Below are 57671 nucleotides of genomic sequence, written 5' to 3'. Positions count from 1 at the left end.
CCTTGCGCCACACCGGACGAACCGTACTGTTGACCATAGACACTAAAGGTGCCACTCCCGACGGATCGTTCGCTATCCCACACAATGACAAAGTTGCCTGCTGAATCCATGGCGATATCGGCATTACCCTGGTAGCCGTCTGTAGTCGTATTGACGAGAACATTGGACCCGATCTTTGTGCCGGTCGCATCGTAGCGTTGGGCATGCACATCATAGGCAGACGAACGGCTGGCATTAGAATTACTCTCGAACACTATGGCAAACGACCCATCAGCGGCCATGGCCACGCGCGCATGCTGCTGATCATTGGGCTGGGTCTCATTCACCAGAAACTCACTGCCGACTGCCGTGCCGGAAGCGTTATACAGGCGGGCATAAATGTCGTGGTCGCCTGTCCCCTGGTCTCGCTCCCAGGTCACCACGAAGGCGCCGCTCGAATTCATGGAGACGCTGGCGAGTCGCTCGGTGGCTGCATGTGAGGCGATCACGAACTCGCTGCCTTGGGCGGTACCGTCACTGATGTACCGCTGGCCGTGGATGTCACCCGCGCTTTCCCAGACCGACACAAAATTGCCGTTGGCGTCCATGGCTACGCTATCAGGGTTGTAGGCGTTGCCTACGGAGTTGTGCGTTTGCGTATCCGTGGTCGTCGTGTTGACACGCGTCTCGCCACCGCTGGCCGTAAGGCTCAGGAGACCGACCCAATCCGCCTGCACCCCGTCGCTCAGGGCAATATGCGTCTCGATCTGTCCCGTCTGGATTTCTAGAACCCAGTCTCCGCCCAGCGCGATGTTCCCCGTGGCGTCGGTGCTGGCGGCCACATCGGCCCCGGTCAAGGCACTCAATAAGGTCGCGGCTTCGGTGCCCGCCGCGCCGTCGGCAAAATTACAGCCGTAGACCAAAATATCGGCGCTGGTCGAAAGACTCTGCTGGATCGTCGCCAGTTCATCGGCATACTGCCCGGTCATCGATTCCTGTGTCAGCGCGCCCGTCCCCAGATTGAGCCGGCCTTCGGCTCCATGGCTGATGAGATGGATGGCGTCGATGCCGGTCCGCCCGGCCAGAGACTCGGCAATCTGCTCCATGCCGTCACGCGTCGCGTCGAGCATGACCACTTCGACGTTCGGCCCCATTCCGGCCACCAACACATCGTAGTCCGGCACGGTGGGATCGATGAAGGCGACTTCAGTCCTGGATTCACCGGGAGTGTAGGCCGCGATGGCTTGCAGAAGCTCTTGAGAGTCCGTTGACTCCGCGGTCGTTCCGTCCGCCGACGGCTCAGACGAGACCGCTGCCTCGGCTTGGTCTTGGGCCACTTGCTCAGACTTGACCTCAGCCGCCGTGGCCGCCGCCGCCGCATCGAACATCAAGCGTGGCTCTAGGCTTCTGAGGGAGGATTTCAGACTGTCGTGAGGCGGAGATGAAGGCGATGCAGAATCAGCGCGGACCGGTCCTGTCTTTTTCATCCACTTGCGCCAAAACATGCCCTGTACTCCTTACTCTACGTTCTCCTCTATCGGTTCTCGGTCACACCGGCTGAAGAACCGGCCCTATGGTACTTGCCCGCGCCCATACCCGCCGCCGCGGCCCTCAACAGAACGCAGGTCCTTATGATTTCAGGGAGGATCGCCGATGAAGCACCGTACGGCACAACCGCCCGTGCAGCCCAACGTGAAGGAGTCAAGATGGAACCACGGCAGGAATGGACCCGCTATACCAAGTCGCCGATTGTTGAGGTCACGTGCCAACTGCATTTTCCCGACCTCCTTACGATTCCCGCTTCCCCTCCGGCGGCGTTTCAGGACAAGGTCCGTGCTCGCTATCCGCACTTTGCCCCGACACAGGATCGGCGCGGGTATGTCTTTTCCCGTCACGATCGGCAGGAATACGTCACGCTGACCCAGAACACGCTGGCAGTCACGCTCACCGCGTTTTCGGAATGGGCGGAGTTTCGCGCCGCGTGCGCGGGAGTGGAAACGGCCTTTCGCACGGTCTACGGCCCGGCGGTGTACACCCGCACCACGCTCCGATACCGCAGCCTCTTTCGCCCGCAGGCGTATGGGATTGCCCCGCTGGAATGGGATCAGCTGATCAATGCCGCCGCACTGGGCCCGTTGGCCCTGCCAGGCATGACAGGGACACTGCAAGGGAGCCGGCATGACCTCGTGCTGGTACTCCCGGATGCCGACGGAACAGATCGGTTCCGGCTCGTCCACGGATTTGTCACGGTGACGGAGCCCGCACAAGGCAGACCATCCGGCGAACCCGGCTATCTGCTTGAACAGGAATATTTCAGCATCGATCCGCTGCAGCCCCAGCAGCTCGCACCCCGATTGGACCGTTTCAATCAGGAAGCCGCTCGATTCTTCAAGCACTGCGTCCTGGAGCAGTTGCATACAGCGATGCTGCCGCTGGCCGCCTGATTCTCTCGCTGGCTCCCAGCGAACTAGAATCCACTCTCCCGAATCATGACGGCCGCCACGCGATCCCAGGCGCGCGCGATGAGGCTCTGGGATTTCCCGGCGACGTGAATCTGTCCGGTCACCGTCTGGTCGATCGGGCCTGACGCATCCAGCACGTCGAGTTCGACCCGATAGACGGATTGCTCGGCCTGCACAAGCCCCTGCGCGTCTTTTCTCGCCGGGACAGCCCCGCCGTAGATCGACGCCAGATAGGGTACGGAGAAATCCCGCTCATCCACGTCACGGATTTCCACCACCCGAGCCAGGCGCGCGGGCCTGGTCAAATCGTCGGGAATGAAGCGGGCATCCTGCCCGATCGCCAGTACGCTGAGGTCTTCGACCGGCACTAATGCCGCAATGAGCGCCCGTTTCGGATCGACGATATAGGCCACGGCCAGCTTCTGGTCGATCCAGCGCCCCGAATGCAGCGAGTCCGCCCGATCCACGATGACGCCGTCGATCGGGGAAGACAGGAGCAAATTCTGCTGCCGCTCCGTCACACCGTCCAGCTCCGCCAGTTTGGCCTTGAGCGTCTCCTCGATGACCGGTGCCTGCGCCCGGTCGTCGGCATACCCGGCCTGCCGCTGCAACCGGAAGCTCAGCTGCCCGGCCTGGGTGCGAACCAATTTCGCCTCTTTCGCCAATTGAGGACTTTCCATCACCAGCAACGTATCGCCTGCCCGCACCCGCTGCCCCGGACGCACGGAGACCGCCACGATCCTCCCCGGCGCCGGAGGATAGACCGTCGCATACGACCGGGCCTGCAAGACACCCGGAATCGTCACCCGGCTCGACCAGGGCATACAGGCCAACACCACGAGACCCAGTGTCGCGGTGACCGTCACGGCAAAGCGAGGATTGCCGGCAAACGCCGCCCGGCGATCCCACCAGGTCCTCACCTCCCGCCATACCGGCAAGCCGATAAAAAACACGATTTCGACTAGAAAGAGGATAATCCCCAACGCCTTAAAGAACTCGTGGTAGACCATCACCGCGATGCCTGTAAAGAGCACCAGACGATAGGCCCAAATCGCCCAGGCGTAGGTCACCATGATTCTGCGTGTGGAAGAGCCGACGACTTCAGGCGCCGGGGCGCCGGTGGCAAATAGGATCTCGCGGAGCTTCCACTGGCCGAACGCAAAGGCACGATCCTGCAGATTGGGAAGCCCGAGCCCATCGGCCAACAGATAGTACCCGTCGAACCGCATCAACGGATTGAGGTTCACCGTCAAACTCATGATCCAACTGCTGGTGGCAACGATGAACGCCATGCTGCGCAGCGTCCCGTCCGGCAGAAATCCCCACAGCACCGTGGCCATCGCCGCCAATCCAAGTTCGGCGATCACGCCGGCGGCGGCGATCCCCAACCGTTTCCGCTTGGCATGCAGCCGGTAGGAGTCGCTGACGTCGGAATAGAGCACCGGCATCATGACCATGAGCGCCACGCCGATCGTCGGCACGCGGCAACCGAACCGCGTCGCGGTATAGGCATGCCCCAATTCGTGGACGACTTTGACGAGACACAGCACGACACCGTACAGCACTGCGCCGCGCCAGTTGAAAAAGTGAAGGAAGGTCGAGAGAAACGCGTCCCACTGCCGGCTGACGAGCACGAGTCCGACCGCTCCGATTGTCCCGAACACCCAGGCCGCCGCCGCGGTATAGAACGGCGCCACCAGCGGCAGCGTGGCCTGAAGAAAGCCGTGGGGATGGACGAGCGGAATTTTGATGAATAAATAATGATGCAACAGCCATTGCCACCAGGCCTGCTTGCGCGCGTTCGCCTGGTCGACGAAGTCTTTCGTCTGCCCACTCGCCGACTCTTCGGTCAAATTGTTGGCGTAGAGAAACTTGATGAGATCCTCGACATCCTCCCGCGTGATCCGGGCGGTCGTTTCCTCCCGCATGGTCTCCACCAGCTGTTCCATGGTGCCGCACGACCACCGCTGCAACAGTTGATAGACCGGCCATTCGATCTGGAAATACTTGTTGCGGACCGGATCAACGATCGTCCAGGTCGGCACCCCCTCGGGAGTCGGCGCGCCACGGAGGAACTCGACGTTCGTCCTGAGGACGGGGAGCGCCCGCTCTTTCGAGGCTGGCGCGGGCGGCAGGCTCGGCATGGGTCAGACTCCCAACAGTTGCCGCAACGCCGTCAACGGACGACGGAACAGCAGGAAGGCGAGCGGGCCACGCTCGCCGTAGACTTTAGCCGAGCCCTGCCAGCCGATGCGGAGCCGCGAGTCGGCGCCACGCAACTCCGCCAGCACCCGATAGGCCAGCACATCGCCCGGCAACACCTCGGCATGATAGCTCGCCCGGCTCACAGTCGCCGGGAAGGACTCCAACGGCAACGCATCAAAGAACGCCACCACCTCGGCCCCGTCTTTCAGCATCAACGCGTCGCTGACGGGCAGGTCGATGCGCAATTCCAGCCGCTGAGGGTCAGCGATTTCCATCACCCGTTCGCCGACTGAAACCGGCTTCCCGACCCAATCGGCTTTGTTGGTGTACAGCAGCAAGCCCGTTTGCGGCGCACGGACGTCGATCTGCTCCAGCATCTCTTGCGCATAATCGCGCTCGGTTTCTTTCAGCGAGGCCTCCGCCTCTTTCAAGGGCGCATCGGCTTTGCGCTGGGGGTCGGCGAATCCCCCCTGCACCGCCTGGGCATGTTCCGCGCGGGCCACCGCCAGTTGTTTGTCGGCAACCTGAAACTGATTGCGGATATTCGTGTCTTCATAGCGGAACAGGATCCGGTCCTGAAGCACCATCGTATTCGGCGGCACCAGCACGTCGGCAATGACCCCATCCATCGGCGCGCTCACAATCACGGGATCCTTGGCCATGACTTTCACCGGCGCCATGGTCGAGACCCGCACCGGCACGCACAGCGCCCCGATCACCGCCAGGCCGACAAGCCAGGCGGACGGTTTCTTCATCGTGGCAAACCATCCGCCGGATTTCTTCGTCAGCGCTTTCCACGCATAGGCATAGCTGCAGGCCAAGCGATGGACGATGGCGACATCGTTCTCCTGCCAGGGAAACTCCCGTTCGAACCACCAGACGCCCAGCACGGTTTCATCGGGATGTTTCAGCGGACACCAGAAGACATAGCCCTGCACATACTCCCGCCACCCCTCGCGGCAGGATGCCGGACAGGCCTCTTCGGTCAGTGCCATCGGTTCGCCGCCCGGATGCTCCTGCCGAAGCGCCTGCGCCACCTGTTCCAACCACCGGATCAACGGCGCCTCCCGCTCGACGACCGCCACGCTGGCAGCCGTGGCGACCTGACAAGCCGCCGTGCCATTCCCCCAGGTCAGCAGGAAGGCTTGCTGATAAGGCACCAAGCGGCGGGTTTCGTTGACGGCGAGAAATTGCAGCTCCGGGAGCGTCTTGGCGGCACGGACTTGCCCTTCCAGATGCGCCAGCGCCGCCAGGTGGATGAGCGCGGGAATCTGTTGTGCGGTTGGTGCAGTTGTGGTGGCCATCGGGCTACGGCTGCATGGTTGGGAATTGCGCGGAGCCGCTCATACCGGCCAGGACTTCGGGCGGCAACTTTTCAAAAGCTCCGATGACCTTGACCGTCTGGCTTGCCGGATCGATGTTGGCACCGATCTCTTTCACTTTCGCCGGATACTCCTTGCGCGTCTCATCGATCGCGAAGGTGAAGCGGGCCTTTCGTTTGAGCCAGGCCAGCGACGACGACGGCAGCACCAGTTCGATTTCCAGGCTCGTATCGTCCAGCAGGCTGAGCAACTTGTCGTTCGGAAACACGTTCTCATGCTCATTCACCATGACGCCGGTAATACGGCCGGAAAAGGGCGCGGCAATGCGGCAGTTTCCGACGCTTAATTCGGCAATACGGATGGCGGCCTGAGCCTTTTTGGTTTCGGCTTCGGAAATTTCCAGTTCGAGCGTGCTCACGGCGTTCAGCTTTGCAAGCTCCGTATTATTGGTGAACGTTTTGTCTTTGACCTGAGACTCGGCAACCGCCGCGGCCAGCTCGGCCCGGTACTTATTGCAATCGATCTGGACCAGCGTTTCCCCCTTCTCGATTCGCTCACCTTCCTTGCGCGGGAGTGCGCTAACCCGTCCTTGGATTTGGGTATAGAGCATAGCTTGTGTGGCGGCTCTGACAATGCCGCGCATCACGCCGTTCCCCGATCGCACCACCGCGGCAGGCCGCTCGCCTTTGGGCCAGCCGGCCTGCGGCACGATGGCCACCGACAAGACCAACGCCGCGATGACAGTGCCGCTAGCGCGCCACAGAGGTTGCATAGATCTCCGATTTCTTTTCGACGCTGGCCGTCCGCGGTCCCGTCGGCTCCCAGAGTTTCTTCAATGCCTCGGCCAACTCAGCCACGCTCTGTCCGCCGAGACCTGCCGGAACCGCGTCCTCCCCCAACGACGCCATCAAGGTCGCATAGGCGGTCTCGACGCCCGATTGCGCGCTGTCCAGCCGGACCTCGGCCAAGACATCGTTCACCCGCTCCTTTATCAGCGTAAGGTCGTTCGTGCTATGGGTGAGCCAGAGACTTCTGGTGTGCTCGGCAATCGCGGATTGAGTCTCGTGATATTGCCGTGCGTTCTGAAATTCCTGTTTCGCATGGACGAATTGCACGGCCCCAACATGCACTTCCGTCAGGATCGCCATGGTGAGCGCGAGGCTTTGCGACTCCAACACCTCCCGATGAGCCTCCACGGCTTTCAATTTCGCCGGCGTGCGAAACGCAGACAGCAGATTCCAACTGGCCTGAGAGGCGTACCCCAGCCAGTTCTGATAGAGAAAGAAGCTGTTGCTGCTGTAATAGCCGCCGACGCTCAATTTGAGACTGGGGAACAATTCCAAAAATACCGCACGGGCTTCCTTGGCACTGATCCGCTTCTGATAGTCGATCGACCGCAGCTCGGCCCGGAACATCAAGGCCTGCTTCTCCATGCTTTCCGTATCCAGATTCACGAGCGGAACGTTCCCGGTCCTGGCCGGCACAGCAAGTTCATAGATTGTCCCCGGCGGCAGCCCCATCATCGATGCCAGCTGCGTCCGCGCCGTGCTGAGGTCACGATACAGCCGCTGCACCTCACGCTGAATATTGAGCAGGTCGCGGCGGTAGTTCAGCGGCGTCAACGGCGCCTGCAACTTCTTGTCGACGATCTGCTGGGAACTCTCCAGCGCTTTTCCCACCGATTCGTTGAGAAACTCCACCCGATGGAGCACGCGTTCCGCGCTGACCGCCCGCCAATAGGCGCTCCGAACATCCTGCACCAGCCGTACGGCAATCCGCCGCTTTTCCTCTTCCGCGATCATCACGTTGTCCGCCGCCTGTTGCGCCCGGACGAACGACAACCCGAAATCCAGCACATCCCAGCTCAACGCCAGATTGCCGGAGGTGACGTTTTTGTCGGACGAGGTAAACGGCTCAAGGACCGGACGGCCGTCGATGAGTGAACGGGCACCGCCGCCGCTATAGTTATTGCGCCCGTCGAACCCGGCATTGGCCGAGACCTGCGGCAACAAGGTGTAGTGCGCGACGTTCAATTGCTGATGCGCCAGCTGCGCCTGCATGGTTTTCACTCTGGCATCGAGGTTGTACTTGAGCGCCCGGGCGGTCGCCCCATAGAGATCGATCGGCCCCGCCACCGGCTCTTCGATGGCCATCAACGCTTTCATGTCGCTGGTCACACGTGCCCGCACATCATCCTTCGTCAACACATACGGCTGGACCAGACACCCGTTGGCCATCACCGCGCTCATGACGAGAACCGCCTGCTTCCACCACACGCTGCCCATCATTCCATCTTAATTTCAGGTTATCGAAGAGCACCTGCGCACACCAGTCCCACGGCCTATCGACCAAACCTCGTCCGTACTTCTATCGGTGGATACGGATGTCGCCTTGAGCCATGCTGGCGGGTCGCGCCCAAATGCCTGCCGCCCCAGCCCCCCCCTTCCGAGGTAACCCTTCCTGGTCTTACGCTTTCCGGCAATCCCGGTATCCTCTTACATAAGACATGCGTGCAATGACCCCCAACCCAAGGAGACCGACCATGAGCTGTTCACGTTGCTGCGGACTGATGGTGAAGGACAATTTGATGGATTTCGACGGCACGTCCGGTCATACGTGGGTGAGTGCCCTGCGCTGTATGAATTGCGGCCATGTCCATGACCCCGTCATGGAGCAAAATCGTCGCGCCAGGCCGGCCCCGCGGCTAGTCCCGGTACTCGTCGCAGTCGGAGATGAGGCCGATTATCACGACGACGAGGTTCACCTGGGGATCGAATCGATCGTGGCCCAGGCGGCCTGAACGCCGACTGCACATCATCGAGAAAGAAGATAGAGGAGCGGCCGTGGCATCTATTCTAGTCATCGACGATGATGAGGCACTACGACTCCTGCTGCGGGAGATGCTGGAGGCCGATGGCCACCGGGTCCATGAAGCGGCCAACGGACGCGAAGGGCTGGCCCTCTATCGGGCGCAGCCAACCGACCTGGTCATCACGGATATCCTGATGCCGGAACAGGATGGGATGGAGGTCATTCTGGAACTCACCCGGGAATTTCTCGACGCCCGCGTCATCGCCATGACCGGGGCCTCAGGTGAGCAGAACTTTCTGAGCGTGGCCAAGCTCTTTGGAGCTCGACATATTCTGGAGAAACCCTTTGGGGCCGATCAAATTCGCCGCCTCGTGAACTATACCCTGGCGCACTAACTTTATCTTCGCCCGCGCCACGCTACACCTAGTAAGCCATGCCCGTCCCTTGCTACACTGTGGGGCAACGAACGTGTCTGCCAGGTAGAATCCTCTCCCGACGACGACACCTGACATCTTGGCCAATCCGGATACAGATCGACGATCTATGCCACCAATTATGCTCCTGAGTTGTGAGTCCATCAGCAAGAGCTATGGCGTGAAGCCGCTCTTTTCAGACCTATCCATCGGTCTGGCCGAAGGGGATCGCGTCGGACTCATCGGCCCGAACGGGTCCGGCAAATCCACGCTGTTGAAAATTCTTGCCGGCATTGAAGACCCTGACGACGGCACCCGCTCTCTGCGCCGCCATGTCCGCCTGAGTTACGTGCCGCAGGAATCCACCTTCCCGCCGGACCTGACGGTGGAAGACGTGTTGGCGCAGACCCTGCGCGAGGAAGGACTGGATCCGCACGAAGAAAGCGGCCGCATCGCCCGTGCCTTGAGCCTGGGGGAATTCCCCGACTCCGAGCATCCCGTGCGGACGCTCTCAGGAGGATGGAAAAAGCGTCTCGCGATCGCCCGCTCCCTCCTGATGGAGCCGGATGTGTTGATGATGGACGAGCCGACGAACCATTTAGACGTCGAGGGCATTCTCTGGCTCGAACAGCTCTTGAAATCCGAAACCCGCGCCTACCTCATCATCAGCCACGACCGGCGCTTCCTCGAAGCGGTAGCGGAGCGGATGATCGAACTCAATCGGATTTATCCGCAGGGCCGGTTCGAAGCCACTGGCCGCTACAGCGATTTTCTGGAAGCGCGCGAGGCCAACCTCGAAGCCCAGGCGAACGAACACGCGACCCTCGCCAATAAAGTCCGCCGCGAAGTCGAGTGGCTTCGCCGCGGCCCAAAAGCGCGCACCACCAAAGCCAAAGCCCGCATCGACGCCGCCGGCGTCCTGATCAGCGACCTGGCGGACCGCGACGGCCGCCGCGAGCTGGCCCCGGCCGGAATCGACTTCACGGCCTCCGGGCGCAAATCCAAACAGTTGATCGTCGCCCAGCAGTTGGGCAAGACACTGGGGTCCCAGCAGATCGTCAAGGATCTCGAGCTCATTCTGGGTCCCGGCCAACGGCTGGGCCTGCTCGGCCCGAACGGCAGCGGAAAATCCACGCTGATGAAACTGCTGGCCGGCACGTTGAAACCCGATACCGGCACCGTCACCCGCGCTGACAAGCTTCGCATCGTCACCTTCGAGCAGCATCGGGAGTCGCTGGACCAACAGGTATCCCTCCGCCGATCCCTCGCGCCCGCGGGCGGCGATTCCGTGATCTATCAGGATCGCTCGATCCATCTGGTGTCCTGGGCAAAGCGCTTTCTCTTCCGGGCTGAACAGCTCGATCTGCCCGTGTCCCGGCTCTCCGGCGGCGAACAGGCCCGGCTCTTGATCGCGCGGCTCATGTTGCAACCGGCCGATGTGCTCATGCTGGATGAACCAACAAACGATTTGGATATCCCGACCCTCGACGTGTTGGAAGAAAATCTTCTGGAGTTTCCCGGCGCGCTGATCCTCGTGACGCATGACCGCTGGCTGCTCGATCGAGTCTCTACGATGATGCTGGCGCTGGATGGAACAGGCAACGCCGAGTGGTTCGCCGACTTTGCCCAATGGGAAGCGGCTCAGGAACGAGGACGCTCCGGCTTTTCCGGCCCTGTGCCCACCCGCGCCGCGAGTAACAACGGCCCCAAACCGAAACAGGCTCGTAAAGGGCTCTCCCATTCGGAACAAAAGGAATGGGACAAGATCGAAGGCTTGATCGTCAAGGCGGAAGCCGCTGTCGCCGCCTGCCAAGCCGCAACGGAAGATCCTGCCGTCACCTCCGACGCCACGGCATTGCAAGCCCGGTATACCGCGTTGGCAGAGGCCCAGACCAACGTCGAACAACTCTATGCCCGCTGGACGACGCTGGAGGAAAAGCGCGCCAACGGGTAGCGCCGAAGTCAGCGGCCCGGCGGTTTCTCCACGAGACCCCATCCGGCATTCCTCCGCATACCCAGCTTGCGCCAATCCGCAATTACTGCTAAGGAAAGCTGCCGGAACAGACAGGCTCGAGTACGCTCACTGGCGGTCAAGGAGATCCCGATGGACATGAACCTCTCGCATATTCAGTCGTTCGTCACCACACATGTGCTGCCCTTCGGATGGACGGTGCTCGGAGCGCTGGCCATCTGGATTATCGGAAGCTGGACAATCCGCCTGCTTCGCGCCGCGCTGGGCCGCACCCTTGCGGCGCGCGGCATGGATCACACGCTGATCGGCTATCTCGATACTACTACCGGCGTCTTGCTGAAGATTCTCTTATTGGTAGCGGTACTGGGCACCTTGGGCGTGGCGACCACCTCGTTTGCCGCCATCATCGCCGCAGCCGGCGTCGCGATCGGCATGGCCTGGTCGGGACTGCTCGCGAACTTTGCCGCGGGCGTCTTCTTAATCGTGCTACGCCCGTTCCGCGTCGGGGACATGATCAGTGCAGGCGGAGCGACCGGGGAAGTGAAGGAGATCGGAGTCTTTGCCACCACGCTTCATACTGGCGACAATCTCCGCGTCGTCGTAGGGAACAACAAGATTTTCGCCGATAACATCGTGAACTATTCGAGCAATGCGTTCCGCGGCGTGGACCTCCGGGCCCAGCTGGCGCACGGCGTCGATACGAAGGACGCCATGGCAAAACTCAAACAAGCCGTCTCCCGGATTCCCAACGTCGTCGATGCTCCCGCGCCACTCGTGGAGATCCTGGAATTCAACGCCTACGGCACATTGCTGGTCGTCCGCCCCTTCTGCCACAACAGCCATTACTGGCAAGTCTATTTCGAGACCAACCGGACCATTCAAGCCGTGTGCACGGAAGCGGGGTACCCCATCCCCGAAGCACGGCAAGCGGTCCGCGCGCTATAGCGGCTCGCGTCCAGCTCGCACGGGATCCCGACCGGTCACCCACGACCCCGCAACCATCCCCGCAGCGGCCGCCAGCAGCCCCACCAGCTGCGGCGGCCACACAGCATCGGCCGGGCCGATGAGTTCAAGCGCAAGCCAAGAGATCAATCCGGCGGCGATCGCGGCCAGCGCCCCTTGCGTCGTCGCGCGCGGCCAGTACAGTCCGGCCAGCAACGGAATGAAGGCGACCACGAGCGTGACCTTGTAGGTATTCACCACGAGCGTGTAGATGCTGGCGTCCGACCAGAGGGCAATCGCCAGTACCACCGAGGCAAAACCGACCAAGACGACCCGCATCATCCGCAGCAGCTCCGCATCGTTCACGCGAGCGATCATCGGCTTGAAGACGTTTTCACTGAGGGCGACGGACGGCGCCAGCAGCGTCGCGCTGGAGCAGCTCATCACCGCCGACAAGACCGCACCGAAAAAGACGATCTGCGCGACGAGCGGCGTATGCTCCAGAATCAGCGTCGGCAAGACCAATTGCGAATCGGTGTCCAGCAGCGCTAGGAAACGCGCCGGATCGATCAGAGTGGCCGCATAGGCGAGAAACATCGGGATGAAGCAGAACCCAAAATACAACAGCCCACCCAGCAGCGACCCGCGCACCGCCGTAGCCTCGTCCTTCGCCGAGGTAATCCGCTGAAAGACATCCTGTTGCGGAATCGACCCGAACATCATCGTCACCCACGCGCCAAGAAACGGAATCCAGGCGTTGAGGCTGGCAGGCGGAAAGAAATCCAGTTTTCCGGCGCCGGCCGCATGCGCAATCACGGTCTCAACGCCCCCCGCCAGGCCGCTGACGATCGAGCCGATATACAGTAACCCTCCCATGATGACCGTGATTTGCACAAAATCCAGAATGGCCACGGAGAACATGCCGCCGAAGGTCGTGTAGGCGAGGACGACCAACGCGCCGGCGATCATGCCCAGCGACTGGCTGATCCCCCCGGCCGTCACTACGTTCAATACGAGGCCCAACACCTTGAACTGCGCCGCCACCCAGCCGAAATACGAGGCCACGACCGCAAGTGTGCACCAGACTTCGACCGTGCGGTTATAGCGCAGGCGGTAGAAATCTCCGACTGTCAGAAGATTCATGCGGTAGAATCGCGGCGCGAAGAACAATCCGGCGAGAATGAGACAGAGGCTGGATCCGAAGGGATCGGCCACGACGCCCCGAAGCCCTTCTTTCACAAAGGTCGCGGAAATGCCGAGCACCGCCTCGGCGCCGAACCACGTGGCAAACACGGTGGCGGTCACCACCGGCAACGGTAAGCTCCGTCCGGCCACCGCAAAGTCTTTCGTATTCTGCACGCGCGTCGCCGCGTAGAGACCGATCCCGACGGAACAGAGCAGATAGAGCGCGACGAATCCGGCCAACATGCGCGCAGGATAAAATGATCGCCCGCGGCAATCAATCGTTATCGACGGCATTGGGGGAGAATAGCACCGAGGAAGAGCTGAAGATCCGAGCTACAGGGGCCCTCTTGCGGTCAACCGGCACCCGACCAAAAATAGATCGCCTTGCGGCCCAATTTGAATGGATCGCGTCCACCGCACATCATAGACCATCGTAGAGCGCCGCCAGCCGAGCGTTGCGCTATGGACCTCAATCCGTTGATTGAGCCGCGGAGCTTGATCCATCAGCAGCAATCTCCCGTGTGCGCTCCGATTGAGCGTAAACATCTGGCCTTCCTGCACTGCGGCGACCTGAGGATCACCGGATTCGATGATTTCATATGAGCAGGAGTGGCAATCTTCAACCCGGGCCTCCTCCCGCCGATTGATCGACGAGACTGAGGCTTCTTGCTCATTAACCCAACTTCTTGAAACGGCCCGATGTTGCATATTCAGATCTTTGCTCCTTACATCCGAGGAATATATCTATGACGGATAGAGCAAGGGCCGTACCGACAACGCACTCTCCGAACATTCGCCAACACTTCCTTGATTTTCTCGTTCCTCTAGACGATCCCAGCCCTATGATCCAGCTCACACACGAAGGGAAAGCAGGACAGTGAACCACAGGAAAATTACGTATCCCCTTCAGACTGTAGAGATAACGCGGCTGTAGTCATTTCCCTACAGCCATACGATCGCCTCCCCTGAGAACAGTACTAGTTCATCATGTCATGATGAACCAGATGGAAGCCTTTCCCCGCTCACCTGGCCTATGAGACAATCTCGCCACATATATTCACCTCCTCCCTCCATTCGCACCACAAGGAGCGCACGGATTATGATGAGACTCGGGTGCATCGCCGCCAGCCGCCTTCACGTGACCTGTATGCTTCTCTTTCTCGGATCGATCCTCGCCGCAGGCGTTCCGGACATGACCCACGCGCGCAAAGAATTGCTGACCGCCGAAGAAAAAGACCTTCTGCATCGGACCGAGCAAATCCACCTGGAGACCCTGGCCCTGAGCAGCCGCGGCCCGCTCGATGCCGCCATTATTACAAAGGCGGTCTCACTACGGTTCGAACGGTTGGGGTACCGCATCGTCACCGAGAGCGATCAGCCGCACGAGGTTACGGTCAAAGTAAAGTGTGAGGAGTTGAAAACGTGGGAAGGAACAGGCCGCTCCGGTGGCGACGCCGACATGATCGACGCCGCCGTACGGCTCTGGAAAGGACCGGCCTGCCAGTTGACCTATCGCTTCGGCACCCGCTGGGCCGACTGGCGTCACGAAGTCCGTACGCCGTTCAACAATCCGCAAGAAGCGGCGCGCCAAGCGGGGCAAACCGACGCAGGAGCGTACGCGATCACGGCACTCGCGCAGCAGTTACAGACCGATCCCTTCCCCTATTTGCTCGCAGCCGACTGGGGACAGTCTGCCCGGCTGATCACGGCGCTGAATGAGCCCGGCGCGACGGGGGCACAACGGCAGTCCGTGATCGGACTCCTGGGTCAAATGCTCGCAGTAGAAGCCATTCCCCGGCTGACGAAGGCGTTGCACGACCCCGATCCCGCGGTGGTGCAATCCGCGGCCATCGCACTGGGAACCATCGGCCATGAAGACGGCATCCACGCCCTGCTCGCGCTCTTCAACACGGGCACGCCCGACCAACATCGCGCCGCCGCCATCGGATTGGGTCGCCTTGCCCCATTACATCCCAACAGCAACATCGTACCCACCTTCATCGCCGCACTCCCGAACGAACCACTTCAGACTCAGATCATCATGGTACGCGCCCTGGGCAAGACTACCGACCGGCGCGTGCTGACCCCGCTCCGCACACTCCACCGTTCGGTGCTGAAACACGCACGCTCCGACAGCAGTCCCGAGACAAAGGAGCTGCTGGCCTCGCTCGGCATCGCACTCGATGGATTCGACGGCGTGCATACGGAAGAGTAGCGGAGCTACGGCGAGGTCAGACGGGCCGCAAATCAAACCAGCCGAGATAAGACGACTTCACCCGAAACGCCCGGAGCGCATTCCGCTTAGCGTTCGTCTTGTTCAATGGCTTCGAAGAGGCTGTTGACGGGCGTCACCACCGACTTGGGATAGAAGACCCATTTGAGCAGATGCCGCGTGAGATAGCCGGGATGCCCCTTGGTCCCCAACAGCGCGGCACGACGGTTCCATTCGGCGATGCGTTCGGAAGTGACAGTCGGATGCGCCAGAAACCACTTGGCCAGCGCAGCATCGTCCACGGATCGACGGACTGCGGCAAGAAACTGATCGATGGTGAGACTGAAGTGCCGGAGAAACGCGCCATCGATACCAAGCCGACTGCCGAACGCCGCTCGATAGATAAACGGCAACTGCTGATCGAGAAACCGTCTGGCTTTCTCGGCGAACCGTGGCAGCCAGGCACAGCCGGCCAGTTGGTCTTGAGGGCGAGGCAGCTTTAGAGAACGCGCAGTTTCCGCCATAGGTGACTCACCTGCTCGCAACAACTACGATCCCCTCAGCCACCACGGCCTGTCGGCTCGCCCGCGGCTATTCCGCGAGCGGGCCGACCGTCGCTCTGATCGCTAGAACTGCACGTAGGCGTTGATGGCCGCCAGCACCTGGTTGGAGTTATTGCCGTCGTTAAAGGGACTGCGGCTGCCTACCAGCCAGTCATACCGCACTTCTGGGCGAATGGTCAGATTCGGATGCGGATAATAATTCACCCCGGCCGTCAGTGAGTAGAAACTCCCGGCAAACGGAGCCAGATTCGGGTTCCCCCGGTCCGGAGAGCCGCCCACGCGGGTACCTGCCTCATCCCGGAACCATTCAAATCGCAATCCCGCTTTCACCTGCTCATGGAGCCGATAGTACAGATATTGATCGATCCCGTACCAGCGCGCAATCCCTCCACCCAGCTTGCCGTCTTCCTGATAGGCATAGAAGTGGTGGAACACATATTCAAGATCCTTCGTTGGGTTCAACGCGACGATTGCGCTGTAGCGCGTCCGCTGCTCATACCGCGTCGGGATCGCCGACGGCTCTTCGCCCGTAATCACCGCGAACGACGCCGTCACAAATTTCTCGTTCGACGTATATTTCGCCTTCATCACATAGGCGGGCTTGCTGCTCTGGCCATCGAGCGAATCCCATCCATTGACAATACCGCCCTGCACCATCCATTGCGGAGAAATATTCCAGGTCGCCAAGCCGCCCCAATGCGTGAAGGGCCCGCCAAACTGATAGGAATAGGACTTCGAATAGAAGAAATTCGACGGCGCCGGCACCCCCTCGTATCCGATAATCGTATAGAAATGTCCGCCCTTCACCGAGAAGGTCTGATTGCCGGCTTCGGCATACATCTGCGGCAAGGCCAGGCCATGTTGCTCGTGATTCCACTTCGGTCTGCCGGATTGATCCCGCTCAAACCCATTGCTCTGCGTCAAAAAGTAATCATATCCGTACATCGCATCCACTCGACCGCCGATATCGATTCCGCTCGTTCCCCGCAACGTCTTCTCCACAATCAGGTACAACTGATTCAATTGGGGCCGGTCGCGATCCACGGCATTGTACGGACCATTGAAATGCGACGTCGGGCTCGATCCGTTGAACGTATACCCGCCGTCCACCCAACCGCGGATGGAGATCGGCCAGCTCTCGGGAAAGAGCCGCTGGATCGCCGGCTGGCTCGTGGCTGTGGCAGGCGCCTCGTCCGCCCACGCCGATGCGCCCACGCCACTGACACAGCCCGCCAGAGCACAACACCCCAACATTGCCTTCCACACGGACATGCCTACCTCCTTGTGACAGTACTCTTTCCCTACTCGCGGTCATGCGTCGCCGACGCCATGACTCTGTGACCGGTTTCAGGAAGCCATTTCCAGGCGTGGCTCAGCAAGATCGGTACCGTTCAGCCCTGCGCGGCGGAATAGCACGATTGCGTTGTCTCCCGACATTTTGACGACGTGGTTGACGACTAGAGCAGGAAACATTCTAGGGAATACACTGTGAACTAAAGTAGATAGGTGTGCTGCCGCCTGTGGCATGAATGAAACACTACCGGTAATATGCGCAGCCCTATAGGCTACAGACCATAGGCGAGCAGCTCGCAGGCTTTTCGTGAAGGAAGCTCTGGGCGAGCTTGTCGATCACCGAAAAGAGCAGGCCTCAAGGTGATCATTCACCATCCCGATCGCCTGCATATAGGCATAGATGATCGTGCTGCCAACGAACCGGAAGCCGCGTTTTTTCAGATCTTTCGACAAGGTATCGCTGACCACATTCGTGGCAGGAACATCCTTCATCCTGGTCCACTGATTGACGATCGGCTCTCCTCCGACGAATGACCAAACATAGGCATCGAACGAGCCGAACTCGTCCTGCACCGCCAGAAACGCCTGCGCATTGGTGACGGCCGAATCGATCTTGAGCCGGTTGCGGATGATGTCGGGATTCTTCATCAGCGCCGCTTTCATGCTCACCGTGAAACGCGCCACCTTCTTCGGATCGAACCCCGCGAAGGCCTTGCGATAACCCGTGCGCTTCCGCAACACCGTCTCCCACGTCAGCCCTGCCTGGGCTCCTTCAAGCAACAGCATCTCAAAATGCTTCCGGTCACGATGCACCGGCTTGCCCCATTCCTGATCGTGATAGCGAACCATGTGCGGCTTCTCGCCGGCCCAGCTGCAGCGGATCGTGTCTTTCATCTCGACGCTCCCTCTCCTCGAAGTTCAGTCACCAGCCTCGCCCTGTACTCACACCCGCGACCGTAATCCACCACCGGCTTCACGACAGCTCCAGCTTCAACTTCCGGCCTCCGGAGATGCTGAACCCCTCGCGCTGATAGAACACCAGCGTCCGGTCGAACTGCGGCAAGGGTGGAGTCGTGACTTCCAGCCGCCGCCAGCCGCGCGACTGTCCCAGTCGCCTGGCCTGTTCCAACAACGCCGTGCCCACTCCCTTCGAACGATGGGCCGGACAAACATAGAATTCAGGGATTGTCCCATAGATCCCTTCGGTATAGAGCGCGTACCTTTGATATAGGGCGAGAAATCCGATCGGCACATCGCCAGCACGGGCCAGCAGTACCGAGTAGCAACCGTCTCGCAACCAGGCAGCCGCGCGCGCTTCCGTGTCGGCCTGATGAAAGTTGAACACCTTGTCGCTGACCGCCGCCATAATCTCACGGAGCAGTTCCCCCACCAATGTGGCAACGACGGCCGCATCTTCCGGTTGAGCCTGCGTAATCTGGATCGACATCTTTATCCGATGAACTCCTCAAACCGCGCATAGCCTTCAGGCCACTCGCCGATCCCGCTGTCGATATTGATATGGCCGACGTCGCCGACATCGACGAACCGGCTATCCCAAGCAGTCGCACATCGTTGCGCATGCTCGAAAGAACCAAACGAATCGTTGCGACTGGCGATCACCATGCTGGGAAACGGCAATCGGCGCATCGGCACCGGACTGAAACCTTGAGCGGTGGCGGGAAAACTGGGACTAGCCGGTTCGGGAACCGCAACGAGGAAGGCACCCGCGATCGGCACGCGAGACGGCCCAGCCCAATGAGCCACGAGCAAACAGGCCAGGCTGTGAGCGACCAAAATAGGAGGAGCACTGCAGCGCTGTACCGCCTCGTCCAACGTCCGCATCCAATTCCGGCAAACCGGCGCATTCCATTGGCCAAGATCTACCCGCCGCCAAGCCGGATGGCGCGCTTCCCACAACGTCTGCCAATGACCGGGAGCAGAATTGCCGAACCCCGGCAGGACTAGCACAGGAGTTTCCATCATCACTCAACCTGCTTACGCCCGGCCACCGCCACCGTCGCATAGTAAACGGCCCGGCTCTGAGAATCTTCGGCCATTTGCCGATAGTTCTGCACATCCATTTCACTGACGATTCCGGTCGCCAGATACTTGTCCTGCAACTGTTCAGCGGACATCGCCATGATCGCGGCCAGCCCGGATCCACCGGCAAACACCGGTGCATCGTTCTCCATGGACATGTCCAGAAGCTCTCGCGCTTGCAACAACGGCAACAGTCTGAGTCCCAACGCGGAGTCCATGCCGCGGCTTTCATACATGCGATGAATCGCCTGATTGATGTGCTGCATCGCCGCAAGTTGCACAGCCGTTCCAGCGATGCCCCGCGAGGCAGAGAAGTCCGGTTCTTCCAGGACGATCCATCCGCCTGGCTTCAGCGCGGCCAACATCCGGGACAGGGCAATCTCGTAATCCGGCAGATGGATGAGCACGTAGCGCGCGTGAATGAGATCGAATGAGCCCTGCGGCAGCGAAGCCGTTCGAATGTCCCCCTGCTGAATCTCGACATGCGCCGGGGGGTGCGCCGTCAGAAATTTGGTCGAGAGATCGAGCGCGACAACCTGCCCCGAAGGCCCGACTCTCTCACCCATCCACCGCATCAATGACCCGGCGCCCGGCCCCACTTCCAGACAACGCCATCCGGTCGTGAGACCGGTGGCATGCAAGCGGCGGCAACTGGCCGGATCGCACTCCCGCTCGATCGCCTGCAACCGCCTGAGCTCCAATTGATCGTCGGCCGACGTAAAGACGTAGTCAGGTTGACTCATAGCTGATTATCCGCGCGCTGTACTACCCCAGCTTTTTGAAACAGTCCGCGCCGGCCACCGCCCGCAAGCGGCGGCACGACATCACCCGCGTCGAACCAGGCACATCGTTCTTGATCACAACCACGTAAGATTCGCCGCCGACACAGGCCACATTCCAGAAGACATTTCCTTTGATATCTTCTCCTTGGAAAAATGTGCGCGCGACGGTCCGGCAGTGATGCCCCCCACTTTCGACAAACACCGCCAGGGCCTCGCTCCGCTCCACTTCGGACATCGCCGCAAGCCGATCCTGCGCCGGATTGGCCCAAAGGGGCAGCGGCGCGAGCACCCCTGCTATTACCAGGCCGGCCAGCCATCTGGAGATTCGCCCCATAGCTAGTTGCCCCTCCAGAATGATTTTCCACACCGCACACAAATTTCAGCGCTCGTATCGGACCCGAGATAAAATTCTTTCTCCCGACTATCATGCGGGCAGGGCAATCCCCCGGCTTTCGCCCAGGCCTCCCGCAACACTTCAGCATCATCCGCTTCCATCGATCGCCTCACTGCCTTCCCGCAGAATCACGGGCGCCCGTCGCTGCCCCCTATCAAAAATGCGATGATGGTGTTCGCATCACCGATAGGATCCGCCGTAAAGGGAGCCGTCTGTTTCTTGGTCACAGTCGTCGTCAATCGTTCGGCCGCCTGCCGGACCGCTGATGGAAACGACACGTCTTGTTGGATTCTGCGCAGGTGAGCCATGGCATCGCCGAACCAGGGCGAAGACGTCTGCTGCGCCAGCCACGCTTCGTCGGCTAATGCGACTGCCCGCCGCGCGCACACTCTGGCTTTGCCGTCGTTGCCGGATTGCCAGGCAGCTGCGGCCCCGGCAAGTTCTCGTGCGATGGGGACCGGCCACGCCATAGAGTCGACCTACCGTCACGAGACAGCACGGGAGAAGAGGGAAACCGTCCCTGGCTCTCGACCGGGCACGGCCAATACCTCCGCCGCGCTACCCCATATCGCGAAGCGTATGGTCAGGGTTGCGATCCCGGGCGATGGTCTTCATGACCTGATCGCCGAAGAGCACCACGACCCGACCGCGTTGATCTTTTACCACCATGGATGCCGACGGCGCTTTGAAGGTCGCGGGATCTCCGCCCAACCAGGCGCTGCATGAGAACGGGAGGGCATCGAGCACCGTTTCCACGCGATATTCGTGGCGAAGACGATATTGCAGCACATCGAACTGCAGCCGGCCCACGGCCGCGACCAAGGAGTCCAGGTCGTTGAGGCTGCGCATGATCTGGACCGTGCCTTCCTGCGCCATCTGCTCCATCCCCTTGTCAAAGGCTTTTCGCTTGCCGACATCGGTCGGACGGAGGCGCGCAAAAATTTCCGGTTGGAACTGCGGCAGCGGTTTAAAGTTGAATCCGCCGACCACGGAAATCGTATCGCCGATGGCGAAGAGCCCGGGATTGATGATGCCGATGATATCGCCGGGATAGGCCTCTTCCACCGTGCTCCGCTCCTGCGCCACCAGACTGTGCGGCCGCGAGAGACGCACCTCTCGATTCAGTCGATGATGGGTCACCATCATGTCCCGTTCGAATCGCCCCGAACAGACCCGCAAGAAGGCCGTGCTGTCCCGGTGCTTCGGGTTCATGTTGGCTTGCAGCTTGAACACGTAGGCGCTGAACGGCGTCTCGACCGGATCGATGGGGTATTCGCTTCCATCCTCACGGTCGGCCAGCCGGGCGCTGGGGCACGGAGCGAGCGTCACAAAGGCGTCAAGGAAGCTCTCGATACCGAAGTTCGTGAGCGCCGACGCAAAGAACACCGGCGTGACATCGCCGTTCAGAAACTGGTCGCGCGAAAACGGATTGCCAGCGATGTCGAGCAACTCCAGGTCATGCTGCACCGGTTCCATCACGTCCGGAGGAACACGGCCGCTGCGTTCGAGGTCGGCCAACACCATGTTCGCCACATCGACCTTTGTCGCGCCGCCATGGGCGGTCTTGCTGAACAGCTGAACGCGATGGTCGGCCCGCGTCACGATGCCGGCGAAATCGCTCCCGGATCCGATCGGCCAATTGATCGGGCTCGCGTGAATATTGAGGGCCTGCTCAACCTCTGTCATGAGGTCAAGCGGTGGACGTCCCGGCAAGTCCATCTTATTGATCAGGGTCAGCACCGGAATCCGCCGCAAGCGGCACACCTCGAACAACTTGCGCGTCTGCGTCTCCACGCCTTTGGCCGCATCGATCACCATGATCGCGCTGTCGGCCGCCGTCAACGTCCGATAGGTATCTTCGGAAAAGTCCTGGTGGCCCGGCGTATCGAGCAGGTTGATGATCGCATCCTTATACGGAAACTGCATGGCCGAGGCGGTAATGGAAATGCCGCGTTCCTGCTCCATGCCCATCCAATCGGAGGCGGCCGTCTTGCCGCCCTTGCGGCCACGGACCATGCCGGCCGTCCGAATGAGCCCGGAATAGAGCAACAACTTTTCCGTAAGCGTGGTCTTGCCCGCGTCCGGATGACTGATGATCGCAAAGGTCCGGCGGCGCGCCGTTGCCGCAGCCAATTCTCCCTGACGTGTCTGATCGATAGCCATAATGGGTGCGCAGCATACCACACCGCCCCCGGCGGCCAACAGCGGGTGACGCAGGAATCGTCACTCGCACCGATCACGCCGCCCCTGTATGATGCGGACCATGGCCACGCCGTCCCTTCGCATCGCCTTCCTGCATCTGGCACCGGTTCCCGGCGATCTCGCCGGCAATCGACGGCTGATCGAAACCGCGGTCATGCAGGCGGCACAGGCGGGCGCCAACTGGATTCTCACGCCGGAACTCGCGGTCTGCGGGTATGCCTTTACCGGCCGAATCGGCACCGACTGGATTGCGCCTCAGCCGGATGAGTGGATGATACAGATGGGCCGCCTTGCGGCGAAGCTGCGCGTCACCCTGTTCCTTTCTCTGCCGGAACAGGATGTCCGCACGAAACTGCTGCATAACTCTCTCTTTGTGATCGCGCCCGACGGTGCGCTCACCGGCGCCCATCGGAAGATCAACGCGCTGCGCGTGGGATCGGAAGCCTGGTCGACGCCCGGCACTGAAGCCCTCGTCTTCGCGGCGCCGCCGCTCGACCGCGTGGGGTTGCTGATTTGCGCCGACGCGTACTCTCCGGGCATCGCCGGCAGCCTGCGGCGGCAAGGCGCGCGCATGCTGGTGTCCGCCGCCGCCTGGGCGCCCGGGCTTCACGGCCCCAACGGCGAATGGGAGCGATGCACGCGCGACACCGGACTGCCCTTGCTCGTGTGTAACCGGACCGGTCCGGATCTCACCCTTGATTTCACGAAAGCCGAGAGTGTCGTGGCGAAAGACGGCGAACGCCGACTTTCCATGAGTGCAGCGCGCTCAACAATTTTCCTGATCGAATGGGATCTGCTCGGGCAGGACTTGGCTGCCCCTTCCTATCAGCGTCTCGAACTGTAAGCGGTCACGCCACAGAAATTACCGCCGCGCAATCCGTTCAGCCGCCATGCCGCGGCCGCGAATCGATGTTTGAGAGAGGGGATGAAGCGGAAAGGAGTTGGGAGCCTGGCTCGTCGCGATGCGCCGAGCCAGGCTCCCGGAACGGTCACGTGTCGCGGTCAGTTCAAGGGAGGCACCATCCCGGCGAACGTCAGGAGATCCGTCATACGGAAATCTCCGGGCGTAGCGGACGGCAACACCGGTGTCCAGCGAGGCCTTGCCGACAGATAGGACGTATCATCGGCCTTCAGCAATCCGATAAATACTTCCCCGACGATGCGGCCGCCGACCGGTCCCAGCCGCAACCCGCTTTCCATCAGTTCCGCCTCCTTCAGAATATACAACCAGAGCGGAGTACTCCGTTCCATGTCAAACGGAGCCAGCGCGGATAACTGCGCGGGCGTCATCGCCGGAAGGCCCATCCTCCGGGCAATCGCTTGACCGGAGGGGATGCCGAAATTGACGTGACGCATCAGATTGCGCGAGGCCAGCGACGTCACCCCATCGGACGGCAGAGCCGGCGCGGGCCCACGTGAGCCCGGCAGCAACATCACGACGCTGGAGAGTTTGGCGTCGATCAGTTTGTTGGGCCGGAAATTGCCATCGCCGAAATTGAAGAACGTCTGCCAATCGACAAACCGGCGAGGCGCGCGTTTTCCGCCGCGCAGGTCGAGCGGGTCCGGATCGTTCGGGTCCTGGGCGTCATCGAACAGAAACACGATGAACGGATTATGCCCCATATCGGGACGGCCGAAGTTGAGCCGATAGCTGGGCCGGATCTGCGAGTGGCCGAAGCGATAGGCGCCCACCGAAAACTCGATCGGCATCAACGGATTCTCTCTATCAAACCGATAGAAGCGAGTCCCCCGCTGCACAATGTCATCCACACGCTCTTGCCCAATCGTCAACGGGAGAAATTCGTGCAGGATAATCCATTGATAGTGCCAGCGGACCTGGCGTCGAGCCTCTCTGAAAATCTGCTCGGCGGAATCGCCGGCGTTCGCCGGATCGGCCCGGAGCCGGTCCGTGACGGCATTGTGAAAACGAAGCATCGCCACATGGAGCTGAGAGATCACCACGTTCTCGTCGTTGCGACGATCCCCCAGCAACGCGGTCAACGTGCCCGGGTCGCGCGGAAGATCGAATCGAACGGCGCCATTGCGTGAAAACTGTTCAGCGCCTGGAATGACTTCGACCCGCAGTTTAATATCCCCGGAACTGCGGTCATACAACTCCGGGGACCGTTCCGGCCCGCCGCCGTATACACTGTCCAGATCGAACCGCGGCGTCCGAAAATTCGTCGTCTTCCTGGGATTCGCCTTTTCGAGCAGCGGGGAATTCGGATCGAACGTAATGTCGTGATCCAAAAACTGGCCCAGAAACGTCATGCCTGCCGTCATGTTGGGATTGTCCGGATTGTTCGGACTAAACACCGCAGGATTGGTAATCGACAACACCGGGTCGCTGAGAAGATCCAGGGCATCAATCAACCCGCCCTTTTCACCCAGCTTCTTGGCCTGATCGCGCACCCCATCGGTTTGAGGAGCGAACGGCGGCAAATCAGGAAACATCCGAGTAAAGGACATTTCCCGGTCCCGGTCTCTGTCCCGATCTCGATCCCGGTCTCGGTCTCGATCCCGGTCATCAGCGAGGGCCGCCGTCAACACGAACGCACCGCTCAACAGCCCTACCAAGCCAACTGACAGAAGTAGTTTTCGACGATGCACCATACGGACGCCCCCTTCCTTTAGAAATGGTGAGTGAGTCTCAGATTCCGAAGTGCGCCCATCAACCCCCGGAACTCAGATTTGCGGCCCTAGATCATGCAATACCTGCACCGTGCGCCATTCAAGGAAACCCTTAGCGTATTTTACACGCCAAACAACAGAATCCCTCTCCCCGCCAGCAGTGTCGGACGGAGAACTGTATTCAATCTTGGCCAATGCTCTATCCCACACTCGACAAAAGTGAACCAGGCCACATGCAACTGGTTCCGATTCTGGCTCGCGCCCCGTCCCCATTGAACAAACACGAAGCTCGATACCGGCGTTAGCCCAGCGCATACCATCCCGTGATGCGGGGTGGTCGATCCGTCTGCTCGGGAGTGTGCCGATTCCGATCAAGGCAGACGACGTGTGAGGAACTGGCTCAAAAAAGCAGGTGAGGAAAAGGCGGGCGGCAGCGGTCACATTGAACGGCCGGTTATCCGTTCATCGCTTCACACGGCGCTCACCGATACCGGTGCGCAGCGCTTCGACATCGAGTTCCCGTTCGAGCCGGTGCAAGACCTCATCGCTGATCGTACCCGCGTTTCGCAATTGAATCAGCCGAAGCCGTTCGGCGGTCAACGTGTCATGCCGCAGCTGCCGAAACTGCTCCCCCATCTCAAGCGAATACTCCTTGTCGACAGGGCTGGATCCGGCAAACCGCTTGAGTTGCATATTGTAATGGGCCCGCAGGCGCTCGACAGGCTCCACCAGGACGCCACTCTCCCCGGCCAATCCGTCCAATCGCCTCAACGCCGCCGAAGCCGCCTCCCCACGCGCGAGTCTTTCTTCCTGTTCGAGACTGCTATCTTCCTTCAGATGCAACCAGCGGATGATCGGCGTCAGCGAAAGGCCCTGGAGAACCAGCGTCACAAGGATCACGGAAAAACTGATCAAGATGATCTCCGCGCGAAACGGAAACGGGGCGCCGGATGCCGTCGTCACCGGCAGCGCCAACGCCGCCGCCAGCGTGACGATTCCGCGCATGCCGGTCCAGGCCGTGACGAAAATATTCGGCCAGGGAGGCATCGGATCGCGGGCCCGCAACTTTGCGCTCAACAGCCGGGGCAGCGCCGCCGCCACCGGCACCCAGAAGAGACGCACGACAATCACCGCCAGGCTGACCGTCGCGCCGGCCATCAAGACCGTGCCGAACCCACCGGCCGGGATAGCCGTACGCAAGGCGCCAAGCTGGAGCCCGATCAAAATGAAAATAAACCCGTTCAGCACAAAGATCAGCAGATCCCAGACCGCCTGCGCCTGCAGCCGCGTCGCCGGGGCAACCGCCGAGCTAAAATGCTGCCGCACATACAATCCGACGGCCACACAGGCCAGCACCGACGAAACATGCGTCACTTCGCCCAACACCCACGCCACATAGGGCGTAACCAGCGTAATGGCGACCTCCGTGAAACTGTCGGTTGCCCCGCGAACCGCCCAGCGCGAGGCCAGTCCAACAGCGATCCCAATCGCCACCCCCCCGACAGCGGCGAACACAAAGTGCAGCAGCGCGTCGCCCAGCACGAAACTCCCGCCGATCGCGGCCCCGACGGCCGCGCGATACAACACCAGCGCGGTCGCATCGTTCACCAAGCTTTCGCCTTCCAGAATCGTCACCACGCGGCGGGGGAATGCGCAACCGTTTCCCGATGGCGGTGGCCGAGACCGCATCCGGCGGAGAGACAATGGCGCCCAACGCAATGGCTTCGGCCCATCCAAGGCCCGGCAGCACCGCGCGCGTCACGATCGCGACCACCGCCGTCGTGACCACAACCAGCCCAACCGCCAGCCATGAAATCGGACGAAGATTCTGTTTAAACTCCCGCCAGGACGTAAAGTAGGCGGCCGCCGACAGGATGGGCGGAAGGAACACGAGAAAGACTAGATCAGGGCTGAGCGTGACCGTGGGAATCCCCGGAATCAGTCCGAGGATCAAACCGCCGATGACTAACAGAATGGGGTAGGGAATGACGAGCTTCTCTGCGAGGGTGGTCAGCAACAGAACCACCGCCAGTAATAAGATGACTATCTCGAGATGATGCAGACCGTCCATCGCATGCCTTTCGCAATCTGCCGGAACGCAGGACCCGGGCGCAGGCTACTGATGGAAGGAGAAAGAGTCAACTAAATCACGCGCCCGTATCCCCGTCTTTGGGCCGGCAAAAGCGGAGCCTCTTCAGCGGACCATCGAATGCCGGGAGGGCTCACGCCACCAGGTGGGCTTGCATGGAGAGAAAGCGCTTCAGCCGTGTCGCCGCGGTGGACGTCAGATGCATGAACTCAAGTCCGAAGGTCTGGTCCTTGGCCCATCGAACGGTCGCCCGCTCAACCGCCAACGGAGCCACTTGTTCCGGCAACCGCAACAATACCGTGACCTGATCACCCGGATGTATCGAGGCTTCACTGGTAACCCGGGCGCCTTTGAGCGACACATCGTACACCACGCCGAGGCCGGCCCGCTTTTTCGCAAACCAGCGCGGCCGCGCCTTCTCCGCCAGCGCGCAAGAGAAGGGAACCGGCACGCGCATCCGGGTATGTTCGCGAATATCGAGAAACAACTCCGTCGGCATTATTGTGGCAGCCTTCATCAGACGTCCTTTCGTTCGATTCACTGTGCCGACTCTACACAACTGTTCTCAGTTCGTGAATGAATTTGTGTGTTTGTGCAGAATTCTACGTACTCTACGCACCGGACACCGACATCTTGTTCTACCCTACGCTTATCCGGCTCGATACCGAAACGGGATTCCCTCGATACTTCAATGGGTTTCTTCTCCAGACATCTTCAGACTGGCGGTGAAACCCTCTCCCCTTTTATATTGGACCGGCATCAAACAGACCCTTGTCGATTTCAGCGCCCCAGGACGACTATCCGGCAGAGACTGATATCCGGTCATGTGGCACACCACCCATCACCCCTGGGAGCACACCATGAAATACCTTTGTCTGATCTATATCGAAGAACAAATCCTCCATGCCCTGCCGAGCCCCGAGCGAATTGCGCTCTCGGACGAATCCATGGCCTACTGCGACCGGTTGCAGAAGGTCGGCCAGCTGCTGGCTGCCTCCCCGCTCCATCCGGTGGAGACCGCCACGACCGTCCGAGTCCGCGAAGGGAAGGCCTCGACGACCGACGGGCCGTTTGCCGAAACGAAGGAACAGCTGGGCGGATTTCTCATGCTCGATGTGCCGGATCTGAACGATGCGATCCGCATCGCCTCGCATTTCCCGGCCGCCCGGTACGGCAGTGTCGAAGTGCGGCCGATGAAGGAAGGCGGCTGCGCCTGAGGGACCAGCGATGAGCGATGATCCAACCATCCAGGCCCGGGCAAAAGCCGATGAAGTCTACCGCGCTGAGTCGCGCCGAGTCCTCGCGACGCTTATCCGCCTACTCAAGGATTTCGACCTGGCCGAAGAAGCGCTGCACGAAGCTTTCGCCGCCGCGATGGAACAATGGGCGCGTGACGGCATCCCCGCCAACCCGCGCGCCTGGCTCGTTTCCACCGGGCGGTTCAAGGCAATCGACGGCTTACGACGGCGCGCCCGTTATGATGCATCGCTCCACGAGCTCGCCAAAGACATGGAAACCGCGACTGATGAGGCGCCTGAGCGAGACGAAGACCGTATTGAAGACGACCGCCTGCGCTTGATCTTTACCTGCTGTCATCCGGCACTCAAACCCGAGGCACAACTAGCGTTGACATTGCGAGAGGTCTGCGGTCTCACGACCGAAGAAGTCGCCCGCGAATTTCTGTCGTCCCCCACCACACTGGCCCAACGCATCGTCCGCGCCAAGACAAAAATTCGCGACGCCCGCATTCCGTATGAAGTGCCGCCGCCAACCGAACTTCCGGACCGGCTGGATTCGGTCCTGCATGTCATCTATCTGGTCTTCAACGAAGGGTACTCCGCATCCGCCGGCGCCTCGCTCACGCGAGCCGATCTCTCGGGCGAGGCGATCCGTTTGGGGCGCCTGCTGCTGGAGCTGTTGCCGGATCCGGAGGTCATGGGCTTGCTGGCGTTGATGCTGCTGCACGAGTCGCGACGCCTGGCACGGACGTCGGCCACGGGCGAGATCATTCTCCTGGATCAACAGGATCGTGAACGCTGGGACCGGGAACTGATTACGGAAGGCCTCTCGCTTGTTGAACGAGCCCTCGCGTCACGACGGTTCGGCCCCTACACCGTACAAGCGGCAATCGCCGCCATCCATGCGGAATCACCGAGCGCCGCGATGACCGATTGGGCGCAGATCGCCGCCCTCTATGACCTGTTGATGCGCGCGGCGCCCTCCCCTGTCGTCGAACTCAACCGAGCCGTGGCCGTGGCGATGCGGGACGGGCCCGCCGCAGGCCTCGCACTGGTGGACGCCATCCTCACAAGGGGTGAGCTGGCAGACTATCATCTGATCCATGCCACCAGAGCCGACTTTTGCCGGCGGCTGGGGCAGGCAGCAGACGCCCGCATCTCCTACGAACGGGCCCTCGCGCTGACAAAACAGGAGCCGGAGCGGCGGTTTCTTGAGAAACGGCTGGCCGAGCTCGATTAACCGGAGCGCCGCTTGTCGATTTCAGACGCCGAAGACGACGAATAGTATAATTCAAGTCCACTGACGCCATCTCATTTGTCGTCGATTGCCGGACACAGGACGCACGCGCGGCACAGCCTGTAAAGAGAAGTCTCATGCGATTTATGAGTATGATCGACACCATGTTTGACACCGGCTTGCCCAAGCTGAAACCATCGGCCAAGCACTAACCCAAGGAGGCCACTATGCGCGCACCGTTCATTCCCCTCACCTGCCTAGCGCTCGTGTTGATTGCAACTCCGGTCATAGCGAAGGAAAAGAAACACGAGAAACCGATGGACCAGCAGGCCATGATGGAACTCTGGCAGAAGCTGGCCCAGCCCGGTGAACCCCATAAACTGTTTGCCGGCCTCGCCGGCAGCTGGACGACCGCAACCAAGGAATGGATGGAGCCGGGCAAGCCACCGACAGAATCGACCGGCACGGCGGAGATGAAGATGCTGCTCGACGGGCGCTTTTTGTATCAGGAATACCACGCCCAGATGATGGGGCAGCCCTTCTCCGGCATCGGGATCGATGGCTACGACAATGTGACCAAGAAGTACGTCACGGCCTGGATCGATACAATGGGAACCGGAATCTTCATCATGGAGGGAACGGCCAATGCAGATGGCAAGACCATCACGCTGAAAGGCTCACACCCTGAGCCGGGCGGCGGCAAGATGTCACATCGGGCCGTGTGGAAGATTATCGACAGCAACAATCAGACGTTCGAGATGTACGGAACGCACGGCCACGGCAGCAAGGAGATGAAGTTTCTGGAGATCGTGTATACGCGGAAACCATAACCAACCACGTTGACCTCGCGTGGGCAGCGTGGTTGACTACGCCTTCAACCCCATCACCTAAGGGAGGCCTCAGATGCAACGCATGATTGGAATAGTGAGTGTGGCCCTGATGCTGACGACGCTCAGCGGCTGTAGTTATTTCTTCTACCCCCGCGCCGGGGACTATGCGGCGCAGGCGAAAGGCGCCAGCGGGGTCGACACCATGATCAACCTCACGAACATGATGGAAGCGACCGCGGCGAAAGCCAAGGGCGGCAAAGGAAAGGACAATGCGCTCGACGACTACCATAACCAGCTGCATGCCCTGCTGGATTCATTTTGCGACGTGACGAAGGAACAAGCCAAGACGCCCGCCTACGATCTGGCGGTGACGCACAAGAAGGAATTGACCGCCATTTTCTGGCGGTTGTGGAAATTCAAAGACGACCAGCCGCAGCGCGACCAGCACCTGGATCTTTCCATAACGGAATTGAAAGAGCTGCGGGAGACGCTGCAGACATTGAAATAATCGTTGGACGGAGGCCGGAAATGACATCCTCGCCATCCCCTGTGAGTAGCGGTGCCGTTACCCTGCTGATCGGCACCAGGAAAGGCGCGTTCACGCTCAAGAGCGATGCGAGCCGACGGGCCTGGAAGCTCTCGGCGCCGGCCTTCCTCGGCCACATCATCCACCACGTCGTCGCCGATCCGCGTGACCGGCGCACCGTACTCATGGCGGCCAGCACAGGCCATCTCGGCCCGACGATTTTCCGGTCGACCGACCGCGGCAGGACCTGGAAAGAAGCCGCAAAGCCGCCGGCCTTTCAGAAAGCCGACGAGGGCGGGACAGGCCGCTCCGTCGGCCATGTCTTCTGGCTCACACCCTGCCATGCGAACGAACCGAACGTCTGGTACGCGGGAACATCTCCACAAGGCCTCTTCCGCTCGGAAGACGGCGGCGCGACCTGGAAACCGTTCTCCTCCATCAACGACGACCCGCAGTACATCGAATGGATGGGCTCGGTCCAGGACGGCACGCCGGACGGGCCAAAGCTGCACTCCATCATCGTGGACCCGCGCGATCCCCAGCATCTCTACTTCGGCATGTCCGGCGGCGGTGTGCACGAATCGACAGACGGCGGGAAGACCTTTGTGCCGCTCATCAAGGGCATGGAAACGGTCGATGGCTTTGAGGCCTCCGTCGTGACCTATCACGATCCCCATTGCATGCGGCAGTGCCCAAGCAATCCGGACCGGCTCTACCAACAAAATCACTGCGGCATCTATCGCATCGACCGGCCCTCCAATGAGTGGGTGCGGATCGGGAAGAACATGCCGAAGAAAGTCGGCGACGTCGGGTTTCCGATGGTCGTCCATCCGCACAACGCCGACATCGCTTGGGTCTTCCCGATGGATGGGGGAACGGTGTGGCCGCGCGTAAGCCTCGGCGGCAAACCGGCCGCCTATGTGACCCGCAACGGCGGGAAAAGCTGGACCAGACAGGACAAAGGGTTTCCGCGCTCGAATGCCTGGTGGACGGTCAAACGCCAGGCCATGACGAACGATCAGTACGAAGCCGTCGGACTGTATGTCGGCACAACGCAGGGCGAGATCTGGGCGAGTCGGAATGCAGGAACCACCTGGACCTGCATCGCCCGGCATCTGCCGGAGATTTATTCCGTGGAAGCGGCCACATTCGGACGATGACAGTCCATATTCCCAGCGCCTTGCGGTCCTACACGGCACAACAGAGCGAGGTGCAGGGAGAAGGCTCCACGCTTGCGGAGGCACTGGCAGCCCTGAATCATCGCTTTCCAGGCATCCGGTTTCGTATCGTCACCGAGCAGGACGCCATCAGGCCCCACATCAGAATCTTCGTAAACGACGTGCAGCTCCAGGACTTGTCAGCGCCGCTCTGCAACGGCGATACTGTCTCTATCGTCTGCGCCCTCAGCGGCGGATAACCTGAGAGGAGACACCATGCCGACTCCCGATAACGCCAAGATGATCGAAGGTCAACGTCAGGATTGGAACCGCGTCGCCGGCGGCTGGGAGAAATGGGATCGTCTCTTCGATCAACAGATGGCGTTTCTGAACCATCGGCTCGTGGCCGACGCCCGCCTTCACGAAGGCATGCACGTTCTCGATCTCGGCTCCGGCACCGGCTACCCCGCTCTGCTGGGCGCGCAAACCGTCGGATCAACCGGTAGCGTCGTCGGCATGGACCTCGCCGAGCATATGCTGGCCGCTGCGACTCGCAAGGCCACACGCCTCGGCCTGACCAATGTCTCGTTCAAAACCGGCGATGTGACGAGTCTTCCGTTTGAGCCGGCCTCGTTCGACGCCGTCACCAGCCGCTTTTGCCTGATGTTCCTCCCAGAGATTCCGAAGGCCGCATCGGAGATTGCGCGAGTGCTCAAACCCGGAAGCTGGGTGGCGGCGGCCGTCTGGTCAGCGCCGGAGAAGAACCCCTCGATTGGGCTCTCGATGGCCGCCATCAAACAAGTCATCGACCTGCCACCACCGGATCCAACCGCACCGGGCATCTTTCGATTGGCCAAATCGGGCGAGCTCGCAGGCCTATTCCAGCAAGCTGGACTCGTCGATGTGACGGACCAGGAGTTCCTGGCGGAATGGTCGTATGCGTCCGCCGACGAGTACTACACCAGCCTGATGGAGATCGCCGCGCCGGTCCAGAATCTCATGGCCAAGCTGACCGAGTCACAGCAGCAAGATGTGAAACAGCGCATTACCCAGGCCGCGTCACAGTCCACGCGCGGCGGCCGGATCGTCTTCCCGATAGCCGTGCGAATCGTCGCAGCGCGCAAACCCCTCTGAACCCCGATGGCCTCCAGGCACGATGGCTTCAAGGATTTTGTGCTGGACCAGTTGGCTGACCTTCGGGGCCTGACCTGTCGAGCCATGTTCGGCGGCTACGGGCTGCGGCATCGAGCTATCTTCTTCGGGATCATTTACAAGGGCCGGCTGTATTTCAAAGTCACGCCGGAGACCGTCGCCGCCTACCAGGCCATGGGATCGAAACCCTTTCGCGTGACCTCCACAATGACGCTCAAAACCTACTACGAAGTCCCTGCCGATATTTTTGAGGATGCCGCTCGGTTGACGCAGTGGGCTGAGACCGCCAGCACCGCTCAGCATCCCCAACCGGCACGGCGGCGCGCTGCTTCCAAGACCCGCCATTCCACCCCTGCTCGCACAACCCGCCCCGCGCTTCACTGACCGAGCGAGCCCATAGCCGCCGGCTTGATTCAGATTTATAATGATCTTCATGTTGACCAGCCTCAGCTCACCCCTCTCCACTTCACGCGTGATCCAGCAGCGCCTGATTCGCTCGGTACGGCTACTGACGGCCTGTGCGCTCCTCTCACTTGGCGCGACATCGTTCGGAGCGGAGCCATCGCCCGCACCCCTTCTATGGAGTACCGTCCCCGCAGTCAGTCCATCCGAACAGCCCCCGCCCCCGAAGAAACCGTCGATTCTCCGCGAGCGAGACATCGCCTTCGATGAGCGCCTGGTGAGCACCTTGAAAGACGCCGCAGCCAGACCGCTTCCGCCGATTGCCGTCGAGCTCTTCGATACGGACCGGTATGAGCTGGATGTGCTCTCTACGCTTGCGCGCAACAATGATACGAGCTTCGTTCGCGGGCAGCTGAAACCGCAGGACTCCGGCGAGTTTTTGATCGTACTCAACGGCGCGGCTGTCACGGGCACCATTCACCTCGGCCGGCGCCTCTTCAAGATCGAGCCGCTCGGCAATGGGCGGCATCGCCTGATCGAGATCGATCCGGAACAAGAATCGAAAGAATAACGAGCGCGGAAGCGCGGCTGTTTGGGAAATTCGCGCGCAACGACACCCGTCTGAAGAAGACGGGGCGGACCCTTGCCTCTTACGAATCCCCTCTGCATTTGGATGCCTCGCGACACTGAGATGCACTGATTTATCCGCGTCCGACATCGTTCTCGAAAAAGTTTTCCCTCAACACATCCGCACTTTTTCTTTCCTCGTAGGACAAGACAACAGAGGAACGATTCGGCGACGCCCCATACTATTCCAACCCAGGAGGAACCCAGCCATGAGACAACCCATCGCATCCTATCTCGTCATCGGCGGATTGCTGCTGACGCTGAGCGGCTGCAACACCATAGAACCAGCGGGCGGTAAAGCGGCCGCAGACAAACCCTCCGGTATGGCGTCTGCCATGCCAACCTCGGCAGGCCCGGACGGCAGCCTTCCACTCCCTGCCGACTACAAATCTTGGCCAAAGTTCCTGACGGACATTCCGAAAGGCGAAGCGAAGCAGGTTCGCGACATCTACATCAACCCGACCGGCGCAAGAGCATCGGCAGGACAGAACTTTCCGAACGGCACGGTCATGGTGATGGAGATTTACAAAGCCAAGATGGATGGCGACAAGCTCATGACCGGCATGGATGGGAAACCGGCGAAGGGCGATCTGGCGAAGGTGTTCGTGATGGGGAAGGAACAGGGTTGGGGCGATAAGCTGCCGGAGAATCTGAAAAACGGCGACTGGGCATATGCGGCCTACGATGCGACGAACAAACCGCTGATGGAAGATTTCACCAAGTGCCGCGCCTGCCACACCCCGGTGGCACAAAAAGATTTCATCCACCGCTACGACGAATATTTCCAAACACGGAGTCGGATGTAGCACAGGCTCTCATGCGAGGGGCGGGGGCTGCGTCCGCGCAGTCCCCGCTGCTGCGGCGGACATCTTTGCCTGTAAGGCAGCGCTCTGTGCTTCACCCGTGCGTCTACTGATTTATTCTGCCTGTCCCCTTTTTGTTCTCTCGCTCGTGAACAGACCACAGTATGCGCAGTAGTAGAAAGTCGTCTGGCGCCTTCGTGACTAACTCACCATCTAGCGCGACACGAATCTCAGCCAGTCGAGGATGGGAGAGGACTCCCTCAGGAATTGGGAAGTGAGCAAATGGGTTGTGGAGCACAAACAGGCCATCGAGCAAGTGCTCGTTGTAATTCTTCTTGGGAGTGCTTCGAACCTCGGGGCGAAGGTCGCCCTCTTTGGGATGGAAAGTCTGGTAGATGGTCTTGGCAGCTGGGTTATCAGCGAGCGCGCGTACCTTACCCCAGGTAGCCAACGAGCTGTAGATCACGGCGGAGACCTCAGGATAGGTTGGCTCACAGAACAGTCCCAGCGGCACATCAACTGTCTCGGACTTAGTTGCAGCGGAGACGTTGTAGCTCACCACACAATCTGCGTCTGGCGGAGTAGCGGCCTCGTCGTGATACAGGCCGTACATGGCAGCTATGATCGACCGGCCAGCAGCGAAGTGCGCCAGCGGTCGGTCGAACGCGGCGATGGCCACTATGAAGGGACGATTCGTTACGTGCGGAAGAGTGGCGTAGTAATCGCGATAGCGCCTTACCTTCGACGTAAAGCTATTGCATATGCGAATGGAGGCTTCGGCGTTGAATTGGCTGAAGTCGTCCGGGATGTCGGATGAGTCGTATCCAAAGGCCGGTTTACCACCGCTTGCTGGTGCTGCGATGGTGGCTTCAATGCATAGCGGAGCCGGAGCGGTGACAACGAAGTCCGGAGAGGCGGATCCCTGGTCAAGCTGAAAACCCCAGACCTTCGTGGAGGCGTGCAGGTAAAGCTCCCATAATCCAGACTCAAAGGTGCTTTGAAACTCCTGAACAAACTTGCCATCACGGTCGCGAAAACCGTCAGCCCAAGAGCTAAGTTCACGACGTTCCGGTGCAAACGTTTCCTGGAGCAGCATCTGAAAGATCGGATGCTGCTTCAGAGATGGAATAACTGGAGTAAAGAGATCCATGGTCTGAGAAGCGATTTCCTTGCGCGGCCTAACGTACCGTGAGAGACGCCAGAGCGCGGAAGCGTCCGCTCCAACGGCTGGCTAGGTCTCACAGGCCCCCTAGTAATGCCTGCGCAGGGTTGTACCGACGCTCTGCAGAGTTTCCTCTGCAGTAACGTACGTCTGTACCAGCATTTTTCCGGCCTCAAGTTCCGAGTCGGAATTCAGAATCTGATTCGCCCTAAACATTAATTCCTTTATCTTTAATCTCAAGTTGTCGTCCGCAACTCGCTCAATAAGTATTCCGACTCGCCTATTGGCGAGACGGATGCTCTCATCCAGGTCTGCGTCAAGCAAGGTCGCTCCCCACGCACCGCTCTTGCTCGCGGATCGTCGGTCTTCCTCATGACCTTTTGTGATCAAGCGCAGACAGTCGTGAATGGCTTCCTGTAAATCAAGTAGCGTCTGTTGCTGGAAGGCCGACGCTCTCTGATCGCGTTCTTCTTGAGCGCGGTGCCGCTGGAGTGACTCAGCATGTAGGTTCGTCATCCAAGTCGTACCAATGCTGGCAAGTACGCCTACGACTGTTCCAATCAATCCCCAAGCAGCGCCTTCCACGTGCCCTCCCGTGAGACCTAACAATATTTAGGCCGATCCGCATAAGAGCCGGATGCGCCAATATCTGCCTGCATAACTCGCAGGCACTGTTTGCGAACCATACGCCTTGACCGCTGCTGTTTCAATGAGTTGGAACGGCGAAACCATTTGTCACAGGTTCGTCTGGGGATCGGCATGACACCGATCCTTGTATCATCCTGCAGGCTACGGACACCGGCCGTCGCATCCAACCAGCTCCCGGTTGACGTAGATCGGGAAGGGTTGGTACATACACCCATTCTTTCTTAGAGCAATTTCGACCACGAGGACGCCATGCCGATAGATGAAATTGAGAAAAAAGTCAGTGACCGTTACGCCAAGGCCGCCAGCACTGGTGAGCAGATGTGCTGCCCGACCAGCTATGACATGGCGAACCTCAAATCGTTTATCCCGGAAGAGGTCCTTAAGATTTCGTATGGGTGCGGCACTCCGGCCGGACTGAATACCGTTAGTGCCGGAGAGACGGTCCTGGACATCGGGTCAGGCGGCGGGATCGACTGTTTCGAGGCCTCGCGTCTCGTCGGCCCCACTGGACAGGTGATCGGCATCGACATGACCGATACGATGCTCGACATTGCGCGAAAGAATGCTGCAGTCGTCGCTGCCAATCTCGGCTATCCCGCATCTAATGTCGAGTTCCGCAAAGGGATGGCCGACGCCATGCCCGTCGCTGACGACACTATCGACCTGATTATTTCCAACTGCGTGATCAATCTGGCTCCCGACAAGCGGAAGGTCTTTCGCGAGATGTTCCGCGTCTCTAAGCCGGGCGGACGTTTCACCATTTCCGACATCGTCGCCGATCAACCCGTGCCGCAATACCTGGTGCATGATGCGGAGAAATGGGGCGACTGTTTATCCGGCGCTCTGACGTTGACTGAGTACATGGCCGGGATGACCGAGGCCGGGTTTGTCGGCCTACATCTGGTCACGTCATCCCCCTGGCAACGGATCGATGGCATTCATTTTTTCTCGGTCACATTGACCGGCTACAAACTTCCCGCTGAAACAGCGGTGCACTCGGCACGATATGCCACCCTCCGTGGCCCCTTCAGCCGCGTGCTCGATGAACGAGGCACCACGTACATGCGCGGCATTCCACAGCCGCTGACGCCGGAACTGGCGGCATTGCTGAGTCGGCCGCCCTTCGCGTCGCTGTTTATGTTCTCCGAGACTCCCCAGTGGCTCAACCGCGAGGATCCGCGATGGACCGCCGTGTTTCCTGAACAGGTTCCCTGTACCTGGAAAGGCGACTACGCGCTCTTAGCCGGCCCGTTCCTGGAAGCGCACGATGATGATCACCATGTGTTCCGCCGCGGCGAGCCCCTTGAAATCTGTTCGAAGACGCTCACGGTCCTTGAAACGGATGGCTATGCGCCGCACTTTGCCATTCTCAATCGCGCCAGCCAGCCCGTGGGCGGGGACGCCGTGAATTGCGCGCCGACGGGCGGGTGCTGCTAAAAATCCGATGGCGCTCACCCTCCTAGGCCGCCACAATCCCCTCGCCTCTTCGACGGAACAGCTGCGCATTCTCGACGAGACGACCATCACTCCCTTTGCAACCCGTCTCACACAGACCGGGCTGTCTTCGCTCCACGCTTCCGGAATCACGGTCTTCCAAATCAACGTCGGCAAGCTGTGCAATCAAACCTGCCGGCATTGTCACGTGGATGCCGGACCGGACCGCACGGAAAGCATGTCACGGGAAACGGCGGAGCTGTGCATAGCCGCGCTGGCTCAGACCGACATTCCCACGGTCGATATCACCGGCGGGGCGCCGGAACTGAACCCGAATTTCCGGTGGCTGGTGGAGCAGGCCCACGCGCTGGGGCGTCATGTCATGGATCGTTGCAACTTATCGATCTTGCAGATCCCGTCACAGTCCGACCTCGCGGAGTTTCTCGCCGCTCACCGCGTGGAGGTCGTCGCCTCGCTACCCTACTACCGTGCCAGTCAGACCGATGCGCAACGCGGCGAAGGGATCTTTGACAAATCCATTGAAGGACTGCGGCTCTTGAACGGGCTCGGCTATGGACGAGAGGGAAGCGGACTGCTGCTCAATCTCGTGCATAATCCGGTGGGCGCTTTTCTCCCACCGAAGCAGGACGCGATCGAAGCCCAATTCAGAAAGGAACTCCGTACCAGGCACGGCGTGGAATTCAATCACCTCTACACGATTACCAATATGCCGGTGAGCCGGTTTCTGGAGTTTCTGGTGGAGAGTGGCAACTATGCCGGCTACATGGAGCGATTGGCCAATGCCTTCAATCCAGCGGCGGCGGCCGGTGTGATGTGCCGCTATACGCTGTCCGTCAGTTGGGACGGCACGCTCTACGACTGCGATTTCAATCAGATGCTGGAACTGCCGGTGGATCATGGAGCGCCGGGCCACATTCGTGACTTTGATCCGGCGCTCCTCAATCAGCGGCGGATCGTCACCCGCAACCATTGCTATGGCTGCACGGCCGGGTCTGGCTCCTCATGCGGCGGAGCCGTGGCATCGTAATCTCACTAGTCCTTGCTGGGCTCTCTGCTCCCCATAGATCTCACACGAGACTTCGCGCGCGACAAGCCGACACGGCCTAAGGCGGGCGGTTGCGTCGCAGGATCCACTCTGCTAGGGTGACGCCAGATCACATTCATCCACTATCCCCAATACATCTATGGTCTGGAACCCCAACGATCCCTGGAATAAAAAGAACGACAAGCTCGACGATGCGCTGAAACAGGCGCAGTCGCAGTTGCAAGGGCTTGTCCCGTCCGGCGGCATGAAAAGCCTGCTGCTCGTAGGCGTGCTGGTCTTTGTGGCCTGGCAGAGCGCGTTTATTGTCGCCCCGGATGAAGAAGGCGTCGTTAAACGGTTCGGCATCCCCGTTCGAACGGTGGGCCCGGGCCCGCATGTCAAAATCCCTCTGGTCGAATCGGTCTTGCAGCCGAAAGTTGAAAAGCTTCACCGCATTGAAGTGGGATTCCGTACGGACCGGCAGGGGCGCCAGCAGATGCTCGCGCAGGAAGCGCTGATGCTCACCGGCGACATGAACATTCTGGCCATCGAGTTCATCGTGCAATATAAGATTAAAGAGTCTGCGAACTATCTCTTCAATGTCGCCGATATTCACGACACTATCGGCAAAGCCGCAGAAGCGTCCATGCGAGAAATCGTCGGCAAGAGCAAAATCGACGAAGCGCTCACCACCGGGAAAGCGCAAATCCAACAGGACACCATGGTGTTGCTGCAATCCATTCTCGACCAATATCAAAGCGGCGTGCAGATCGCGGCGATTCAGCTCCAAGATGTGGATCCGCCGGAAGCCGTTGCGGCCGCTTTCAAAGACGTGACCAATGCCAAGGAAGATCGCGAGAAGCTGATCAACCAATCTCAAAGCTATCGCAACGACATCCTCCCCAAAGCCAAAGGCGAAGCGGCACAAGTCGTGAACCAAGCGAAGGGCTATGCCCAAGCGCGGTTGAATCGCGCACAGGGAGAAGCCAACCGGTTCGTCGCCACGCTCAAGGAATACAATCAGGCCAAAGACATCATCAGTAAGCGCCTGTATATTGAAACCATGGAAGAGATTTTGCCCAATATCGACAAAGTGATCATCGACGGAAAAGGCGGAGAGCGCGTGCTCCCGTATCTCCCGCTCGACCGGCTCAAATCGCGCTCTGGCGCCTCCGCCGAGGAGCAAAAGCCATGACGAAGCAAGGCCTGATGATCGCGCTGCTCGTCGTTGTCGGAGGCCTGTTTGTGCTAGGGGCCTCACCGCTCTTCATCGTCGATATCACCCAGAATGCCATTGTGGTCGAACTCGGAAAACCGAAACGCAATCTCACCGAGCCCGGGCTCTACGTCAAAGTGCCATTCATTCAAGAAGTCACGTATTTCGACAAACGTCTGCTGGACTACGACTCGGACGCCCAGGATGTCATCACGCAGGATAAGAAAACGCTGCTCCTCGACAATTTCGCGAAGTGGCGCATTACCGATCCGCTGAAGGTTTATCAAAACTTTCAAAGCCAGCGCGGGGCGCTCCAGCGGTTGCACGATATTATCTATTCAGAACTGCGTGTCGAACTCGGACGCCACGACCTCCTAGAGATCGTCGCCACCGGACGCCACGACCTCATGAAGATCGTGACGCAACGATCGAATGAGAAGGCCTCCGTCTATGGAATCGAAATTCAGGATGTGCGCATCAAGCGCGCCGACCTTCCTGAACAAAACGAGAAGGCAGTGTTTGCCCGCATGCAAGCTGAGCGGGAACGGCAGGCGAAGCAGTATCGTGCGGAAGGCGCAGAGGAAGCGCAAAAAATTCGATCTGAAGCGGAGAAAGACCGGGAGATCATTCTGGCTCAGGCCTATAAGGAATCTGAAGAGTTACGGGGAGCCGGAGACGCAAAGGCTTTCAAGGTCTACGCCGATGCCTACCGGCAAGATCCGAAGTTCTTTGAATTCACTCGTTCGATGGAAGCGTATAAGAGAGCGTTCAAAGACAAGTCGACCATGGTGCTGAGCCCGGATTCAGAGTTCTTCCGCTATCTGAAACAGCGCTAGCGTCCGCTACGAAAGTCCGACAATTTCTCCGCTCACCGGATCCAGGTCAACCCGTTCGCCGGCTGGCTTCTTTGGCAAGCCGGGCATCAGCTGAATCCCTGAACAAACTGCCGTCACAAATCCAGCCCCAGCGAGAATGCGCAATTCCTTGATCGGAACCGTAAATCCAGTGGGTCTCCCCTTAAGCGCCGGATCATGCGACAAAGACAACGGCGTCTTCGCCATGCAAACAGGCATCCTCCCAAATCCTAGAGACTCGGCCGCGTCAATCTGACGATCCGCCGTCGCCTCAAAACTGACTCCGGCTGCCCCATACATCTTCGTGGCAATTGTTTCAATCTTCTTCCTGATCGGCCAATTCACATCGTAGAGATGCGTAAAGTTCGCGGGCTGCTCCACGGCACGAACCACGGCGTCGGCCAGCAGTTCTGCGCCTCGCCCCCCATCGGCCCAATGAGTCGAGACGGCCGCATCGATCGCACCAACCTCTCGGGACCGGTTCCTGACCCACTCCAATTCTGCAGGTACATCATCCTTGAACGCATTGACCGCGACGACAACCGGAATGCCGTGGATCCGCGCGTTGGCAATATGTTGTTCAAGGTTCGCAAAGCCCTTCTCCAGGGCAGGCATGTTGGGACCGGTCAATCCTGAGGGCAGTGGCGCCCCGACCTTGGCAACTCCTCCACTGCCATGCAACTTCAGAGCTCGTAGGGTCGCGACGACAACGGCGGCCGCCGGCTTGAATCCTGATACGCGGCACTTAATATTGAAAAACTTCTCGGCACCCAGGTCACTCCCGAATCCAGCCTCGGTAACGACATAATCCGCGCATCTCAGTGCCACGGCATCGGATAGGATGGAACAATTGCCGTGGGCAATATTGCCGAACGGCCCGGCATGCACAAAAGCCGGCGTTCCCTCTAACGTCTGCACCAGGTTGGGCAGCAACGCATCCTTCAATAAGACCGCCATTGCCCCCGCGCAGCCCAGCTCTTCGGCGGTTCCCACAGCGCCGGACTGTTTCAACCCCACCATGGTCCGGCCAAGCCGTTGACGAAGGTCTACCTGGCTTGATGCCAAGGCAAGAATGGCCATGATTTCGGAAGCTTCGGTGATCACAAATTGGCTGCCATGCTGCTGCGCTTTTTCTCCTACCATAACCTGGCGGAGTGCGCGGTCGCTGACGCCCATCGTTCTGGGCCAGGCAATTCGCTCTATATCAAAGGCGCATTCGTTGCCATGAAACAGATGATTATCCAAGAAAGCGGAAAGAAGGTTGTGGCTCGCAGCAACCGCGTGGGCATCACCGGTAAAATGTAGATTGATCTCCTCCATGGGAAGCACCTGAGCACGCCCGCCTCCGGTACCGCCACCCTTAATCCCAAATACCGGACCGAGAGATGGCTGCCTGAGCGTCACAGCCGCGCGTTTGCCTAACCGGGAAAGTCCCATCGCCAGCCCAATCGATGTCGTCGTCTTTCCTTCGCCAAGAGGAGTCGGATTAATCGCGGTCACCAGCACATACCGTCCTAATGGGCGAGCCTTGAGACGATTCAATACCCGCAATGATATTTTCGCTTTGTTTATGCCGAAGGTTGAGACTTCGTCGGCCTGAAGGCCAAGCTGTTCGGCAATATCAAGAATGGGTCTAGGTCGGACGGATCGGGAGATTTGGAGATCAGTCACAATACCCCTCTAAGAAAATACAATGCGAATGAAGGATGTACCCCGTCACGTACACCACGCCTCTACGAAGGGACGAGAAGAAGAAGCAGGAAAAAAGACGGGCTCGAAGTTTCCCTCGAGCCCGTCATAAAAGACACCCTATAGAGTCGGAAAAGACCTATTCAAGAATATACTTATTAGGGTCAAGCGCTTGTCCGTTAACCTTAACCATGTAGTGAAGATGGGGGCCAGTTGCCAAACCGGTGCTTCCTACTAACCCTACCACATCGCCACGCTTCACCCGTTGCCCCTCCTTTACGAGGGACTTCGCTAAGTGACCATAAACCGTTTCAATTCCAAATCCATGGTCAAGCCGCACTAAATTACCGAGCTTCGGATCAAAACCGACTGATGTGACTCTGCCTTGCGCTGGGGCCTGCACTGGGGCATTGGCCGCAGCTCCGATATCCAGCCCATCATGCCACGCCGGCTTCTCCGTGAAAGGAGAAATACGAGGACCAAAACCTGAAGTCACCCAGCCCTTTACTGGCCAAATTGATGGTGTGGCAGCCCATCGTGATGACCGTTGCTCGGCAGCTTGAGACAATTCGCCAAGAATCTGCTCCTGGCTAGTCGCTTCCTTGGACAGCCACTCAAGTCCCTCTTTAACGGAGGCAACCGCAGCTTCGGTATCTTTTTCATCTACAACGCGGGTTGCAGTTGCACCAACTCCAATAACAGAAACCACTCCGTTAGTGCTGGATAATGATGCCGCCTCACCTGCTCCATTCTCATTAATCGAACTAGAAATCAGACTTCCCTCAGGCAGAGGAGTCTCTTCTCCACCTCGCCCGTTAGCCGTGTCACCAGACTTCTGAACTTCAATCCCTAACATGACCCGAAGTCGTTGATTTACCTCTTTCATTGCCCCGATTCTCTTTTTTAAGTCATCAACCGCAGAAGTGAAAGCTGCGGTCTGTTCTCGGGCGCTCATAGCCTCCGAACGGAATGCAGAAAGCTCCCACACTTCCCCGGTCCTAATGACATAATGAGAAACGACAAGAAGATCGGCAACGACAACAATACATCCAACTATCAATAGCTTACGAACAAATTCTCTCGGGAAACTAAAGCGGAGAGGCTTTGCCGTAGAACCACGGAAAATTACAACCGTATAGGCGTCACTACTTTCCTGGTTTTGCGTTTGCCCCATGATATTCACTCCCTCAATCTTGGGAGACCCTCACTTAGCCAGATAGCTTTGTAGTCTACCCATCTCTCTATGAAGGGTCAACCCTTTTGATAGTAATGAAATTAGAGCTCGTTCACGTCCCCCATGCCACTACTTATCCAATACTTCTTTCGCCACCCACTCTATATATTGTGGTGATCCACAAATAAGCGGAATGGCAATTACTTCCGGCACTTCATAGGAATGTAGCTGTTTTATCTTCTGCTCAAGTTTCCGGTACCGAGATCTTGTGGTCTTCAGTACCAGCATAGCCTCTTTCTCCTGAACGATCTTACCCTTCCACTGATACATTGACTGAATCCCAGGAATGATATTCACACAAGCAGCCAAGCGAGAAGTCAAAATTTCTTTCGATATCCGACGTCCTTCCTTCTGGTCATGAACCGTCACAAAAATAATGATTATCTTATTTTTAGCAATCGACATACTTAGCCTCAAGAAAGGCTACCTGGGTCATATAAAACTATCAACTATTCAAACTTGAACCGTTAGGGTGGTTGATTGATATAGCCTGATTCTAAAGAACGCAACTTCCATACCCTTATAAACATCGCTACAATATTCACGTTTCCAGTAAAATCAATGCATTACAATCTATCAGGCTGCTCGTTTCCGCACTATATATTGGTAGATGTGTAGTACCTGAAGCACGCTGTCCAGATTCTTGACGGTGATGTCAAAAGTTTGTCACCTTTCAAAGACCGACAACCTGGCTAATCCAATAATTCATAGTCTCTTTTGATTGATTGAACTCGGTCGCTCCTGAATTTGACAGTCATTTCTTGAGTCCCTTATGATGCAACCCATCGTTCATGAGGAGGATTTTGATGAGTTATTCCATTGGGGTGAAGGAACTGAAGACAAGACTTGATAAGGGCGATAAACTCGTACTCCTGGATGTAAGAGAGCCGTGGGAGCATGCCTTGGCAAAACTGGAGGGGTCAGTACTCATTCCATTGGGCACACTGCCTCAGGCTCTGACAAAGCTGGATAAGAATACGGAGATCATTGCCTATTGCCATCACGGCATGCGAAGCGCCGACGCAACAGGCTTCTTGGTTCAGCAAGGATTTGCTAACGTAAAAAATCTAGTAGGCGGGATAGATGCCTGGTCGATTCAGGTAGATAACACAGTTCCGCGTTACTAGAAGACACCCCTGGCAAGTTGCCGAATTTCCCATTGTGCAACGCAGATATTTCCCTGCGGGAAGCGGATTATTTGGCGCTTCCCGCTAGCTCATCTTTTCTCTAAAAAACGCTACGGTCCGCTTCAGGCCATCGGGCAGATCGACCCTCATCTCCCAACCAAGCGCTTGTCGAATTTTAGCAGGATCGACAAGACTCCTTAGCTGCTCCCCTTTCTTCGCGGGTCCATGCACTTCTTTTGAGGTAGCCCCGGTCAAACTTGCCAGCAGCCTGAACAACTCATTGATGGATGTCTCAACGCCCGTCCCGACGTTATAAACCCCCTGAGTCTCCTGCCCCATTGCGGCAAGATTTGCCTCCGCGACGTCATCCACAAACACAAAATCTCTCGTCTGACGCCCATTTCCATTGATGATAGGCTGCTCATTGTTCAACATTTTTTGAATAAAGATGGCCACAACTCCCGCCTCACCTTCCGGATCCTGCCTTGGCCCGTACACATTGGCGTACCGCAGGCTGACTGCTTGGATACCGCTGGTACGCTGAAAGTAAGACAGGTAATGCTCTCCGCACAATTTGCTGATTCCATACGGCGAGAGCGGATTCGTTGGATGGCTCTCCGGAGCGGGAAACATGTCTTGCTCGCCATAAATGGCCCCGCCTGAAGAGGAAAACACCACCTTCCTCGCTCCATGCTGAACGGCCTGATGCACCACATTCATCGTACCGAGGATATTGACTTGCGCATCAAAGACAGGGTCCGCAACGGAGTTTCTCACACTCACCTGGGCCGCCAAATGAATGACGATATTAGGCCGCTCATTTCGAAAGACCCGTTCCAACCGTGAGCTCTGGATGTCTAATTTGTAGAGATTCGCAGCACGATTCACATTCTTTCGCTTTCCCGTAGAAAGATTATCCACGACGACAACATCGTGACCTTCCTCTACCAGACGATCGACCACGTGCGAACCAATGAATCCAGCACCACCTGTCACTAAGACCTTCATGCAGTCCTCCAACTCTTCACACGCTACCCCTTAAACCTGACTCTTTCTTAGCATAAACATTTTCATTTAACTCGAAAATACTAAGAAACTCGAGGTTCCCCTTCTTCCCGCGGATCGGAGAATCAAGAGTCGCCTTCTGAGTGAGCCCAAGCCCATCGGCACAGACCAGAATACGCTGCAGTACGGCCTGCCGCTGGGCTTCATCGCGAACGATTCCACCTCGGCCAACCTGCCCCTTCCCCACTTCGAATTGCGGTTTTACCAACGCGATTACGACGGCACCAGACTGAAGGAACTGCATGATGGGAGGCAGCACCATCGTGAGGGAAATAAACGACACATCGATTACCACGAGAGCGACCGGCTCAGGGATGAGCGTTCGATCCACATAACGAATGTTCGTCCGCTCATGCAAAGTGACCCGGGGATCCTGGCGAAGACGCCAATCAAATTGGCCATACCCAACATCCACGGCATACACCCTCGCTGCACCGCGCTGCAGCAAACAGTCGGTGAATCCGCCCGTAGAACAGCCCACATCAAGGCAGACGGCTCCCTGCGGATCAATGGCACCAGCCTCAAGTGCGCCAATAAGCTTCTCCCCTCCCCGGCTCACAAACCGAGTCCCGTGAGAAACGACGTCAATCGCTGAATCAAGCGGAACCAACTTCGCTGGCTTATCAGACAGAGCGCCATCGAGCCGAACTTCTCCGGCAAGGATCATCCGAACAGCCACATCCCGGCTTTGAGCAAGGCCCCGCGCGACCAGCACTCGGTCGAGCCGATCTTTCACCGGACGTACTTGATTCACCATGGTTGAATACGTAAGCGGACTATGTGAGGACCATCCGAATAGATGCGGAACGACTATGGCTCAAGAGACGCCTCATCAGCATCCTCGTCGAGGGAAAATGCCCGTAACTGTTTTTTGCCGTTTGTATCCTGAACCAGCACTTCCACTTTCCGTTCAGCTTCTTCCAACACTTTCAGACAGTTTTTTGAGAGGCGGATTCCTTCTTCAAAGATCTTGAGCGATTCATCCAGCGAAAGATCGCCATGTTCCAATTGCCCCACAATCGCTTCCAACCGAGCCATCGCTTGTTCAAACTTCACTGCCGCCACAATCGACTCCTCATGATCCTGGATTGATAAAGTATAGCGGCTCCGCCGCCGATTTTACATCAGAGAATCCGGTATCCCTGCTTTCACGATGCACAGCAATCGTCCATCGATCAACTTCGCCTGCAGCTCCTCCCCAACATGCACATCATCCACGCCCCGAATCACCTCAGCCGTACGCGCGTGCTGGAGGACGCTATAGCCCCGCCCTAATGTCGCTAACGGACTCAGTGCGTGTAAGCGCGAGGCACACGATTGGACCCGTTGCGTGCGAGTCTCTACGATCCCACGAGTGCCCTGATAGAGCCGTGCCGCCAATTGTGGAACAACAGCCAGTCCATGACGCACGCGAGCATGCGGGCTCCTCGCCATCAATCCCTGATTGGCACGAATCATCCTGTCCTGCCCGACCTGCAACACCAGACGAACAGCCGCCGACATCTCATAGACCGTCGCATCCACCCGTTGAATCTCTTCCTGCACTCGAACACGCACCGCAGCAATTTGATGTGTCGCCAATCGCAACCGCTGACGCTCTTCCTCCATCCGCCGGCCAACCACATGCTGAAGCCGAGCCGATAGTTCCGCCAGCCTGCTCACAATTTGAGCCAAGACCGGCGCCACTGCTTCCGCGGCAGCCGATGGTGTCGGCGCACGAAGATCCGCAGCAAAGTCTGCTAGCGTAACATCCGTTTCATGTCCGACGGCGGAGACGACCGGAACTCGCGACGCGGCAATCGCCCGCACCACAACCTCTTCATTGAAACTCCAGAGATCCTCAAGTGAACCACCCCCACGCCCGACAATCATCACCTCCACCAAGCCAGATTCGCTGAGCATCCGGATGGCTGCCGCAATCTGTTCGGCCGAACCCTCACCTTGCACCTGGACGGGAACAATAATGATATGCAGCGTAGGACAACGGCGATGCAGCACCGTCAACATATCGCGAATCACGGCGCCGCTCAGCGACGTCACTAGACCAACGGTCCGTGGCAGTTCAGGAAGCGACCGCTTGCGCTCCTCGTCAAACAACCCCTCTTCCGCAAGCCGGGTTCTCAGTTGCTCAAAGGCCAGTTGCAGAGCCCCGCGTCCCTTAGGCTCGACATAGTCCACAATGATCTGGTATTCCCCGCGCGGCTCATACACCGTCACTCGTCCACGGGCAACGACCTGAAGTCCGTCCTCAAGCGCGAATCGCAGCCGCGTCGCGGTCGTCCTAAAGAGAACGGCGCGAATTTGACTCGACTCGTCTTTGAGCGTGCAGTAGAGGTGACCAGAGGCCGGGGCACGAAGATTCGACACTTCGCCTTCCAGCCACACCTCGGTGAAACTGGATTCAAGCGTGGACCGTACGAGAGCGGTCAATTCCGAGACAGTATGAACCTGCCTGACCGAAGAGCCTGGAGCGGAGAACGCCGTAGGTGGTCGGAAGCCCGTGGTGAGATCTCCCTTAGTCGATGACCCGGATCCGTTCGATTGTAATCGCCTTGCCGAGTTGTGCATCGACCTCAATCAGCACTGCGCAAAAGACCGTGGGCCCGGAAGCCACTTCAAATCGTTTCGGCATCCCGGTGAGAAACTTTTCAATCGCGAGTTCTTTTTTGACGCCGATCACACCATGCAGCGGACCGGTCATACCAATATCCGTCAGATAGGCCGTACCTTTCGGCAAAATCTGCTCGTCGGCCGTTTGCACATGCGTGTGCGTCCCCACCACCGCGACGACATCACCGTCGAGGTAATGTCCCATCGCCATCTTTTCCGACGTCGCCTCGGCATGCATATCGACGAGTACCGCCGCCGCTTCCCGCTTCAACTTCGCCACTTCTCGCTTGGCCACTTGGAACGGACAGTCGAGCGTCGGCATATACGCCCGACCCATCAACTGAAGCACGGCCAGCTTTTCCCCGCCGGGTGTTTCGACGACGTAACTGCCATTGCCAGGCACCCCGGCCGGATAATTCGCAGGACGCAACAAGCGCGGCTCACGCGGGAAATAGTCGAGAATTTCCTTCTTGTCCCAGGCATGATTCCCGGTCGTGATGACGGACAAACCCATCTCGAAGAGTTCTTCCGCCAATTCCGGCGTAATCCCGAATCCCCCGGCCACATTCTCCCCGTTCCCGATGACGACATCCACCTGCCGCTGAGAAACCACGCGCGGCACCATCCGCCCCACGGCCCGGCGCCCCGGCTCTCCCATGATGTCGCCGATATACAGAATTTTCACTTCGCATACTCCACATATCGGCTTTCGCGAATTACGGTCACCCGAATCTGTCCTGGATAGGTCAGCTCCTGCTCAATCTTCTTCGCTAAGTCCCGTGACAGTTGGAACGACTCCGTGTCGGTAATATCCTCCTGCCGCACAATCACGCGAATCTCGCGTCCCGCTTGAATCGCGTACGCTTTTTGGACGCCTTTATACGCCGTGGCAAGCGCCTCCAGCTTCTCCAACCGTTTCACATACGACTCCAACGCTTCGCGTCGTGCGCCAGGCCGCGCAGCAGACAATGCTTCGGCAGCCGCGACTAACACGCTCTCTGGGCAGATCGGCTCCACCTGTTCATGGTGTCCCGCAATCGCATTGACGATCTTCGCAGACTCACCGTACTTCTTGGCGATCTCAGCGCCGAGCATCGCATGGGGGCCTTCCTCTTCGTGGCTGACCGCTTTGCCGATGTCATGGAGCAACGCCCCGCGCCGCGCCAACTTGACGTCGAGCCCCAGCTCCGACGCCATGATTCCGCAAATATAGGCGGCCTCACGGGCATGATAGAGATTGTTCTGACCGTAGCTTGTCCGGTATTTCAACCGGCCTAACACTTTGATCAGTTCCGGGTGGAAATCGGAAAGGCCCAACTCGAAAATAATCTTTTCGGCTTCCTCGTACATCAACTTATCGATATCAACCTTCACCTTTTCGACGATTTCTTCAATCCGAGTCGGGTGAATCCGTCCATCGTGCATCAGCCGTTCAAGCGACACCTTGGCGATTTCGCGCCGCAACGGATCGAACCCTGAGATGATTACCGCTTCCGGCGTTTCATCGATGATCAAATCGATGCCCGTCGCCGCCTCGATCGCCCGAATGTTTCGCCCTTCCCGTCCGATGATCCGGCCTTTCATCGCGTCATTGGGAATCTGAACCACGGAGATCGTGGACTCCGCCACGTAGTCGCGCACGACGCGCTGAATCGAGCTGGTAATAATTTCGCGCGCTTCTCGTTCGGAGTTTTCACGCGCCTCTTCCAATGTCCGCTTGGCAAACCCGGCCGCATCGAGACGGGCCTGACTTTCCATTTCAACCATCAATTGCTTCTTGGCCTCATCGCCCGTCATTCCGGCCACCCGCTCGAGCGCCTCGCGATGCTCGCGCTCAACCTTGGCGCAGGCCGCCTCTTTTTGGACCAGTCCTTCTTCACGCCGCGCAAACTCCTGATCTCTTTTCTGCGCGTCCGCTTCGCGCTTCTCGATCGTTCCGAGCTTCCGATCCAAATTCTCTTCCCGTTGAACGAGCCGTTTATCCGTCACCGCCAGCTCAGCCAGCCGGACCTTCTGTTCTTTTTCCAAATCCGTCTTGGCTTGAAAGATCAGATCCTTCGACTCGAGCTTGGCTTCCTTGATGAGTGTTTCGGCTTCGCGCTGCGCGTTTTGAGTAATGTGCTTCGCCTGATCTTCTGCTTCCGTTCGTTTCGCGGCGGCAAGTTGACGACGAACCACTTCAAGCAGTCCGGCGCCGATCAAAGCCCCGATGAGTCCACAGAGTATGTACGCAACAAGTGAGGTAGAAATGGAGGCACCCCCTTCATGGAGAAAACAGGCCAGATCGCCTATTCTCTGCAATCTGTTAGCAATGCAGCGCTATGCGAGGGTGGAGAGAACACAAGGAAGGCTTAAACCGGGAACACTGTCATCCCAAACGCGACCGCACACGGGAACCAGACAATCTACTACCTGTGTATCTGTATTCATCCCCATCCGGCCGAGACACTCGAACCCATATTCTGATGCTCTGCCGACGAGGGATCGCTGCAAGCACAGGCTGCACGTGCAATTCACGACCGACAGCGTGCGACACATTTACGGCCATGTCCACACACCGATCTACGATCGTCCACACGAACCGCCGAACGGGGATCACCCACACTGTGAGTATCCACCGAACTAGGACTGCATACACAGATACACCGCTGTTCTCTTGTGCGTTGATCATTCGACTATCTCGATCACACATTCTGTTCTGGATGACGTTCCTGAAGACCGATTCCTTAGCACTCGACACACGCATAACGCAAAGACACTAGACCCACGATAACAAAGGCCTTTTCCGAAAGCAAGGTGAAACTCACCTGAAGAACGAGATGGGCATCTGCTCCTCGATGGATTCCATCAGTGTTTCCATCCGGCGATCGACATCGGCCTCGCCTTGGCTCCGCTTCTTTTCCGACTCGAAGAATTGATGGGCCAGATTGATCGCCGTTAGGACCGCCAGCTTGGAGGGCGTTGCGGTCTTCATCCCCTCGGCCAATGTCCGCATATGCTCATCCACGAAACTCGCAAGCCGTCGAATATAGGCATCATCTGCCTCACCGCGAATGGAATACCGCTGGCCATAAATTTCCACATCAATGGTCTTAGTCAAGAGCCACCTCCTTGGAATCGTCAAAACATTCCAACAGATCTATCTCACCCATCACTCGTTCAATACGCGCCTTAATGTCCACCCGCTCCTGTTCCCACTGCCGATTCATGTCATCTTGTGAGGAGAGGCGCTGGCGCGTCGCCTTCAGCTCATCCTCTAACAACGCATTCTTTTTCTTGAATTCTTGAACAAGTTTCACCAGCTCACGAATCCGGCCTTCCAGTGCATCAAGACGATCCAACGCCATGCTCAAATCTCCCAATAAACCCAATAGATTGTGGGGCACTATAAAAACTTCACTACATCTTGTCAAGAAACCGGCTCAGCACTTCCAGCCAATCGAAGATACTCTTTGAAGCTCCGCAAAACCCGCTTCACATACTGCCGCGTCTCCTGAAACGGAATCAGCTCGACAAATTCATCCTGACTACGCCCGCGATGCTGGTCCGCCCAAGTACCGACGACAATCGGCCCTGCGTTGTAGGCGGCAATCGTATGGACCACGCTCCCGGAGAACTGAGCCAATAATTGTTCGACATACCGAGCCCCGATCCGCACATTGGTCTCCTGATCAAAGAGATCTTCCCGAGTGACCGCGGGGAAATGATGCCGCTGCGCGACCTGATTCGCCGTGGCCGGCATGACCTGCATCAAGCCGATTGCGCCGACCCGCGAGACCGCCCGTACATCGTATTGACTCTCTTCTCGAATAATAGCCGCGACCAAATAGGGATTCACGCCGTTCAATCCCTGCGTCTTGATCGTCGGGATCAACCCGGTGGGATAGGCCACACTCCAGAGACCCGGCGCCACCGTTCCACCGGTGCGTTCCAACTTTTCGCGAAACCGGGCACGGGCTAAACGCAGCGCGTGGTTATAGGCCCCCACCTCATTCAGCCGCATCGACAGCGTCATCAAGACATCCGGGTCACGGGTATACTGCTCGGTAAGAGCCGCCAATTCACGCGCCGCATCGGATTCAAGCCCCAACATCTTCAGCTCCAAGGCCCGTCGATAGGCCGGCTGCTGTTCGACCTCTGCAAATTTCATCAACGAAGGCGCGACCACTTCGGCAGTCGGCGACTCCGCCACCGTCGAGAGTGCGGCCTGGCCTCCAATTTCAAGCACCGCATCAGGCGCCTGTTCCCTGGCCAGTTGGCAATAGTACGTAAAGGGGTACTGCCGGCACAGTTGCGCATAGACATCGCGCGCCCGGCCATTCTGGGTCTGCGTCAGGGAACGGGCAATCCAATAGAGCGCCTGCGGTTCATAATCACTGTCGCGCTGATCGATGATATGTTGCCAAACTTCGATGGCCTCTTTGTACCGCGCCATGCGGTAGAGAGCCCATCCCACGCGCCAGGACGCCTCGGCCCGCTGAGTGGCCGGCTCTCCGGCCCTCGTCACTAACCGATATTTGGCGATCGCTTCATTAAACTGCTTTTGATCTTCCAGCCAGATCCCGGCAAAGATGTTGATCTGCCCCTTCTGTTCCGCCGACAGCGACAGCTTATCCAACGACCGGCTCAACTCCAGCAGCTTCGCCCCCATTGCCTGCCGCAGGTAGACTCGCGCCAGCCAGACCGTGGCTTCATCGGATTCCGCAACATGCTCGGCCGTCAACGCCCGAAACGTCTCGCGGGCCTGATCGTATTGCTTCAGCCGCACCTGCGCAACGCCGAGCTTGAGCTTCGCGCTCCCGCGATGCGGCGAACCCGGATCCATCGCCAAAAACTTTTTCAGCTCCTCGATCGCCTCCGCATGCAACGCCTGACCGAGAAACGACTGCGCCCGATTGAAATGATCCTCCGATGATGCCGCCCACGGCTCCCCGCCAAGATTTGTAAGGAGCAGCGCCTCCGCTTCTTTCGCTTCCGGGGCAGAGGCAAACCGGACCCACAGTTGCTTGAGCGCCGTTCGCCCCTCGGCAATTTGACCGGCCCGAAGATAACAAGCTGCCATGCGCAACCACGCTTTCGGCACAAGAGGATCTTTGTCTTTTTCGGTATTCGCCACCGCCTTCGTCAGCCAGCCCAGCGCCTCCGGACAACTTGCGGCTTGATACCAGGCTTCTCCGGCGCGGAGCGCCACGAGGCTGCTCAGATTGGAGTCCGACACCGTCTGGACCACACTTTCAAATAGTCCGGCTGCCTCCTTTGCATCGCCCAGATGCAACGTCGCCTCACCCATCCAGAGACGCAGGTAATCATCGAGCATCGGGAGATCGCGTTGCCCCGCCCGCAAAAACGGCATGGCCGCCGCGGGATTCCGTTCAATCAACAATACCCCAGATAACACTCCCGCGCGCTTGGCCCAGACCGAACCGGGAAATCGCTCCGCCAATAATCGCAAGCGCTCTAACTTGAGCGCCGCGACTTGATCTTTGGTCAGTTGATTGCCCAAGCGCTCCTTGGGTTGGGCGGCGGCAAGAAAACACTCTTCGGCAGATTCGCAGGATCCGGCAGCCGACACCTCGCCATTGCTCACCTGCGAGGCCGCCGCCCGATCAGGAGACGGCCCTAACAGCACAAGAATCACAGCGGAAATGAGCACCGAACGGGATGTCGTCTTCATAGTCAAATGTAGTAACACATTACAGACCGCAGGGGTAGGAGGGGTCGGGCTTGATTCCAGGCTTAGGGCAGAACGGATGCTGCCGATTGTCCTCACCCTGTGATACCCTGCCCTCATCAATGAACACAGATCTGTCCATGCCTGAACCTTCGCGCCCGCGAACAAACTTACTGAGTCTGACCGAGACCCAGATGGCCACCCTTGTTCGTGGATTCGGCTGGCCTGGTTACCGGACCGGACAGATATTGCGGTGGCTCTATCAACGCCGGGCGCGCGCCATCGCGCAGATGACGGATCTTTCACAGAGCGATCGCGAGAAACTGGCAACCGTCGCAACAATTCAACGCACCCAAGACTGCACGATACTCCAATCATCCGATGGCACGCGCAAATTGCTCCTGACCTTGGACGATGGTCTGCGCATTGAAACCGTCCTGATTCCCGATGAAGACCGGCTGACGCTCTGCGTCTCGACACAAGTCGGCTGTATGCTGGACTGCGGCTTCTGCCTGACCGGCACGATGGGACTCAAGCGCAACCTCAAGGCGCATGAAATTGTCGATCAGGTCCTGACCGCTCAGGATCATCTGACCGGCGAGGAGCGCCTGACCAATCTAGTCTTCATGGGCATGGGCGAGCCGCTGGCGAATAGTGAGGCGCTGTCCGCTGCAATCCGCTGCCTGACAAATAAATCGTGGGGACTGGGCTGGTCGCCGCGCCGCATTACGGTCTCAACTGCGGGACTAGCGACCCGTTTGAAAGACGTCGCGGCGCTCGGGGTAAATCTGGCGATTTCCTTGAACGGCACGACAGAGGAACAACGGCAACGTTTGATGCCCGCGGCCAGTCAGATCGCTTCGCTCAAAACGCTCATGGCCGCTTGCCGCCGGTATCCGCTCCCGCCCATGCGGCGGCTGACGTTTGAATATGTCGTACTGGCCGGGGTGAACGACAGCGATGACGATGCCCGTCGCCTCGTGAAACTGCTCGCGGGAATCCGGGGCAAAGTGAACTTGATCCCGTTCAATGAGTTTCCAGGAAATGCCTTCCGGCGGCCCACTGATGATCGCGTGTTCACGTTCCAGGCGATATTGACCCGCGCCGGCATCGACGCATTCATTCGTAAAAGCCGGGGGCGCGACGTACTGGGCGCCTGCGGTCAATTGGGCAATGTTCCGGCCAACCAGGCGTCCGTTGCCTTGACACAAATCGAATCCCGTTGTTAGCATGCCTCGTGCGACTCACCCAACTATGAAGTCACAACACCACCGTCATCGCTCAGTCCTCTTCACCGTACTCGCTCTCTGCCTGTGGGCAGGAACGAGCTTCGCCGCTGAGCCACACGAATACCTCTTGTCCAACGGGATGAAGGTCCTGCTCGTAGAAGTCCCCAAGGCCCCTGTCGCGACCGTGCAGGTCTGGTACAAGGTGGGTTCGCGGAATGAAGTCATGGGCCGGGCCGGGCTGTCTCATATGCTTGAACACATGATGTTCAAAGGCACGGCCAAGTATCCGAAAGGCTCCTTCTCCCGGATCATCCGGAAGAACGGCGGCGTCGACAACGCCTTTACCAGCCAGGACTTTACCGCCTATTTTGAGAACCTCGCAGCCGATCGCGTCGAGCTCGCCTTGGAAATGGAAGCCGACCGCATGCAGGGGCTGATTCTCGACAACAGCGAATTCCAAACCGAGCGGGAAGTCGTCAAAGAAGAACGCCGGCTGCGCACAGAGGATGATCCCCAAGGAGCGCTCGTGGAGACGCTCTTCGCTCAGACCTACCTCAGCCACCCCTACCACTGGCCCGTGATCGGGTGGTTTGCCGACCTAGATGCCATGTCGCTGGACGATTTGCAGCGCCACTACGACACCTACTACTCGCCGAACAACGCGACGTTGATCGTGGTGGGCGATATCAAGGCCGACTCCTTGCTCCCGACCATCAAACATCTTTTCGAACCGATCCCCAAGGGTCCGAGTCCAAAGGCCACGCTGGCGGTCGAGCCGGAGCAGCGCGGTGAACGGCGCTTTCTCTTGAAACGTGAAGCGCAAGTCCCCTTTGTCATGCTGGGATTCCGCGTGCCGAATTATTCCAGCGACGATTCGTACGCCCTCGATATTCTAGAGTCGATCCTCTCGCATGGAAAAAGCTCACGCCTCTATCAGAGCCTCGTCTACGATCAAAAGAATTCGCTGGCCGTCGGGGCTGAATACAGCCTGATGCAGACCGACCCCAGCCTGTTCTACTTCTATGCGCTGGTGAATCCGGGGGCCAAAGTGGACGCCGTCGAAGACGCCCTGTATCGCGAAATCACCCGGCTCCAAAATGAGCCGCCGACTGAACTGGAATTGCAGCGGGCAAAAAACCAGGTGGAAGCTGCGCACGTATTCGAACAGGATTCGAACTTCCGCCATGCCATGTTGTTGGGGCAATCGGAGTCGATCGG

The 57671-nt window shown here is 58.8% G+C and carries 57 protein-coding genes and 1 pseudogene (2 of these 58 cut by a window edge); 24 read left to right on the top strand and 34 right to left on the bottom strand.

The annotated features are described in order from the left end of the window. On the bottom strand, positions 1-1484 hold part of the coding region annotated (locus tag NITLEN_RS09695) for a DUF4347 domain-containing protein (protein ID WP_121989380.1) (this coding region is incomplete at its 3' end). Its footprint begins 2626 nt before the window's first position; 1484 of 4110 annotated nt are visible. Between the two features lie 201 nt (positions 1485-1685). On the opposite strand from NITLEN_RS09695, the gene NITLEN_RS09690 reads away from it, so the two are divergent. After that, a complete protein-coding gene (locus NITLEN_RS09690; protein WP_181416761.1) occupies positions 1686-2423 on the top strand; it encodes a TIGR04255 family protein in 738 nt (245 codons plus the stop codon). 23 nt (positions 2424-2446) lie between these two features. Here the strand turns inward: NITLEN_RS09690 and NITLEN_RS09685 are convergent, their stop codons facing one another. Genes NITLEN_RS09685 through NITLEN_RS09670 form a run of 4 tightly spaced genes read right to left on the bottom strand, consistent with a single transcriptional unit; the run spans position 2447 to position 8244 of the window. Continuing rightward, positions 2447-4585: an HlyD family efflux transporter periplasmic adaptor subunit gene (locus NITLEN_RS09685; protein WP_121989378.1), complete on the bottom strand. Its 2139-nt coding sequence runs from the start codon at positions 4583-4585 to the stop codon at positions 2447-2449. 3 nt (positions 4586-4588) lie between these two features. Next, positions 4589-5950 carry an efflux RND transporter periplasmic adaptor subunit gene (locus tag NITLEN_RS09680; RefSeq protein ID WP_121989377.1) on the bottom strand — a complete coding sequence of 454 codons (1362 nt, stop codon included), beginning with the start codon at positions 5948-5950 and terminating at the stop codon, positions 4589-4591. Between the two features lie 4 nt (positions 5951-5954). Continuing rightward, a complete protein-coding gene (locus NITLEN_RS09675) occupies positions 5955-6740 on the bottom strand; it encodes an efflux RND transporter periplasmic adaptor subunit (protein WP_121989376.1) in 786 nt (261 codons plus the stop codon). Further along, positions 6718-8244 (bottom strand): TolC family protein, encoded by a 1527-nt coding sequence (locus NITLEN_RS09670; RefSeq protein WP_181416760.1) that lies wholly within the window; start codon positions 8242-8244, stop codon positions 6718-6720. Before NITLEN_RS09670 ends, NITLEN_RS09675 begins: the two co-directional genes overlap by 23 nt. Positions 8245-8510: 266 nt before the next feature. On the opposite strand from NITLEN_RS09670, the gene NITLEN_RS09665 reads away from it, so the two are divergent. From NITLEN_RS09665 to NITLEN_RS09650, 4 genes are all read left to right on the top strand, one after another. Beyond that, the gene (locus NITLEN_RS09665) at positions 8511-8768 is read left to right on the top strand and encodes a hypothetical protein (RefSeq protein ID WP_146216154.1); all 258 of its coding nucleotides are present in this window, start codon (positions 8511-8513) and stop codon (positions 8766-8768) included. A gap of 43 nt (positions 8769-8811) precedes the next feature. After that, positions 8812-9174 carry a response regulator gene (locus NITLEN_RS09660; RefSeq protein WP_121989373.1) on the top strand — a complete coding sequence of 121 codons (363 nt, stop codon included), beginning with the start codon at positions 8812-8814 and terminating at the stop codon, positions 9172-9174. Between the two features lie 148 nt (positions 9175-9322). Continuing rightward, on the top strand, positions 9323-11146 hold the full coding sequence (locus NITLEN_RS09655) for an ABC-F family ATP-binding cassette domain-containing protein (protein WP_121989372.1): 1824 nt from the start codon (positions 9323-9325) through the stop codon (positions 11144-11146). A 150-nt stretch (positions 11147-11296) separates the two neighbouring features. Then, entirely contained in the window at positions 11297-12109 is an 813-nt protein-coding gene (locus NITLEN_RS09650) for a mechanosensitive ion channel family protein (RefSeq protein ID WP_219999426.1), read from the top strand. Here NITLEN_RS09650 and NITLEN_RS09645 read toward each other — a convergent pair. Both NITLEN_RS09645 and NITLEN_RS09640 read right to left on the bottom strand, forming a co-directional pair. Beyond that, positions 12104-13534 carry a high affinity choline transporter 1 gene (locus tag NITLEN_RS09645; RefSeq protein WP_121989371.1) on the bottom strand — a complete coding sequence of 477 codons (1431 nt, stop codon included), beginning with the start codon at positions 13532-13534 and terminating at the stop codon, positions 12104-12106. The two genes, NITLEN_RS09650 and NITLEN_RS09645, sit on opposite strands and share 6 nt — an antisense overlap. 90 nt (positions 13535-13624) lie before the next feature. Further along, on the bottom strand, positions 13625-13999 hold the full coding sequence (locus tag NITLEN_RS09640) for a hypothetical protein (protein ID WP_121989370.1): 375 nt from the start codon (positions 13997-13999) through the stop codon (positions 13625-13627). A gap of 391 nt (positions 14000-14390) precedes the next feature. Between NITLEN_RS09640 and NITLEN_RS09635 the strand changes: the two genes are divergently transcribed. Continuing rightward, on the top strand, positions 14391-15506 hold the full coding sequence (locus tag NITLEN_RS09635; protein ID WP_181416759.1) for a HEAT repeat domain-containing protein: 1116 nt from the start codon (positions 14391-14393) through the stop codon (positions 15504-15506). 86 nt (positions 15507-15592) lie between these two features. Here NITLEN_RS09635 and NITLEN_RS09630 read toward each other — a convergent pair whose 3' ends face one another. From NITLEN_RS09630 to NITLEN_RS09590, 9 genes are all read right to left on the bottom strand, one after another. Then, a complete protein-coding gene (locus tag NITLEN_RS09630; protein WP_121989368.1) occupies positions 15593-16027 on the bottom strand; it encodes a DUF5069 domain-containing protein in 435 nt (144 codons plus the stop codon). A 102-nt stretch (positions 16028-16129) separates the two neighbouring features. Further along, complete coding sequence (locus tag NITLEN_RS09625; RefSeq protein ID WP_121989367.1) at positions 16130-17338, bottom strand: outer membrane beta-barrel protein; 1209 nt, start codon at positions 17336-17338, stop codon at positions 16130-16132. A 357-nt stretch (positions 17339-17695) separates the two neighbouring features. Beyond that, a complete protein-coding gene (locus NITLEN_RS09620) occupies positions 17696-18253 on the bottom strand; it encodes a DNA-3-methyladenine glycosylase I (RefSeq protein ID WP_121989366.1) in 558 nt (185 codons plus the stop codon). A gap of 79 nt (positions 18254-18332) precedes the next feature. After that, entirely contained in the window at positions 18333-18806 is a 474-nt protein-coding gene (locus NITLEN_RS09615; protein ID WP_121989365.1) for a GNAT family N-acetyltransferase, read from the bottom strand. A 2-nt stretch (positions 18807-18808) separates the two neighbouring features. Continuing rightward, entirely contained in the window at positions 18809-19342 is a 534-nt protein-coding gene (locus NITLEN_RS09610) for an RBBP9/YdeN family alpha/beta hydrolase (protein WP_219999424.1), read from the bottom strand. Then, a complete protein-coding gene (locus NITLEN_RS09605; protein ID WP_121989363.1) occupies positions 19342-20142 on the bottom strand; it encodes a class I SAM-dependent methyltransferase in 801 nt (266 codons plus the stop codon). Before NITLEN_RS09605 ends, NITLEN_RS09610 begins: the two co-directional genes overlap by 1 nt. Before the next feature lie 22 nt (positions 20143-20164). Continuing rightward, a complete protein-coding gene (locus NITLEN_RS09600; protein WP_121989362.1) occupies positions 20165-20515 on the bottom strand; it encodes a hypothetical protein in 351 nt (116 codons plus the stop codon). A 188-nt stretch (positions 20516-20703) separates the two neighbouring features. Further along, positions 20704-21045, bottom strand: coding sequence for a hypothetical protein (locus NITLEN_RS09595; RefSeq protein WP_121989361.1), 342 nt, complete (start codon positions 21043-21045; stop codon positions 20704-20706). A gap of 88 nt (positions 21046-21133) precedes the next feature. Continuing rightward, a complete protein-coding gene (locus NITLEN_RS09590; RefSeq protein ID WP_121989360.1) occupies positions 21134-22738 on the bottom strand; it encodes a peptide chain release factor 3 in 1605 nt (534 codons plus the stop codon). A gap of 100 nt (positions 22739-22838) precedes the next feature. Between NITLEN_RS09590 and NITLEN_RS09585 the strand changes: the two genes are divergently transcribed. Beyond that, positions 22839-23621, top strand: a complete 783-nt coding sequence (locus NITLEN_RS09585) for a carbon-nitrogen hydrolase family protein (RefSeq protein WP_121989415.1) — start codon at positions 22839-22841, stop codon at positions 23619-23621. A gap of 158 nt (positions 23622-23779) precedes the next feature. On the opposite strand, the gene NITLEN_RS09580 is transcribed toward NITLEN_RS09585, so the two are convergent. The 4 genes and pseudogenes from NITLEN_RS09580 to NITLEN_RS09570 all read right to left on the bottom strand — a co-directional run bounded on the left by NITLEN_RS09580 (position 23780) and on the right by NITLEN_RS09570 (position 28014). After that, complete coding sequence (locus NITLEN_RS09580; RefSeq protein ID WP_121989359.1) at positions 23780-25390, bottom strand: peroxidase family protein; 1611 nt, start codon at positions 25388-25390, stop codon at positions 23780-23782. A gap of 480 nt (positions 25391-25870) precedes the next feature. Continuing rightward, complete coding sequence (locus NITLEN_RS09575; protein WP_281267795.1) at positions 25871-27016, bottom strand: cation:proton antiporter; 1146 nt, start codon at positions 27014-27016, stop codon at positions 25871-25873. Between the two features lie 106 nt (positions 27017-27122). Then, a pseudogene (locus tag NITLEN_RS18555) lies at positions 27123-27479 on the bottom strand (cation:proton antiporter domain-containing protein); the annotation flags it as partial. Positions 27480-27630: 151 nt separating this feature from the next. Continuing rightward, the gene (locus NITLEN_RS09570) at positions 27631-28014 is read right to left on the bottom strand and encodes a PilZ domain-containing protein (RefSeq protein WP_121989358.1); all 384 of its coding nucleotides are present in this window, start codon (positions 28012-28014) and stop codon (positions 27631-27633) included. A gap of 343 nt (positions 28015-28357) precedes the next feature. On the opposite strand from NITLEN_RS09570, the gene NITLEN_RS09565 reads away from it, so the two are divergent. The 10 genes from NITLEN_RS09565 to NITLEN_RS09520 all read left to right on the top strand — a co-directional run bounded on the left by NITLEN_RS09565 (position 28358) and on the right by NITLEN_RS09520 (position 35472). Further along, positions 28358-28714 carry a YciI family protein gene (locus NITLEN_RS09565; RefSeq protein WP_121989357.1) on the top strand — a complete coding sequence of 119 codons (357 nt, stop codon included), beginning with the start codon at positions 28358-28360 and terminating at the stop codon, positions 28712-28714. Positions 28715-28724: 10 nt separating this feature from the next. Beyond that, positions 28725-29975: an RNA polymerase sigma factor gene (locus tag NITLEN_RS09560; RefSeq protein WP_121989356.1), complete on the top strand. Its 1251-nt coding sequence runs from the start codon at positions 28725-28727 to the stop codon at positions 29973-29975. A 224-nt stretch (positions 29976-30199) separates the two neighbouring features. After that, the gene (locus NITLEN_RS09555) at positions 30200-30802 is read left to right on the top strand and encodes a DUF1579 domain-containing protein (RefSeq protein ID WP_181416758.1); all 603 of its coding nucleotides are present in this window, start codon (positions 30200-30202) and stop codon (positions 30800-30802) included. A 73-nt stretch (positions 30803-30875) separates the two neighbouring features. Beyond that, entirely contained in the window at positions 30876-31310 is a 435-nt protein-coding gene (locus NITLEN_RS09550; protein WP_121989355.1) for a hypothetical protein, read from the top strand. 20 nt (positions 31311-31330) lie between these two features. Beyond that, positions 31331-32488 carry a WD40/YVTN/BNR-like repeat-containing protein gene (locus tag NITLEN_RS09545; RefSeq protein WP_121989354.1) on the top strand — a complete coding sequence of 386 codons (1158 nt, stop codon included), beginning with the start codon at positions 31331-31333 and terminating at the stop codon, positions 32486-32488. Next, complete coding sequence (locus NITLEN_RS09540) at positions 32485-32745, top strand: MoaD/ThiS family protein (RefSeq protein WP_121989353.1); 261 nt, start codon at positions 32485-32487, stop codon at positions 32743-32745. The genes NITLEN_RS09545 and NITLEN_RS09540 overlap by 4 nt, the downstream gene beginning before the upstream one ends. Before the next feature lie 16 nt (positions 32746-32761). Beyond that, a complete protein-coding gene (locus tag NITLEN_RS09535) occupies positions 32762-33619 on the top strand; it encodes a class I SAM-dependent methyltransferase (protein WP_121989352.1) in 858 nt (285 codons plus the stop codon). A 6-nt stretch (positions 33620-33625) separates the two neighbouring features. After that, positions 33626-34021 (top strand): TfoX/Sxy family protein, encoded by a 396-nt coding sequence (locus tag NITLEN_RS09530; protein ID WP_121989351.1) that lies wholly within the window; start codon positions 33626-33628, stop codon positions 34019-34021. Positions 34022-34070: 49 nt separating this feature from the next. Next, positions 34071-34610, top strand: a complete 540-nt coding sequence (locus NITLEN_RS09525; protein WP_146216153.1) for a hypothetical protein — start codon at positions 34071-34073, stop codon at positions 34608-34610. 265 nt (positions 34611-34875) lie between these two features. Continuing rightward, complete coding sequence (locus NITLEN_RS09520) at positions 34876-35472, top strand: cytochrome P460 family protein (protein ID WP_121989349.1); 597 nt, start codon at positions 34876-34878, stop codon at positions 35470-35472. A 103-nt stretch (positions 35473-35575) separates the two neighbouring features. Here NITLEN_RS09520 and NITLEN_RS09515 read toward each other — a convergent pair whose 3' ends face one another. Together NITLEN_RS09515 and NITLEN_RS09510 are read right to left on the bottom strand one after the other, a co-directional pair. Then, positions 35576-36619, bottom strand: a complete 1044-nt coding sequence (locus NITLEN_RS09515) for a glycosaminoglycan attachment site (RefSeq protein WP_121989348.1) — start codon at positions 36617-36619, stop codon at positions 35576-35578. Between the two features lie 99 nt (positions 36620-36718). Beyond that, entirely contained in the window at positions 36719-37216 is a 498-nt protein-coding gene (locus NITLEN_RS09510; protein WP_121989347.1) for a hypothetical protein, read from the bottom strand. A 312-nt stretch (positions 37217-37528) separates the two neighbouring features. On the opposite strand from NITLEN_RS09510, the gene NITLEN_RS09505 reads away from it, so the two are divergent. From NITLEN_RS09505 to hflC, 4 genes are all read left to right on the top strand, one after another. Continuing rightward, on the top strand, positions 37529-38716 hold the full coding sequence (locus tag NITLEN_RS09505; RefSeq protein ID WP_121989346.1) for a methyltransferase domain-containing protein: 1188 nt from the start codon (positions 37529-37531) through the stop codon (positions 38714-38716). A gap of 7 nt (positions 38717-38723) precedes the next feature. Further along, positions 38724-39761, top strand: a complete 1038-nt coding sequence (gene arsS / locus NITLEN_RS09500; protein ID WP_121989345.1) for an arsenosugar biosynthesis radical SAM (seleno)protein ArsS — start codon at positions 38724-38726, stop codon at positions 39759-39761. Positions 39762-39918: 157 nt separating this feature from the next. Beyond that, positions 39919-40953, top strand: a complete 1035-nt coding sequence (hflK, locus tag NITLEN_RS09495) for an FtsH protease activity modulator HflK (RefSeq protein WP_121989344.1) — start codon at positions 39919-39921, stop codon at positions 40951-40953. Then, positions 40950-41810 carry a protease modulator HflC gene (gene hflC, locus NITLEN_RS09490; RefSeq protein ID WP_121989343.1) on the top strand — a complete coding sequence of 287 codons (861 nt, stop codon included), beginning with the start codon at positions 40950-40952 and terminating at the stop codon, positions 41808-41810. Before hflK ends, hflC begins: the two co-directional genes overlap by 4 nt. A gap of 6 nt (positions 41811-41816) precedes the next feature. On the opposite strand, the gene NITLEN_RS09485 is transcribed toward hflC, so the two are convergent. From NITLEN_RS09485 to cutA, 3 genes are all read right to left on the bottom strand, one after another. Beyond that, positions 41817-43502 carry a formate--tetrahydrofolate ligase gene (locus tag NITLEN_RS09485; RefSeq protein WP_181416764.1) on the bottom strand — a complete coding sequence of 562 codons (1686 nt, stop codon included), beginning with the start codon at positions 43500-43502 and terminating at the stop codon, positions 41817-41819. A gap of 154 nt (positions 43503-43656) precedes the next feature. After that, entirely contained in the window at positions 43657-44691 is a 1035-nt protein-coding gene (locus NITLEN_RS09480) for a M23 family metallopeptidase (RefSeq protein WP_121989341.1), read from the bottom strand. A 129-nt stretch (positions 44692-44820) separates the two neighbouring features. Continuing rightward, complete coding sequence (gene cutA, locus NITLEN_RS09475) at positions 44821-45156, bottom strand: divalent-cation tolerance protein CutA (RefSeq protein WP_121989340.1); 336 nt, start codon at positions 45154-45156, stop codon at positions 44821-44823. 401 nt (positions 45157-45557) lie between these two features. On the opposite strand from cutA, the gene NITLEN_RS09470 reads away from it, so the two are divergent. Next, complete coding sequence (locus NITLEN_RS09470) at positions 45558-45878, top strand: rhodanese-like domain-containing protein (protein WP_121989339.1); 321 nt, start codon at positions 45558-45560, stop codon at positions 45876-45878. Between the two features lie 84 nt (positions 45879-45962). Here NITLEN_RS09470 and NITLEN_RS09465 read toward each other — a convergent pair whose 3' ends face one another. The 9 genes from NITLEN_RS09465 to NITLEN_RS09425 form a co-directional block, all read right to left on the bottom strand. Then, positions 45963-46886 carry an SDR family oxidoreductase gene (locus NITLEN_RS09465; protein ID WP_121989338.1) on the bottom strand — a complete coding sequence of 308 codons (924 nt, stop codon included), beginning with the start codon at positions 46884-46886 and terminating at the stop codon, positions 45963-45965. Positions 46887-46902: 16 nt separating this feature from the next. Then, positions 46903-47700: a TlyA family RNA methyltransferase gene (locus NITLEN_RS09460; RefSeq protein ID WP_121989337.1), complete on the bottom strand. Its 798-nt coding sequence runs from the start codon at positions 47698-47700 to the stop codon at positions 46903-46905. 53 nt (positions 47701-47753) lie between these two features. Next, positions 47754-48008 carry an exodeoxyribonuclease VII small subunit gene (gene xseB / locus NITLEN_RS09455; protein WP_121989336.1) on the bottom strand — a complete coding sequence of 85 codons (255 nt, stop codon included), beginning with the start codon at positions 48006-48008 and terminating at the stop codon, positions 47754-47756. Positions 48009-48062: 54 nt separating this feature from the next. After that, the gene (xseA, locus tag NITLEN_RS09450) at positions 48063-49511 is read right to left on the bottom strand and encodes an exodeoxyribonuclease VII large subunit (protein WP_121989335.1); all 1449 of its coding nucleotides are present in this window, start codon (positions 49509-49511) and stop codon (positions 48063-48065) included. Beyond that, positions 49459-50238, bottom strand: a complete 780-nt coding sequence (locus NITLEN_RS09445) for a TIGR00282 family metallophosphoesterase (protein WP_121989334.1) — start codon at positions 50236-50238, stop codon at positions 49459-49461. The genes xseA and NITLEN_RS09445 overlap by 53 nt, the downstream gene beginning before the upstream one ends. Continuing rightward, positions 50235-51803, bottom strand: a complete 1569-nt coding sequence (gene rny, locus NITLEN_RS09440) for a ribonuclease Y (RefSeq protein WP_121989413.1) — start codon at positions 51801-51803, stop codon at positions 50235-50237. The genes NITLEN_RS09445 and rny overlap by 4 nt, the downstream gene beginning before the upstream one ends. A gap of 553 nt (positions 51804-52356) precedes the next feature. Continuing rightward, positions 52357-52653, bottom strand: a complete 297-nt coding sequence (locus tag NITLEN_RS09435; protein WP_181416756.1) for a cell division protein ZapA — start codon at positions 52651-52653, stop codon at positions 52357-52359. Then, a complete protein-coding gene (locus NITLEN_RS09430; RefSeq protein WP_121989332.1) occupies positions 52646-52900 on the bottom strand; it encodes a hypothetical protein in 255 nt (84 codons plus the stop codon). The genes NITLEN_RS09435 and NITLEN_RS09430 overlap by 8 nt, the downstream gene beginning before the upstream one ends. Positions 52901-52962: 62 nt before the next feature. Then, positions 52963-55227, bottom strand: a complete 2265-nt coding sequence (locus tag NITLEN_RS09425) for a lytic transglycosylase domain-containing protein (protein WP_181416755.1) — start codon at positions 55225-55227, stop codon at positions 52963-52965. A gap of 119 nt (positions 55228-55346) precedes the next feature. On the opposite strand from NITLEN_RS09425, the gene rlmN reads away from it, so the two are divergent. Both rlmN and NITLEN_RS09415 read left to right on the top strand, forming a co-directional pair. Further along, positions 55347-56453 (top strand): dual-specificity RNA methyltransferase RlmN, encoded by a 1107-nt coding sequence (gene rlmN, locus NITLEN_RS09420; RefSeq protein ID WP_342776536.1) that lies wholly within the window; start codon positions 55347-55349, stop codon positions 56451-56453. 25 nt (positions 56454-56478) lie between these two features. Next, positions 56479-57671, top strand: the 5' portion of a protein-coding gene (locus NITLEN_RS09415) for a M16 family metallopeptidase (RefSeq protein ID WP_121989329.1). Its footprint extends 181 nt past the window's final position; 1193 of the gene's 1374 nt are visible here — the first part of the coding sequence; its start codon is at positions 56479-56481; the stop codon falls past the right edge of the window.

The sequence above is a fragment of the Nitrospira lenta genome, assembly GCF_900403705.1.
GTDB lineage: Bacteria > Nitrospirota > Nitrospiria > Nitrospirales > Nitrospiraceae > Nitrospira_D > Nitrospira_D lenta.
This window is presented reverse-complemented; position numbering and strand designations above follow the sequence as displayed.

Bases quoted from the DNA above. Each gene is read 5' to 3' on its own strand.
- NITLEN_RS09620 (WP_121989366.1), bottom strand. From the start codon at position 18,253: ATGAAAGACACGATCCGCTGCAGCTGGGCCGGCGAGAAGCCGCACATG.
- xseA (WP_121989335.1), bottom strand. From the start codon at position 49,511: ATGCACAACTCGGCAAGGCGATTACAATCGAACGGATCCGGGTCATCG.
- NITLEN_RS09570 (WP_121989358.1), bottom strand. From the start codon at position 28,014: ATGAAGGCTGCCACAATAATGCCGACGGAGTTGTTTCTCGATATTCGC.
- NITLEN_RS09430 (WP_121989332.1), bottom strand. From the start codon at position 52,900: ATGGCGTTGGATCGTCTTGATGCACTGGAAGGCCGGATTCGTGAGCTG.
- NITLEN_RS09645 (WP_121989371.1), bottom strand. From the start codon at position 13,534: ATGTTGGCCGGATTCGTCGCGCTCTATCTGCTCTGTTCCGTCGGGATC.
- NITLEN_RS09640 (WP_121989370.1), bottom strand. From the start codon at position 13,999: ATGCAACATCGGGCCGTTTCAAGAAGTTGGGTTAATGAGCAAGAAGCC.
- NITLEN_RS09425 (WP_181416755.1), bottom strand. From the start codon at position 55,227: ATGAAGACGACATCCCGTTCGGTGCTCATTTCCGCTGTGATTCTTGTG.
- NITLEN_RS09590 (WP_121989360.1), bottom strand. From the start codon at position 22,738: ATGGCTATCGATCAGACACGTCAGGGAGAATTGGCTGCGGCAACGGCG.
- NITLEN_RS09505 (WP_121989346.1), top strand. From the start codon at position 37,529: ATGCCGATAGATGAAATTGAGAAAAAAGTCAGTGACCGTTACGCCAAG.
- NITLEN_RS09680 (WP_121989377.1), bottom strand. From the start codon at position 5,950: ATGGCCACCACAACTGCACCAACCGCACAACAGATTCCCGCGCTCATC.
- NITLEN_RS09560 (WP_121989356.1), top strand. From the start codon at position 28,725: ATGAGCGATGATCCAACCATCCAGGCCCGGGCAAAAGCCGATGAAGTC.
- cutA (WP_121989340.1), bottom strand. From the start codon at position 45,156: ATGTCGATTGCTAAAAATAAGATAATCATTATTTTTGTGACGGTTCAT.
- NITLEN_RS09555 (WP_181416758.1), top strand. From the start codon at position 30,200: ATGCGCGCACCGTTCATTCCCCTCACCTGCCTAGCGCTCGTGTTGATT.
- NITLEN_RS09690 (WP_181416761.1), top strand. From the start codon at position 1,686: ATGGAACCACGGCAGGAATGGACCCGCTATACCAAGTCGCCGATTGTT.
- arsS (WP_121989345.1), top strand. From the start codon at position 38,724: ATGGCGCTCACCCTCCTAGGCCGCCACAATCCCCTCGCCTCTTCGACG.
- NITLEN_RS09585 (WP_121989415.1), top strand. From the start codon at position 22,839: ATGGCCACGCCGTCCCTTCGCATCGCCTTCCTGCATCTGGCACCGGTT.
- rlmN (WP_342776536.1), top strand. From the start codon at position 55,347: ATGAACACAGATCTGTCCATGCCTGAACCTTCGCGCCCGCGAACAAAC.
- NITLEN_RS09650 (WP_219999426.1), top strand. From the start codon at position 11,297: ATGGACATGAACCTCTCGCATATTCAGTCGTTCGTCACCACACATGTG.
- NITLEN_RS09615 (WP_121989365.1), bottom strand. From the start codon at position 18,806: ATGTCGATCCAGATTACGCAGGCTCAACCGGAAGATGCGGCCGTCGTT.
- NITLEN_RS09530 (WP_121989351.1), top strand. From the start codon at position 33,626: ATGGCCTCCAGGCACGATGGCTTCAAGGATTTTGTGCTGGACCAGTTG.
- NITLEN_RS09545 (WP_121989354.1), top strand. From the start codon at position 31,331: ATGACATCCTCGCCATCCCCTGTGAGTAGCGGTGCCGTTACCCTGCTG.
- NITLEN_RS09550 (WP_121989355.1), top strand. From the start codon at position 30,876: ATGCAACGCATGATTGGAATAGTGAGTGTGGCCCTGATGCTGACGACG.
- hflK (WP_121989344.1), top strand. From the start codon at position 39,919: ATGGTCTGGAACCCCAACGATCCCTGGAATAAAAAGAACGACAAGCTC.
- NITLEN_RS09610 (WP_219999424.1), bottom strand. From the start codon at position 19,342: ATGATGGAAACTCCTGTGCTAGTCCTGCCGGGGTTCGGCAATTCTGCT.
- NITLEN_RS09465 (WP_121989338.1), bottom strand. From the start codon at position 46,886: ATGAAGGTCTTAGTGACAGGTGGTGCTGGATTCATTGGTTCGCACGTG.
- NITLEN_RS09520 (WP_121989349.1), top strand. From the start codon at position 34,876: ATGAGACAACCCATCGCATCCTATCTCGTCATCGGCGGATTGCTGCTG.
- NITLEN_RS09565 (WP_121989357.1), top strand. From the start codon at position 28,358: ATGAAATACCTTTGTCTGATCTATATCGAAGAACAAATCCTCCATGCC.
- NITLEN_RS09635 (WP_181416759.1), top strand. From the start codon at position 14,391: ATGATGAGACTCGGGTGCATCGCCGCCAGCCGCCTTCACGTGACCTGT.
- NITLEN_RS09625 (WP_121989367.1), bottom strand. From the start codon at position 17,338: ATGTCCGTGTGGAAGGCAATGTTGGGGTGTTGTGCTCTGGCGGGCTGT.
- NITLEN_RS09655 (WP_121989372.1), top strand. From the start codon at position 9,323: ATGCCACCAATTATGCTCCTGAGTTGTGAGTCCATCAGCAAGAGCTAT.
- NITLEN_RS09675 (WP_121989376.1), bottom strand. From the start codon at position 6,740: ATGCAACCTCTGTGGCGCGCTAGCGGCACTGTCATCGCGGCGTTGGTC.
- NITLEN_RS09605 (WP_121989363.1), bottom strand. From the start codon at position 20,142: ATGAGTCAACCTGACTACGTCTTTACGTCGGCCGACGATCAATTGGAG.
- NITLEN_RS09515 (WP_121989348.1), bottom strand. From the start codon at position 36,619: ATGGATCTCTTTACTCCAGTTATTCCATCTCTGAAGCAGCATCCGATC.
- NITLEN_RS09480 (WP_121989341.1), bottom strand. From the start codon at position 44,691: ATGGGGCAAACGCAAAACCAGGAAAGTAGTGACGCCTATACGGTTGTA.
- NITLEN_RS09470 (WP_121989339.1), top strand. From the start codon at position 45,558: ATGAGTTATTCCATTGGGGTGAAGGAACTGAAGACAAGACTTGATAAG.
- NITLEN_RS09525 (WP_146216153.1), top strand. From the start codon at position 34,071: ATGTTGACCAGCCTCAGCTCACCCCTCTCCACTTCACGCGTGATCCAG.
- NITLEN_RS09460 (WP_121989337.1), bottom strand. From the start codon at position 47,700: ATGGTGAATCAAGTACGTCCGGTGAAAGATCGGCTCGACCGAGTGCTG.
- NITLEN_RS09665 (WP_146216154.1), top strand. From the start codon at position 8,511: ATGAGCTGTTCACGTTGCTGCGGACTGATGGTGAAGGACAATTTGATG.
- NITLEN_RS09600 (WP_121989362.1), bottom strand. From the start codon at position 20,515: ATGGGGCGAATCTCCAGATGGCTGGCCGGCCTGGTAATAGCAGGGGTG.
- NITLEN_RS09535 (WP_121989352.1), top strand. From the start codon at position 32,762: ATGCCGACTCCCGATAACGCCAAGATGATCGAAGGTCAACGTCAGGAT.
- NITLEN_RS09580 (WP_121989359.1), bottom strand. From the start codon at position 25,390: ATGGTGCATCGTCGAAAACTACTTCTGTCAGTTGGCTTGGTAGGGCTG.
- NITLEN_RS09540 (WP_121989353.1), top strand. From the start codon at position 32,485: ATGACAGTCCATATTCCCAGCGCCTTGCGGTCCTACACGGCACAACAG.
- NITLEN_RS09595 (WP_121989361.1), bottom strand. From the start codon at position 21,045: ATGGCGTGGCCGGTCCCCATCGCACGAGAACTTGCCGGGGCCGCAGCT.
- NITLEN_RS09685 (WP_121989378.1), bottom strand. From the start codon at position 4,585: ATGCCGAGCCTGCCGCCCGCGCCAGCCTCGAAAGAGCGGGCGCTCCCC.
- hflC (WP_121989343.1), top strand. From the start codon at position 40,950: ATGACGAAGCAAGGCCTGATGATCGCGCTGCTCGTCGTTGTCGGAGGC.
- NITLEN_RS09630 (WP_121989368.1), bottom strand. From the start codon at position 16,027: ATGGCGGAAACTGCGCGTTCTCTAAAGCTGCCTCGCCCTCAAGACCAA.